This window comes from Erythrobacter sp. YT30 (genome assembly GCF_001542875.1).
Taxonomy (GTDB): Bacteria; Pseudomonadota; Alphaproteobacteria; order Sphingomonadales; family Sphingomonadaceae; genus Erythrobacter.
In genome coordinates this window covers 1,534,126-1,590,609 of record NZ_LMAF01000002.1, presented here as the reverse complement: position 1 = coordinate 1,590,609, position 56,484 = coordinate 1,534,126, and the positions used below count along the sequence as shown (strand labels likewise).

At 57.7% G+C, this 56,484-nt stretch carries 56 protein-coding genes, 1 tRNA gene and 1 riboswitch (2 of these 58 cut by a window edge); of the genes, 30 read left to right on the top strand and 27 right to left on the bottom strand.

Annotated elements, in window-relative coordinates:
- The 6 genes from AUC45_RS12340 to AUC45_RS12315 all read left to right on the top strand — a co-directional run.
- A protein-coding gene (locus AUC45_RS12340) for a phytoene desaturase (RefSeq protein WP_082701113.1) crosses the window boundary here: on the top strand, positions 1-922 show its 3' portion. It extends 656 nt beyond the left edge of the window; the window shows 922 of its 1,578 coding nt (coding positions 657-1,578); its start codon lies beyond the left edge, outside the window; its stop codon occupies positions 920-922.
- A 58-nt stretch (positions 923-980) separates the two neighbouring features.
- On the top strand, positions 981-1,406 hold the full coding sequence (locus AUC45_RS12335) for an endonuclease domain-containing protein (RefSeq protein ID WP_067603003.1): 426 nt from the start codon (positions 981-983) through the stop codon (positions 1,404-1,406).
- Positions 1,403-1,984, top strand: a complete 582-nt coding sequence (locus AUC45_RS12330; protein WP_067603000.1) for a TIGR00730 family Rossman fold protein — start codon at positions 1,403-1,405, stop codon at positions 1,982-1,984. The genes AUC45_RS12335 and AUC45_RS12330 overlap by 4 nt, the downstream gene beginning before the upstream one ends.
- Before the next feature lie 12 nt (positions 1,985-1,996).
- Entirely contained in the window at positions 1,997-2,965 is a 969-nt protein-coding gene (locus AUC45_RS12325; protein WP_067602996.1) for a phytoene/squalene synthase family protein, read from the top strand.
- 131 nt (positions 2,966-3,096) lie between these two features.
- On the top strand, positions 3,097-3,633 hold the full coding sequence (locus AUC45_RS12320) for a hypothetical protein (RefSeq protein WP_067602994.1): 537 nt from the start codon (positions 3,097-3,099) through the stop codon (positions 3,631-3,633).
- A gap of 10 nt (positions 3,634-3,643) precedes the next feature.
- On the top strand, positions 3,644-5,185 hold the full coding sequence (locus AUC45_RS12315) for an acyl-CoA carboxylase subunit beta (protein WP_067602991.1): 1,542 nt from the start codon (positions 3,644-3,646) through the stop codon (positions 5,183-5,185).
- On the opposite strand, the gene AUC45_RS12310 is transcribed toward AUC45_RS12315, so the two are convergent.
- Positions 5,182-6,465: a multidrug effflux MFS transporter gene (locus tag AUC45_RS12310; protein ID WP_067602988.1), complete on the bottom strand. Its 1,284-nt coding sequence runs from the start codon at positions 6,463-6,465 to the stop codon at positions 5,182-5,184. The genes AUC45_RS12315 and AUC45_RS12310 overlap by 4 nt on opposite strands.
- A 131-nt stretch (positions 6,466-6,596) precedes the next feature.
- Here AUC45_RS12310 and dinB point away from each other — a divergent pair, with 131 nt between their 5' ends.
- Positions 6,597-7,739 carry a DNA polymerase IV gene (dinB, locus tag AUC45_RS12305; protein WP_067603895.1) on the top strand — a complete coding sequence of 381 codons (1,143 nt, stop codon included), beginning with the start codon at positions 6,597-6,599 and terminating at the stop codon, positions 7,737-7,739.
- On the opposite strand, the gene AUC45_RS12300 is transcribed toward dinB, so the two are convergent.
- The 4 genes from AUC45_RS12300 to AUC45_RS12285 all read right to left on the bottom strand — a co-directional run bounded on the left by AUC45_RS12300 (position 7,736) and on the right by AUC45_RS12285 (position 10,108).
- Positions 7,736-8,224, bottom strand: a complete 489-nt coding sequence (locus tag AUC45_RS12300) for an NUDIX domain-containing protein (RefSeq protein WP_067602985.1) — start codon at positions 8,222-8,224, stop codon at positions 7,736-7,738. The two genes, dinB and AUC45_RS12300, sit on opposite strands and share 4 nt — an antisense overlap.
- Positions 8,212-8,841 (bottom strand): 6-phosphogluconolactonase, encoded by a 630-nt coding sequence (locus AUC45_RS12295; protein WP_067602982.1) that lies wholly within the window; start codon positions 8,839-8,841, stop codon positions 8,212-8,214. The genes AUC45_RS12300 and AUC45_RS12295 overlap by 13 nt, the downstream gene beginning before the upstream one ends.
- Positions 8,842-8,938: 97 nt before the next feature.
- Positions 8,939-9,400, bottom strand: coding sequence for a Dps family protein (locus AUC45_RS12290; RefSeq protein WP_067602979.1), 462 nt, complete (start codon positions 9,398-9,400; stop codon positions 8,939-8,941).
- Between the two features lie 144 nt (positions 9,401-9,544).
- The gene (locus AUC45_RS12285; RefSeq protein WP_067603893.1) at positions 9,545-10,108 is read right to left on the bottom strand and encodes a hypothetical protein; all 564 of its coding nucleotides are present in this window, start codon (positions 10,106-10,108) and stop codon (positions 9,545-9,547) included.
- 107 nt (positions 10,109-10,215) lie between these two features.
- Between AUC45_RS12285 and AUC45_RS12280 the strand changes: the two genes are divergently transcribed.
- The gene (locus AUC45_RS12280) at positions 10,216-11,010 is read left to right on the top strand and encodes an SDR family oxidoreductase (protein WP_067602976.1); all 795 of its coding nucleotides are present in this window, start codon (positions 10,216-10,218) and stop codon (positions 11,008-11,010) included.
- 19 nt (positions 11,011-11,029) lie between these two features.
- On the opposite strand, the gene AUC45_RS12275 is transcribed toward AUC45_RS12280, so the two are convergent.
- The 3 genes from AUC45_RS12275 to AUC45_RS12265 form a co-directional block, all read right to left on the bottom strand.
- Positions 11,030-11,830, bottom strand: a complete 801-nt coding sequence (locus AUC45_RS12275) for a hypothetical protein (RefSeq protein ID WP_156423842.1) — start codon at positions 11,828-11,830, stop codon at positions 11,030-11,032.
- Between the two features lie 163 nt (positions 11,831-11,993).
- Positions 11,994-14,120 (bottom strand): GMC family oxidoreductase N-terminal domain-containing protein, encoded by a 2,127-nt coding sequence (locus AUC45_RS12270; protein ID WP_067602970.1) that lies wholly within the window; start codon positions 14,118-14,120, stop codon positions 11,994-11,996.
- A 111-nt stretch (positions 14,121-14,231) separates the two neighbouring features.
- Positions 14,232-14,305 (bottom strand) — tRNA-Gly (locus AUC45_RS12265).
- 178 nt (positions 14,306-14,483) lie between these two features.
- On the opposite strand from AUC45_RS12265, the gene AUC45_RS12260 reads away from it, so the two are divergent.
- From AUC45_RS12260 to AUC45_RS12240, 5 genes are read left to right on the top strand one after another with little or no spacing between them, the layout of a single operon-like run.
- Positions 14,484-15,977 carry a CoA-acylating methylmalonate-semialdehyde dehydrogenase gene (locus AUC45_RS12260; RefSeq protein ID WP_067602967.1) on the top strand — a complete coding sequence of 498 codons (1,494 nt, stop codon included), beginning with the start codon at positions 14,484-14,486 and terminating at the stop codon, positions 15,975-15,977.
- A 28-nt stretch (positions 15,978-16,005) separates the two neighbouring features.
- Complete coding sequence (locus AUC45_RS12255; protein WP_067602964.1) at positions 16,006-16,425, top strand: hypothetical protein; 420 nt, start codon at positions 16,006-16,008, stop codon at positions 16,423-16,425.
- Entirely contained in the window at positions 16,422-16,820 is a 399-nt protein-coding gene (locus tag AUC45_RS12250; RefSeq protein WP_067602961.1) for a RidA family protein, read from the top strand. The genes AUC45_RS12255 and AUC45_RS12250 overlap by 4 nt, the downstream gene beginning before the upstream one ends.
- Positions 16,817-17,428 (top strand): DUF1214 domain-containing protein, encoded by a 612-nt coding sequence (locus AUC45_RS12245; protein ID WP_233998749.1) that lies wholly within the window; start codon positions 16,817-16,819, stop codon positions 17,426-17,428. Before AUC45_RS12250 ends, AUC45_RS12245 begins: the two co-directional genes overlap by 4 nt.
- Entirely contained in the window at positions 17,425-17,946 is a 522-nt protein-coding gene (locus AUC45_RS12240; protein ID WP_067602958.1) for a DUF1254 domain-containing protein, read from the top strand. The genes AUC45_RS12245 and AUC45_RS12240 overlap by 4 nt, the downstream gene beginning before the upstream one ends.
- A gap of 9 nt (positions 17,947-17,955) precedes the next feature.
- Here AUC45_RS12240 and AUC45_RS12235 read toward each other — a convergent pair whose 3' ends face one another.
- Positions 17,956-18,393 carry a hypothetical protein gene (locus AUC45_RS12235; RefSeq protein WP_067602955.1) on the bottom strand — a complete coding sequence of 146 codons (438 nt, stop codon included), beginning with the start codon at positions 18,391-18,393 and terminating at the stop codon, positions 17,956-17,958.
- Between the two features lie 128 nt (positions 18,394-18,521).
- Between AUC45_RS12235 and AUC45_RS12230 the strand changes: the two genes are divergently transcribed.
- The 6 genes from AUC45_RS12230 (at position 18,522) to mmsB (ending at position 23,045) form a co-directional block, all read left to right on the top strand.
- A complete protein-coding gene (locus AUC45_RS12230; RefSeq protein WP_067602953.1) occupies positions 18,522-19,667 on the top strand; it encodes an acyl-CoA dehydrogenase family protein in 1,146 nt (381 codons plus the stop codon).
- Between the two features lie 11 nt (positions 19,668-19,678).
- Positions 19,679-19,810, top strand: a complete 132-nt coding sequence (locus AUC45_RS16120; protein ID WP_255356311.1) for a hypothetical protein — start codon at positions 19,679-19,681, stop codon at positions 19,808-19,810.
- A 16-nt stretch (positions 19,811-19,826) separates the two neighbouring features.
- Complete coding sequence (locus AUC45_RS12225; RefSeq protein WP_156423841.1) at positions 19,827-20,195, top strand: VOC family protein; 369 nt, start codon at positions 19,827-19,829, stop codon at positions 20,193-20,195.
- Position 20,196: 1 nt separating this feature from the next.
- A complete protein-coding gene (locus tag AUC45_RS12220) occupies positions 20,197-21,267 on the top strand; it encodes an enoyl-CoA hydratase/isomerase family protein (protein ID WP_067602947.1) in 1,071 nt (356 codons plus the stop codon).
- The gene (locus AUC45_RS12215) at positions 21,264-22,058 is read left to right on the top strand and encodes an enoyl-CoA hydratase-related protein (protein WP_067602944.1); all 795 of its coding nucleotides are present in this window, start codon (positions 21,264-21,266) and stop codon (positions 22,056-22,058) included. Before AUC45_RS12220 ends, AUC45_RS12215 begins: the two co-directional genes overlap by 4 nt.
- A gap of 120 nt (positions 22,059-22,178) precedes the next feature.
- Positions 22,179-23,045 (top strand): 3-hydroxyisobutyrate dehydrogenase, encoded by an 867-nt coding sequence (gene mmsB, locus AUC45_RS12210; RefSeq protein WP_067602941.1) that lies wholly within the window; start codon positions 22,179-22,181, stop codon positions 23,043-23,045.
- On the opposite strand, the gene AUC45_RS12205 is transcribed toward mmsB, so the two are convergent.
- The gene (locus AUC45_RS12205; RefSeq protein ID WP_067602938.1) at positions 23,032-23,769 is read right to left on the bottom strand and encodes a hypothetical protein; all 738 of its coding nucleotides are present in this window, start codon (positions 23,767-23,769) and stop codon (positions 23,032-23,034) included. The two genes, mmsB and AUC45_RS12205, sit on opposite strands and share 14 nt — an antisense overlap.
- Before the next feature lie 93 nt (positions 23,770-23,862).
- Between AUC45_RS12205 and AUC45_RS12200 the strand changes: the two genes are divergently transcribed.
- Entirely contained in the window at positions 23,863-24,687 is an 825-nt protein-coding gene (locus AUC45_RS12200; protein WP_067602935.1) for an NTP transferase domain-containing protein, read from the top strand.
- A gap of 13 nt (positions 24,688-24,700) precedes the next feature.
- Positions 24,701-25,987 carry a lipopolysaccharide biosynthesis protein gene (locus AUC45_RS12195; RefSeq protein ID WP_067602932.1) on the top strand — a complete coding sequence of 429 codons (1,287 nt, stop codon included), beginning with the start codon at positions 24,701-24,703 and terminating at the stop codon, positions 25,985-25,987.
- A 21-nt stretch (positions 25,988-26,008) separates the two neighbouring features.
- On the opposite strand, the gene gcvPB is transcribed toward AUC45_RS12195, so the two are convergent.
- The 10 genes from gcvPB to AUC45_RS12145 form a co-directional block, all read right to left on the bottom strand.
- Complete coding sequence (gene gcvPB, locus AUC45_RS12190) at positions 26,009-27,568, bottom strand: aminomethyl-transferring glycine dehydrogenase subunit GcvPB (protein ID WP_067602929.1); 1,560 nt, start codon at positions 27,566-27,568, stop codon at positions 26,009-26,011.
- Positions 27,565-28,941 carry an aminomethyl-transferring glycine dehydrogenase subunit GcvPA gene (gcvPA, locus tag AUC45_RS12185; RefSeq protein ID WP_067602926.1) on the bottom strand — a complete coding sequence of 459 codons (1,377 nt, stop codon included), beginning with the start codon at positions 28,939-28,941 and terminating at the stop codon, positions 27,565-27,567. Before gcvPA ends, gcvPB begins: the two co-directional genes overlap by 4 nt.
- Before the next feature lie 48 nt (positions 28,942-28,989).
- Positions 28,990-29,361, bottom strand: a complete 372-nt coding sequence (gene gcvH / locus AUC45_RS12180; protein ID WP_067602923.1) for a glycine cleavage system protein GcvH — start codon at positions 29,359-29,361, stop codon at positions 28,990-28,992.
- Between the two features lie 4 nt (positions 29,362-29,365).
- Positions 29,366-30,511, bottom strand: a complete 1,146-nt coding sequence (gene gcvT / locus AUC45_RS12175; RefSeq protein WP_067602920.1) for a glycine cleavage system aminomethyltransferase GcvT — start codon at positions 30,509-30,511, stop codon at positions 29,366-29,368.
- Positions 30,512-30,677: 166 nt separating this feature from the next.
- A riboswitch (glycine riboswitch) is annotated at positions 30,678-30,772 on the bottom strand.
- A gap of 126 nt (positions 30,773-30,898) precedes the next feature.
- Positions 30,899-32,170, bottom strand: coding sequence for a serine hydrolase (locus AUC45_RS12170; RefSeq protein WP_082701112.1), 1,272 nt, complete (start codon positions 32,168-32,170; stop codon positions 30,899-30,901).
- Between the two features lie 35 nt (positions 32,171-32,205).
- Positions 32,206-33,135, bottom strand: coding sequence for a sulfite exporter TauE/SafE family protein (locus tag AUC45_RS12165; protein ID WP_156423840.1), 930 nt, complete (start codon positions 33,133-33,135; stop codon positions 32,206-32,208).
- A 12-nt stretch (positions 33,136-33,147) separates the two neighbouring features.
- Entirely contained in the window at positions 33,148-35,796 is a 2,649-nt protein-coding gene (gene metH / locus AUC45_RS12160) for a methionine synthase (RefSeq protein ID WP_067602911.1), read from the bottom strand.
- Between the two features lie 5 nt (positions 35,797-35,801).
- Positions 35,802-36,860, bottom strand: coding sequence for a homocysteine S-methyltransferase family protein (locus tag AUC45_RS12155; protein ID WP_067602909.1), 1,059 nt, complete (start codon positions 36,858-36,860; stop codon positions 35,802-35,804).
- Positions 36,857-37,786 (bottom strand): methylenetetrahydrofolate reductase, encoded by a 930-nt coding sequence (gene metF / locus AUC45_RS12150; protein WP_067602905.1) that lies wholly within the window; start codon positions 37,784-37,786, stop codon positions 36,857-36,859. Before metF ends, AUC45_RS12155 begins: the two co-directional genes overlap by 4 nt.
- A 31-nt stretch (positions 37,787-37,817) precedes the next feature.
- The gene (locus tag AUC45_RS12145; RefSeq protein WP_067602901.1) at positions 37,818-38,816 is read right to left on the bottom strand and encodes a metalloregulator ArsR/SmtB family transcription factor; all 999 of its coding nucleotides are present in this window, start codon (positions 38,814-38,816) and stop codon (positions 37,818-37,820) included.
- A 129-nt stretch (positions 38,817-38,945) separates the two neighbouring features.
- On the opposite strand from AUC45_RS12145, the gene AUC45_RS12140 reads away from it, so the two are divergent.
- Entirely contained in the window at positions 38,946-40,874 is a 1,929-nt protein-coding gene (locus AUC45_RS12140) for a beta-galactosidase (protein WP_067602898.1), read from the top strand.
- On the opposite strand, the gene AUC45_RS12135 is transcribed toward AUC45_RS12140, so the two are convergent.
- Together AUC45_RS12135 and AUC45_RS12130 are read right to left on the bottom strand one after the other, a co-directional pair.
- Positions 40,871-41,833, bottom strand: coding sequence for an NAD(P)H-binding protein (locus AUC45_RS12135; protein ID WP_067602893.1), 963 nt, complete (start codon positions 41,831-41,833; stop codon positions 40,871-40,873). The genes AUC45_RS12140 and AUC45_RS12135 overlap by 4 nt on opposite strands.
- Positions 41,830-43,329 (bottom strand): SLC5 family protein, encoded by a 1,500-nt coding sequence (locus AUC45_RS12130; RefSeq protein ID WP_067602891.1) that lies wholly within the window; start codon positions 43,327-43,329, stop codon positions 41,830-41,832. The genes AUC45_RS12135 and AUC45_RS12130 overlap by 4 nt, the downstream gene beginning before the upstream one ends.
- A 176-nt stretch (positions 43,330-43,505) precedes the next feature.
- Between AUC45_RS12130 and AUC45_RS12125 the strand changes: the two genes are divergently transcribed.
- Genes AUC45_RS12125 through galK form a run of 4 tightly spaced genes read left to right on the top strand, consistent with a single transcriptional unit; the run spans position 43,506 to position 49,343 of the window.
- Complete coding sequence (locus AUC45_RS12125) at positions 43,506-45,713, top strand: alpha-galactosidase (protein WP_156423839.1); 2,208 nt, start codon at positions 43,506-43,508, stop codon at positions 45,711-45,713.
- Positions 45,710-47,215, top strand: coding sequence for a glycerol-3-phosphate dehydrogenase (gene glpD / locus AUC45_RS12120; protein WP_067602889.1), 1,506 nt, complete (start codon positions 45,710-45,712; stop codon positions 47,213-47,215). Before AUC45_RS12125 ends, glpD begins: the two co-directional genes overlap by 4 nt.
- Positions 47,212-48,300, top strand: coding sequence for a galactose-1-phosphate uridylyltransferase (locus AUC45_RS12115; RefSeq protein WP_067602885.1), 1,089 nt, complete (start codon positions 47,212-47,214; stop codon positions 48,298-48,300). The genes glpD and AUC45_RS12115 overlap by 4 nt, the downstream gene beginning before the upstream one ends.
- Positions 48,297-49,343: a galactokinase gene (galK, locus tag AUC45_RS12110; RefSeq protein ID WP_067602882.1), complete on the top strand. Its 1,047-nt coding sequence runs from the start codon at positions 48,297-48,299 to the stop codon at positions 49,341-49,343. Before AUC45_RS12115 ends, galK begins: the two co-directional genes overlap by 4 nt.
- Before the next feature lie 232 nt (positions 49,344-49,575).
- Here the strand turns inward: galK and AUC45_RS15605 are convergent, their stop codons facing one another.
- The 5 genes from AUC45_RS15605 to AUC45_RS12085 all read right to left on the bottom strand — a co-directional run bounded on the left by AUC45_RS15605 (position 49,576) and on the right by AUC45_RS12085 (position 54,789).
- Positions 49,576-49,857, bottom strand: coding sequence for an AlpA family transcriptional regulator (locus AUC45_RS15605; protein ID WP_082701178.1), 282 nt, complete (start codon positions 49,855-49,857; stop codon positions 49,576-49,578).
- Between the two features lie 676 nt (positions 49,858-50,533).
- The gene (locus AUC45_RS12100) at positions 50,534-50,755 is read right to left on the bottom strand and encodes a hypothetical protein (protein WP_067602876.1); all 222 of its coding nucleotides are present in this window, start codon (positions 50,753-50,755) and stop codon (positions 50,534-50,536) included.
- Between the two features lie 311 nt (positions 50,756-51,066).
- Positions 51,067-51,465 (bottom strand): single-stranded DNA-binding protein, encoded by a 399-nt coding sequence (locus AUC45_RS12095; RefSeq protein ID WP_067602873.1) that lies wholly within the window; start codon positions 51,463-51,465, stop codon positions 51,067-51,069.
- 562 nt (positions 51,466-52,027) lie between these two features.
- Positions 52,028-53,068 carry a copper resistance protein B gene (locus AUC45_RS12090; RefSeq protein ID WP_067602870.1) on the bottom strand — a complete coding sequence of 347 codons (1,041 nt, stop codon included), beginning with the start codon at positions 53,066-53,068 and terminating at the stop codon, positions 52,028-52,030.
- A complete protein-coding gene (locus AUC45_RS12085; protein WP_067602865.1) occupies positions 53,065-54,789 on the bottom strand; it encodes a copper resistance system multicopper oxidase in 1,725 nt (574 codons plus the stop codon). The genes AUC45_RS12090 and AUC45_RS12085 overlap by 4 nt, the downstream gene beginning before the upstream one ends.
- A 76-nt stretch (positions 54,790-54,865) precedes the next feature.
- On the opposite strand from AUC45_RS12085, the gene AUC45_RS12080 reads away from it, so the two are divergent.
- The 4 genes in view from AUC45_RS12080 to AUC45_RS12065 are tightly spaced (at most 57 nt apart) and all read left to right on the top strand, a layout consistent with a single transcriptional unit that may run on beyond the window.
- On the top strand, positions 54,866-55,132 hold the full coding sequence (locus AUC45_RS12080) for a metal-sensitive transcriptional regulator (RefSeq protein WP_067602862.1): 267 nt from the start codon (positions 54,866-54,868) through the stop codon (positions 55,130-55,132).
- A gap of 57 nt (positions 55,133-55,189) precedes the next feature.
- The gene (locus tag AUC45_RS12075) at positions 55,190-55,714 is read left to right on the top strand and encodes a DUF305 domain-containing protein (RefSeq protein WP_067602853.1); all 525 of its coding nucleotides are present in this window, start codon (positions 55,190-55,192) and stop codon (positions 55,712-55,714) included.
- A gap of 1 nt (position 55,715) precedes the next feature.
- A complete protein-coding gene (locus AUC45_RS12070) occupies positions 55,716-56,336 on the top strand; it encodes a DUF2231 domain-containing protein (RefSeq protein WP_067602850.1) in 621 nt (206 codons plus the stop codon).
- Positions 56,337-56,379: 43 nt separating this feature from the next.
- On the top strand, positions 56,380-56,484 hold the start of the coding sequence (locus tag AUC45_RS12065) for a glutaredoxin family protein (RefSeq protein WP_067602847.1). 642 nt of this gene lie beyond the right edge of the window; only the first 105 of its 747 coding nucleotides appear in the window; its start codon is at positions 56,380-56,382; its stop codon lies beyond the right edge, outside the window.

The window sequence follows — 56,484 nt, the reverse complement described above, 5'->3', positions numbered from 1 at the left end:
CGGCAATCCGATGCGCACCAGCTCAATCTATGCGCTTATTCACAAGCTCGAAAAAGATGGCGGTGTTTGGTGGGCGCGCGGCGGGACCAACCGCCTGATTGCGGGCATGGTTCGTCATTTTGAGCGCCTCGGCGGCACAATGCGCGTCGGCGATCCGGTGGTGCAGGTTCACACAATCGGCACGCGCGCCGATGAAGTTGAGACCAAATCGGGTTGGAAAGAGCGCTTCGATGCTGTCGCTTCCAATGGCGATATCATGCATTCTTACAAGGATTTGCTTTCTGATTCCCAGCGCGGTCAGAAGATGGCGAAGTCCTTGTCACGCAAGAGCTTTTCGCCTTCGCTCTTCGTCGTCCACTTCGGGCTCGAAGGCACATGGCCGGGCATCGCGCACCACATGATCCTGTTTGCGCAGCGTTATAAGGGCCTGCTCGATGACATCTTCTCAAATGGCGTTCTGCCTGAGGATTTCGCGATCTATCTCCACCACCCGACTGTGACAGATCCCAGCATGGCGCCCAAGGGTAAGAGCACGTTCTACGCTCTCGTTCCCGTTGCGCATATGGGCAAGATGCCGGTTGATTGGGACGAGGTTGGGCCAAAGCTTGAAAAGATGGTCCTCGATGAAATCGGGCGGCGCCTGATCCCGGACATTCACGATCGGATCGTGACGAAATTCAGCTATGCGCCCAAGGATTTCCAGCAGGATCTATCGGCGCACATGGGCAGCGCGTTCAGCTTGGAACCGCTCCTGTGGCAAAGCGCATATCTTCGCGGCCACAACCGCGATGATGTGATCGAGAATTTCTACCTCGTCGGCGCAGGCACGCACCCGGGCGCAGGCATTCCGGGCGTTGTGGGGTCGGGAAAGGCAACCGCTGGGATTATGCTGGAAGACTTGAAGGTGAAGGCACCTGCGTAAATCCTGCCCCTCGGGGAGGGGGACCCAAGCGAAGCTTGGTGGAGGGGCACAGCAAGGCATGATCACAGGCCCAAGACAAACCATAAAACTCGCCCGCAAATTGCGCAGCGAAATGTCGCTACCCGAAACGCTCCTCTGGCAAGAACTGCGCAAATGCCCCGGCGATTACAAGTTCAGAAGACAACACCCTGCAGGCCGCTATGTCCTCGACTTTTACTGTGCAAAGGCAAAGCTGGATATTGAGGTAGATGGACGCGCCCATGATACCCGCCGGGCAGTGGACGCAGATCGCGCTCGTTCGCACTTCCTCCGGTCAAAGGGCATTGCCACCACGCGTATCCCAGCGAAACTTGTGCTTGAAGATATGGACGCAGTGATTAGGCGCATCGTCCAAATATGTGATGAAAGGCTAGTCGCTTTGAACAACATGCCCCTCCACCATCCTGCGGATGGTCCCCCTCCCCATACTGAGGAGGATCTATGAAACGTATCGCAATTTACTGCGGCTCAGCCTCGCCTGCTGATCCGCGCTATATCGAACTTGCTGAGGATGTCGGCGCTGCTCTTGCTCAACGCGGGATTGGCGTAGTCTATGGCGGCGGCAGGCTTGGCCTGATGGGCGCTGTGGCCAAAGGCGCCAAGCAGGAAGGCGGCGAGGTTATCGGCGTTATTCCCGATGCGCTCATCAAGTCCGAAGTGGCCAATCCCGAATGTGATGAATTGATCGCGGTATCGGGAATGCATGAACGCAAGCAGAAGTTCACCGATCTATCCGATGGCTTCGTGACGCTTCCGGGCGGGGTCGGGACGATGGACGAATTGTGGGAAGCGATGAGCTGGGCACAGCTCGGCTATCATTCGGACCCGGTTGGGCTGCTCAACGCCTTTGGCTTTTACGATGATCTAATCGCCTTCAACGCGAAAATGGCCGAGGTAGGATTTGTTAGGCCAGTGCATTCGAACATTCTGATCGCGGCAGAGACCCTTCCTGATCTGCTGGACAAGATGGAAAGCTATCAACCGCATACACCGATCTTCCAGATGAAGGCGGAAGATCTGTAAGATACCACCACCATGGGCGTCGAACCGAACATTCAATCCACTCGCCGCGAGGCTCTCGTTGAACACTCCCGCCTTGCCATAAAGCAAGGCTCGCAAAGCTTTTCTGCAGCGGCGCGTCTGTTCGACAAGGAGACGCGTGAGCGCGCCTGGCTGCTTTATGCCTGGTGCCGACGGTGCGATGATATTGCCGATAATCAGGTGATGGGCGGCGAACTGGGCGATCAGTCCGATTTGGATAGCCGCCTTGCCCTCATCCGAAAGCTCACCGGCAAAGCCTTTGAAGGAAAGCCGACAGGTGACCCCGCCTTTGACGCGTTCGGTATCGTTGCAAAGGAAGTTGGCCTTACGCCGCAAATGGCCGAAGACGTCATTGCTGGATTTGCGCTTGATGCCGAGGATTGGCGCCCACGGACCGAGGCGGACATGATGCGATATTGCTATCATGTCGCGGGCGCTGTGGGCGTGATGATGGCAGTGGTGATGGGCGTTAACCCACACGATAGCGACACACTCGACCGCGCGAATGATCTGGGTCTCGCTTTTCAGCTTTCCAACATTGCGCGCGATATCGTTGAAGATGATGCAGCGGGGCGCTGTTATCTGCCGATGGAATGGCTGGTCGAACAGGATATCGAGCCCGGCCAGCACACCAAACCGCATCACCGCGAGGAACTTGCCGAAATGGCCGCACGTCTTGTGGCGCTCGTCGAAAAGCATGAAGCGGCCGCTCGAGTAGGCGCAGAGCGACTGCCTTTTCGCAGCCGCTGGGCAGTCTTGTCCGCAGCACGTATCTATGGCGCGATCGGCCGCAAGGTAAGAAAGCGCGGGATCGAAGCGTGGAACAGCCGCACCTATGTGCCGCGCGCGGAAAAGGCGCTGTATGGTGCACGCGCGTTTCTTTCAGCCGTCATCAATCGCGAGAAACACCCCGACGGCCCGATCACGTGGGGCATTGCCGATTTTCGGCCTCAACCTCAGTAAACCCGTTCATGCTGAGCTTGTCGAAGCATTGTCTTTTTTTGAATGTCAGGATCGAAAGCGGAAGAGCAACCCTTCGACAGGCTCAGGGTGAGCGGTTTTCTTCCGCGCGATTGTGGCCTAACCTTTAATCCATGATCAATCGCACCATCGCCGCAGTGCTAGCCATCACTGCCACACCTCTTTCCGCTGAAGAACTCAATCGCGACAGAGAAGCGCTTCAAGTCAGGGGTGCCGTCGATGCGTTCTTCGATGCGCTGCGCTCACCTGACAAAACTGCTCTTGCCGAGGCGATGATCCCTGATGGTGTCATATTCATTCACGATCGCCGCGAACCTGAGGAGCCGAATATCCGGATCGTCACCGCAGGCGAGCATCTGAAAGCGTGGGAGACCTCTCCACAGGGCACGGACGAGTACATGTATTACTCAGACGTGAAGGTCGACGGGACGATGGCGCATGTTTGGGGCCCCTATGTCTTTCTTTTGAATGGCGAGCGCACCCATTGCGGCATCAATTCGATGAGCCTTGCGAAGTTTCGCTCCGACCACTCAACCGGCGGGGGTTGGAAAGTCACCAATACCAGTTTCACCATGACCTCGCTGGATGAATGCGATGCCTTGAACGCTCCCAATCCGATCAGCACCATTCCGACACCCGAGCCGGAGTGACACGGATCAAATGACCTGGGCCAAAGAACTCGAAGAACTGCGCGTGCGCGAAACGCTCGCGGAACAAATGGGCGGGTCGGAGAAAGTCGCACGTCAGCATTCGCGCGGCAAAATGGATGCGCGCGCAAGGCTGGCGGCGATTTGCGATCCGGGATCCTTCCGCGAAATTGGCAAGATCGCTGGCAAAGGATCGTACGATGACAAAGGCGATCTGACTGGCCTTACCCCTGCCCCATTCCTGTTCGGCAAAGCCACCGTGCATGGCCGCCCAGTGGTTGCGACAGCCGATGATTTCACCATCCGAGGCGGTGCGGCTGATGCAGGCATTGCGCGCAAAATGGTGCAGGCCGAACAAATGGCGCATGAGCTGAAGCTCCCCATCATCAAGATGATCGATGGCACGGGCGGCGGCGGCAGCGTCAAGACGCTGGAGCAGATCGGCGCGACCTACATCCCCGCCGTGCCCGGCTGGGGTGATGTCGTGTGCAATCTCGACACGGTGCCTGTGGTGGCGCTCGCGCTTGGTCCAACAGCGGGGCTTGGCGCAGCGCGTCTGGCTGCCAGCCATTATTCGATAATGGTGCGCGGGCTAAGCCAGGTATTTGCCGCTGGCCCTGCTGTCGTCGCAGCGATGGACGGCGATGAGGGCACCGATCCGAGGGACAAAGAAGCGCTTGGCGGCGCTGACATTCATACCCGCAACGGTGTGTGTGATGATGAAGTGGGGAGCGAAGCTGAAGCTTTTGCCCGTGCACGCCATTTCCTGTCTTTCATGCCTGAGCATGTCGGACAGCTTGCCCGCCGTTCTAACTGCACCGATCCGGTCAACCGCAAGGAAGAGGCGCTGTTGAGCCTTGTCCCCCGCGCTCCGAATGAGGTTTATTCGATGCGCCGGTGCCTTGATATGGTCTTCGACACCGGCACCGTTTTCGAGATCGGCAAGCATTGGGGCCGCGCGGCGATCACCGCCCTCGCCCGCCTTGATGGCTGGCCCGTGGCTATCGTTGCAAGCGATCCTTCATTCCTTGGTGGATCGTGGGAAGCCAAGACTTCCGAAAAGGTCGAACGCTTCGTCAAATTGGCAGACCAGTTCCGGCTACCCATCGTGCATCTGGTCGACAATCCGGGCTTTATGATCGGGCGCGAGGCGGAAATGGCGGGGACAATCCGCTATGGGGTGCAGGCGATGAACGCGATCTATCGCGCCACCGTGCCGCTCGCCAGCATCGTCATGCGCCGCGCTTACGGGATTGCGGGTAGCGCGATGAGCAATGCGGACAGATATCAGTACCGGTTCTGCTGGCCGTCGGGCGATTGGGGCTCGCTTCCCATCGCTGGCGGGCTGGAAGTTGCCTACAAGTCCGAACTCGAAGCCGCCGACGATCCAGAGGCTGAATTAGAATCGATCAAGGAACGACTTGGCAAAGTCACCTCGCCATTCCGATCAGCCGAACGCTTCAACGTCGAGGACATAATCGACCCACGCGACACGCGGCCTCTGCTTTGTGAATTTGCCGATCTCGCTTGGCGGCGCTTACGGGCGGAACACTAACAGCCCCGCATCCCCGATGGAAAACGCTGCGTTGCCTGGGGCGGTTTGAACAAACGACCTTTTTCGCTGAACAGAACCAGCAGCAGGCAAACGACCCCGCTTGCCAACAAGGCCAACGCCAGCGGGCGAGCTGTCCCATCGAAGGCGTATCCAATCGCCCCGCCGATCAGCGAAGCACTCGTCATGCGGACGAAGGCATGGGCCGAACTTGCTGCCCCTGCGATATGGAAGAACGGGTTCATTGCGATGGAGCTGAAATTGCTGCCGATAAAGCCGAGAAGCGCCATATTGATCGCCATTAGCGGCACGAATTGCCACAGGCTTTCATCGGGCTGGAATGCAAAGAACACTTGCAACGCTGCGACGGCGATAAATGCGAACATCGCAGTGTGGCTGACGCGGCGCGCTCCGAACCGTTCGACGATCCGCGAATTGGACCAACTGGCAATCGCCATGGATCCGGCACACGCGAAAAATACGTAAGGAAACGCGTCCGGCGCGCCGAACCCGTCGCTGATCAACTGCTGCGATGAATTGATGAACCCGAACAAAGCGCCAAACACCAGGGTACTGCCCAAGACATAGCCGATCACGGAACGATCGCTCAGCGCGCTCAACATGTTGCGGCCGATCACCACCGGGAGGATTTCCTGGCGATTTTCAGGATCAAGGCTTTCAGGAAGACGTGCGTAAATCCAAAGGCCCATCAACACGCCCTGCACTGCCATGGCGGCAAAGATCATCCGCCAGCTGCCCGTCGCTGCCAGAATGGCTTCGCCGATAAACGGAGCGACGGCGGGCACCATGAGGAAGATCACAAAGATAAGGCTCATCATCTTCGCCATTTTGTCACCGCCCACACGGTCTCTGATGATGGCAGGCGGCAGCGCGACGATGCCCGCAGCAAAGAATCCGGATGCGGCACGCACCGCGATCAATTGTTCAAACGTGGTGATGAGCGCGCAGGCGATGGCGAGGACGACGTAAACACCTATTGCTGTGAACAGAACAGGTCGCCTTCCAAACCGGTCAGCCAATGCGCCCGGCACCAGCGCGCCCATGCCAGCTGTCAGCAGATAGACGCCGATCACGAACTGGCGATCATTGCCCTCGGCGACGCCCAATTCCAGCGCCATATCGTCAAGCGCGGGCAGCATCGCATCGATGCCAAAAGCTTGAAGCGCCATCAGAAGCGCCATCATCCAGATAAGCTCGGTCTCACCCACTTTCTTGGAAATGGTCGTTTGAGTAGCGCCAGATTGTGGGAGAGGTGCCGCCATCGCTGCCCCTTTGCCCGAGGGCGCCGATGGTGACCACTGTTCTTTTCGCATGTGCACAAAATACTTCAGCGGCGCGATTGTTCCTTGTGAAGGTTCCTTATGTCCGCTGTGCGGCCTATCTTGGCACCGCAATGAGCAGCGATGCATCTCCTTCTGCTGAAATGGATGAGGCGGCTGAAAACGGCCTCAGGAAGATCATCCATGTCGATATGGATGCGTTTTTCGCGAGCGTTGAGCAGCGCGATCATCCGGAATTGCGCGGCAAACCAGTGGCGGTAGGCGGATCGAGCGGGCGCGGCGTGGTGGCGGCTGCCAGCTATGAAGCGCGTAAGTTTGGCGTCAGATCGGCCATGCCATCGGTGACGGCGAAACGGTTGTGCCCCGATCTCGTTTTCGTGCGGCACCGGTTTGATGCGTATAAGGAGGCGAGCCGTCAAATCCGCAAAGTGTTCGAACATCACACCCCGCATGTTGAGCCGCTAAGCCTTGACGAGGCATTTCTTGACGTTACCGAAGATCGCCTTGGCATAGGCAGCGCCACCCGCATTGCTGAGCTGATCCGGCAGGAAATCCGCGCGAAAACGCAGCTGACCGCGAGTGCAGGTGTGTCTTACAATAAGTTTCTCGCCAAAATTGCCTCTGACCAGAACAAGCCTGATGGCATGTGCGTCATCCGTCCCGGGCAGGGCGCGCAGTTTGTGGCCGGTCTCCCCATCAGGCGGTTCCACGGCGTCGGGCCCAAGGCGGAAGAAAAGATGAAGCGGCTCGGTATTGAAACTGGGGCTGATCTCGCAGCAAAAGACATCGCCTTTCTGCGGAGCCATTTTGGCAGCATGGCTGATTACCTCTACCGCGCGGCTCGCGGCATCGACCTGCGGCCTGTGCGCGCCCACCGCATTCGCAAATCCGTCGGCGGAGAGCGGACATTTAGCGAGGATATCGGCGGTGGTGCAGCCTTGCGAGAGACGCTGGAAAACATCATCGATGTCGTGTGGGACCGGATTGAGGCGGCAAAGATCGATGGGAAGCCTGTGCGCGGCAAGACCATCACGCTGAAGATGAAGTTCAACAATTTCCAGCAGATCACTCGTGCAAAGTCGGTCTCTCACTGGATCGAAACGAAAGAGGAAGTGGCCGAGCTTGGCCGCGCTTTGCTGGATGAGGAATTGCCGCTGCCCATGCCGATCCGGTTGATGGGGCTGACCCTGTCAAACCTTGATCGCGGCGAAACGAAAGAGCCGCCCAAGGATAACGCGCAACTATCGCTGCTTTAAAGGCTGGCAGTTCGCTCTCGCCACGCTGCGATGCGCGACAAGGATATGCGCCCGGTGTTGTCCGGCAGCGCGTCGGCGGCAAAAAAGCTCGCCTCCACCACTTCGCGGCCATCTGGCTTTGGTGTTTGGTCGGTCGTGGCAGCAAACAAATGCCCAATGTGATGCGAGCTCGAAATGACCTCTTCCACGGTTCCGAGACTTTGCATCGACGTGGGAGAAATCTGCAATTCCTCGGCCAATTCGCGCCTCGCCGCAGCAGCGGGATCTTCGCGAGCGCCAATCCCTCCGCCCGGCAAAGCCCATACGGGCGGTCCGTAGGAATGGCGAAGCAGTAGCACTTCGCCGGCCGGATTGGTCAGGATTATCGCAGCGCCCTGAATGGGCTTGCCGCGCCATCGCCGCCAGTAATGCCGAACCTTGTGCGCGTAAGGCATCACCGCGCGGTGAAGCGGTGCGGGGATCGCCTTGATGATCAGGTGAAGCATGTCACCTTGATACCGCGTTCGTTCGCGCCGCGCAGCAGCCGCGCAATGGGCAGATCATGTTCGCCCCGCATCGCGGCTTCAAACACGTCGCGTTTATCCGATGCGCCGCCGAGAGTGAACAGGATCGCATCGCAATTCAGCAATGCGGGCAGCGTCAGCGTGATCCGATCAAACGGGGCGTGCGGCGGCAAGGGATCGGGCGTCAGGCGGCGGACCACTTGTGCATCGCCTGATTGCGGATCGGTGTTGGGGAAAAGCGATGCGATATGGCCATCAGGCCCCATGCCGAGCCAGGTGAGCGCGAAATGCGGCGGCTGGCTGTCTTCACCGAGCGCAACGACCTTTGCCCCCACAGGTTCGAGCAGAGCCCGCATTTTGCCTGTATTCGATGCTTCGTGATCTTCGGGCACGATCCGATCATCGTTGGGCCACACAGAAAGGCTCTTCCAATCCATCTTTTGCTCATTCCGTTTGGTCCAATCGGCCAGCACGGGAAACGGGGTAGAACCGCCCGGCATGGTGATGGCAAACGGTCCGTCACCGCCTGACAGTTTTGCCGCCAACCAATCAGCAATCTCGGCGATGCTTGCGCCTTCAATCATCTCAATATTCTGCATAGCCAAAGCGCATAGCAAAAAGGCCGCTCCCGGCTACACCGGAAACGGCCTTTTCGTGTTCATGGACGCGTTGACCGCGCCTCTCCTGCGTTAATTCTTATCCGAGGATCGAATTGAGGAACCACACGCGCTCTTCTGCCATGTCGGTCCAGTCGTCGATAAGTCCATCGGTTGCGTTATCGCCTGCAGCTTCGGCGGTTTCCTTCATCGCTTTAAGACGTGAAACCATGTTGGCGTTGTCATCACGCAGTTCGCGGATCATCTCTTCTGCTGAGAGTGAGACCTTGTCCTGATCCTTCACCTGCGTGTGCTGTGCAATCATGCCGACTGAGGTAATCGTGTCGCCGCCGATTTTACGGGCGCGTTCACCGATTGCGTCAATCTGGTCGCGAATTTCGATCGCTTGTTCATCGAACAGGACGTGCAGATCGCGGAAACGTGGGCCCTTCACATGCCAGTGAAAGTTCTTTGTCTTAACATAGAGGGCAAAGTGATCGGCCAGCAGTGCGTTGATTTCTGCCACCATCTGGGTTGTCGAATTGTTGTTTGGGTCAAGCATTCTTGTGCTCCTGAATCTGGTGTGGTGAGCGCGAGAAACCATTGAATGGTTGGGGAACCGCGCTTCGTCGGGTTCACTTAATCAACGCATCAGGACCGCGATTGGTTTCGAGAAAAACACATTCGCAGTGATCGTATAAATCGATCACCAGATGACGAAACGAGCGTTCAATCCGATCAATAACCCCGCAACAAACAAACACGCGCCCAGCAAAGGTCGAAGGATAGAAAACGGCAGTCGCGCCAATTTCCGCTCGCCCACAAACCACCCAATTGCGAGTGCCATTGCTCCGCCCAGCGCTCCGCCAATTGCAGCTGCAGGCGCGAAATGGGCGGCCGCGGCAAAAGCAAAGATGATAAAGCGCGGCCCATCAACCATCTGCTTGACCAGCAGAACAAATCCAATAGCGCCGAGCGAGCGTGTTGGTTCCTTCATCGCTCGCACTTTGACAGGCCAGGCAAGCTCGATTGCTGCCGCGACAAGGGCGAAAGCGACAAGCATCGTGCCCGCACGGGTGGGGAGAATGTGCGCAATCGCCGATCCTGCAAATCCCAGCGCCGCCGCACTCAGCCCCGCGCACACTATGGCAACGAAGAGCAGCGGTGCGGCCCGATCCGATGCATCCGAAAGCCGCGCAACCAGCACTTGATCGCGCGCGCCGGCGACGCTCACAAACACAAGCAGCATTGTGAGAAGAAACGTGTCCATGGCGATGTGCCCTACCAGCCACAGCCGTACGCGCCACGGCAAATTCGACAGGTGGCCTCGCCGCTTCATTCGCACTAATCGAGTTTGAAACCGGGAAAGGAAACGCAATGAAACTCGAACAGGGAATGGCCGCAGTCGTGACAGGTGGCGCATCGGGCCTGGGGCGCGCGAGTGCGAAGGCTCTTGCGGACAAGGGCCTGAAAGTCGCGATCTTCGATATCAATGATGAGGCAGGCGAAGAACACGCTGCAGCGATTGGCGGCACATTCCATCATGTCGACATAATGGGTGAGGAAAGCGTCGAGGCTGGTTTTGCCGCAGCGCGCGCTGCCAATGGTCAGGAACGCGTGACAGTGCACTGCGCGATGGCTTCCAAAAGAGGCAAGACAATCGGCTATGACAAGGCAACCGGCGGGTACAAGCGCCTGCCGACGGAAGACTATGCCTTTGGTGCAGAAGGCATACTGGTCGCCAGCTATCGCGTCGCCAGCATATCCGCGCTCGGCATGGCCAATTCAGAGCCCGTGAATGACGATGGCGAGCGCGGTTCAATTACGCTCACTGCCAGTGTCGCCGCACAAGACGGCCAGATCGGTCAGGTTATCTATGGCTCATGCAAGTCCGGGGTGAACGGTTTGGTTCTGCCAATGGCGCGCGATCTGATGGATCTGGGCATTCGGGTGAATTCAGTGATGCCAGGCATTTTTGCGACCCCGCTTATGCTCAGCATGAAAGATCGCAATCCGCAGATGTGGGATCAACTCAACGCCAGCGTCCCCTTCCCAAAACGGCTGGGCGAACCGGAAGAATTTGCATCGCTCATCGTAGAGATTGCCAGCAATACCTACATCAATGGCCATCAATTTAGGCTCGATGGAGCGATCCGCATGCCGCCGAAGTAAGAGTGAGGGCCTTGGCCGCTCAAACAGAGATGATGATCATCTCATGCGGCTCAACCTCAAGCCTGATTTCGTCATCTGACACCCTCTCGATCAAGTCATCGAAGCCAGTGAACAGACCGCGAGAGGGTACACTCACACGTTCATCACGCTGCTGGCGCATCCATGGAAGAAAGTTTCCAAATTTGTTCGCCGGTTCGAAGAACGTGTCATCCCTCACATACTTGTCGATGCGTCTCCACAGCTTTGGAAATACCGGATCAAGCTGATCAACGTCTGGGTTCCAGAAAAGGCCTTTGTTTGTGCGATCCGCAGCCCAAACCCCCGCCCCTTCACACTTCGCTTCCTGGCTGGCATCGGTGCACTTCTCTCGCAAATCATCGAATAAGGTGTCGTAATAGAGAGGGTAGGCCAGACCTGATTGGAGCTGTTTTACGTTGATACTATCTTCGATATCTTCGGGGTCTAACCAGATATCAGCCCCATCTTCATCCGCACGATCCCCTGCAAAAACAAATGCGATAGGCCTTCCGTTTGGCCCTAATTGATTGGTGCAGATATGGCCTCTGCCATCCTGCGACATTGCCAATTGCAGGTTTGCCTCTGTCGCGGCTTCAGCAAATTCCCCTGTGCCCGTTTCCATCGTGTCGATCGCCTCATAGCGAAGTTGAACACTGCCGTTTTGAGCATTGATCTTTGGGCCACGACCACGCCTGCGAAGCCTGAAAATCGGATCAACATTGTCAGGGACAAACCGCAAAGAATCGCCATCCGGCCGGCCAAACTCTGGTACAAAACTGCCTTTGATAAGAGTAAACGGCATAAGAGCCTCCATTGTTGGAAAGAGATGCTCGACCTGAAGAGTTTGCATTCTGTAATTAATTCATCAAACGAAGATATTCCCTAGACAATATGTTTGAAACGCAGATGACCATTTGAAACTCAAGTTGCCATGGTTTGCTTGTTCGTTCTCGAATTCGCTAACATCAGGAAAACGTCGAATGCGCCATCGCCATCGTGAACATCTGGGCGTTGATGCGAATGGAGGATGGGAACACGCTCGCATCAGCGACATAGAGGTTCTTGTGGCCGTGGACACGCAGATCGCTGCCAACGACCGAATTTCCCGGCCATGATCCCATGATGTTGCCGCCTTGCGGGTGCGATGTGCTGACGATGAAATCGCGCCCGTCCTGCATGTGCTCTTCAACAATCGCTTCGACATCATCGCCCGGCTTCACAGTGATGCTCTTTGAAGAGGGCAGATAAACCTCTTCGGCCCCGCCAGCGAAATGCAGGCGGATCGTGTCAACGATATAGCAGCGCAATTTCTTGCGATAGTTCGATTTCAACTTGATATCGTAATCGCCATCATCAACCTCGCCCATATCGCTCACCGGCATAAGAATGCCGAGGCACACGAGGTTTGAATAGGATTGCATCCGGCGCACATATTCGCCGAACCATCCTCCCATCGAAGCCGAGAAACTGGCGGGCGGGTGGAACCAGCTTTCGATCAGGTGCGTGCCGCGATCGACATAAGATCCCATCTGCACCCCGTCCCAGCTTTTCATTTCGTGCGGCATCTTGGCAATGACAGGACAGGCGAGATTGCACGCAATTGTCTCGCCCACATTGGCGACGTCCAACCGCTCCAACAGTTTCGAGGATGCCGCCGTGCCAGCTGCGATGATGGCGCCTTTTTTCGGTTTGATCCGGTGCGTTTCGCCATTCTGTTTGACCTGCACCGATTTGACAGGGTTGTCGCGCAGATGGGTGCCGATATTGATCCGGCGCACGCTTGCATTTGCAGCGATAATGGCGCCCGCATCCTCAGCGTCTTTCAGCAAAGTCTCCACCACGGAATTCTTACGGTCATAAGGACAGCCCGAATTGCAATACCCGCACCCCCAGCATTCGCGCTTGGTTCGCTGCTTGCCGTAATTCTTCTCAAAGAGAGCAAACGGCGCTTGCCGGTCGCTCGGCTTGGCATGACCGCTGGCGAGGAAGGCATCCCACGCATTCTTCAGATAGTCCCCATTCGGCCCGGCCTGATCGGGCGTAAGCTCGGCAACCTGCATCCGCTCCCACAGGAAATCGAATGATTTTGAAAGTTTCGCCCGATCAATCCGCACGCCGAATTTATCTTCCCAATGCGCAATAACGTCGGGAGCCTTGGGATGGATTTTGTCGGGGCCTCCATCAGGTCGGAAGCAGATGCCGTTGTTGACGAGTGAGGACCCGCCCACACACTCAGCCTGCATGATGGCAATCTCAAAATTGCTCGACGCCATCAGGCCCCCGCCATTGTACAGCTCGGCATATTGGCGCGCGTCATCGTGGCGAATTTCATCGGTGGACCAGTAATCACCCTTTTCAATAATGATGACTTTCTCACCCTTGGCTGAAAGCGCAGCAGCAGCAGCAGCCCCGCCCGCGCCTGAACCGATGATAAGCCAGTCGCACTGTTCATCACCTGTAAGGATGACGGGCGACAGGCTTTGCTTGCTGGAATAGCCGGGAAAATCCGGACGCTGCTCGGGATGCTCAAAGCCCAGGCTCTGCCAGCTGGCGGGCATTTGATAGTAGGCCGAATAGAACACAGACCGCAGCCGCCCGAGCGTCTTCACGAAACCGAATATCGAATTGATTATCCGACCTTCGATCCGGTCCTGCCGTTCCTTGATAGTGAGATCGGGGAAGCTGCGGCCGAGGATGAACTCCATGACAAACAGGCCCAACTTCACCTCTTTGCGAGTGGAATCGGGCAGCATCTCAATCCAATGCATGGCGGTTGCAAGCACATCCACGGCACTGGTGCCGGGAGGATCGCCGTCGAACAGAGCTTCGATAAAGGCGAGCTCGAATTCAAGCTGACGATCGATGATCGAGCGGATCATCGTATCATCAACCGTGATTCCGCTACGCGCGCTGGTGTCGACCGGCTCCTCCTCGCGGAGCGCCGCGCCATTGGCGGTGATCACATATTCAAGTTTCTTGCCATCAAGCCCGCTGCCAGCTCGCACCACCGGATCGCCATCGGGCGTGCGTCCCAAAGGTTTGACATCAGCAGGATTGTGCGCGGCGATGGTAGAGAAAGACAGATCGGGCATTACGTTCCCCCAAGCTCGAAGAGTGGCTGAGCGCGAGAATACCCATTCCGCAGCTTAGGGGTTGTATGAGAACGACAATCTTGAAGTACGGCGGATTTGAAGGCTGATTTTTGGAGCGGGTGAAGGGAATCGAACCCTCGTCGTCAGCTTGGGAAGCTGCTGCTCTACCATTGAGCTACACCCGCTTGCGCGCCCATCATCCGGTGCGGCGGGCGCTTTGCCGTAAAGGCTTCATGTGGTCAATCAGATAGGTGAAGGTACGCCATCCGATCTATAGGGCCGATCTATGGGGATCGCGCATTGGATTCGCTGCTCCATGCCGCTAAGGCGTGCGACAGATATTGATAGTTGAGAGGAACAATCATGCGGCAGGTTGATCATTTTATTGTCGGCGACAGCCCGGCTGCGACGCGCAAACATTCGATCTGGAACCCATCAACGGGCGAGGTTCAGGCCGAGGTTGCGTTGGGTCATGCGGCATTGCTCGATAAGGCTGTGGCGACTGCCAAAAAGGTCCAACCGGAATGGGCGGCAACCAACCCGCAAAAGCGGGCGCGCGTGATGTTCAAATTCAAGGAGTTGATTGAGGCGAACATGCAATCGCTTGCCGAATTGCTTTCGAGCGAACACGGCAAGGTCATCGACGATGCAAAAGGCGATGTGCAGCGGGGCCTTGAAGTCATTGAATACGCGTGCGGCATTCCGCAGGTGCTTAAGGGTGAATACACGCAAGGTGCAGGGCCCGGCATCGATGTCTATTCGATGCGTCAGCCGCTGGGCATCGGCGCTGGCATTACCCCGTTCAACTTCCCCGCCATGATCCCGATGTGGATGTTCGGCATGGCGTGCGCTGCCGGCAATGCGTTTATTCTCAAACCCTCAGAGCGTGATCCGTCCGTCCCTGTTCGTCTGGCAGAATTGTTCATCGAAGCAGGCGCTCCGGAAGGCCTCTTACAAGTGGTGCATGGCGACAAGGAAATGGTCGATGCCATTATCGATCACCCTGATATCCCCGCGATCAGCTTTGTCGGTTCTTCCGACATCGCGCAGTATATCTATTCGCGCGGCACGGCGAATGCGAAGCGGGTTCAGGCTTTTGGCGGGGCAAAGAACCACGGGATTGTGATGCCCGATGCGGACCTTGATCAGGTGGTGAATGATCTTGCCGGTGCTGCTTTCGGATCGGCGGGCGAACGCTGCATGGCGCTCCCGGTCGTGGTGCCTGTGGGCGAGGACACAGCCGAAAAGCTCAAAGAGAAACTCATCCCGGCGATCAATGCCTTGCGCATTGGCGTCTCGACCGATCCGGATGCGCATTATGGCCCCGTGGTGACGCCCGAACATAAAGCCCGGATCGAACAATGGATCACCACAGCCGAGGAAGAAGGCGGCGAAATTGTGATCGACGGGCGCGGCTACACGCTTCAGGGGCACGAGAACGGCTTCTTCGTAGGCCCAACGCTGATCGACCGCGTGACACCGCAGATGAAGAGCTATCAGGAAGAAATCTTCGGCCCCGTCTTACAAATGGTGCGGGCGAAGGACTTTGAAGAAGCCGTGCGTCTGCCCAGCGATCACCAATACGGAAACGGTGTCGCGATCTTTACCCGCAACGGCCATGCAGCGCGCGAATTTGCCAGCCGCGTTCAGGTCGGCATGGTGGGCGTCAATGTGCCGATCCCTGTCCCAGTAAGCTATCACAGCTTTGGCGGTTGGAAACGCTCGGGCTTTGGCGACATCGATCAATACGGCACTGAAGGGCTCGCCTTCTGGACAAAGCTCAAAAAGATCACCCAGCGCTGGCCCGATGGCGGAGGGGACGGATCAAACGCCTTCGTGATCCCGACTATGGGCTAGGGCAAAATGCAGTGATAGGGGTGGGCATATGGTCAATTCACTCATTCCCAAGCCGTTCTCTGTAGTTATTGCTTCTGCTGCTTTGCCTTTCGCAGCTGCGGCTTATGCGGCGATGGCCCATGAAGAGCCTGCCCAAGCGCAGAAAATCACTATTCCTGAGCGTTTTCACGGCACCTGGGATGCAGTGGGCAGTGATTGCTCGGGGATGTCGGATACGATGCTCTCGGTGAGTGAAACGCGGTTGATCTTCCACGAATCCGTGGCAACAATCACCGCACTCAGAACGGATGCGGATGCCATAATCGTCGACGTTTCAGCCTTGGCCGAGGGCGAACATCTTGAAACAGCATATCGACTTGAAATCGTGAATGGCCAACTCTGGATGGAAGTTGCTGGCACCAATTATGGCGCGTTCAAGCGCGAGCGGTGTCCGCAGAAAACCAGATGAGCGCTGATACAAGTCCTCGTTCCCGTACCACATCAGGCTCACCTTATGAGGCGCAATTCGGCTTTTGCCGCGCGGTTAGGGAAGGCAATCGCATCATTGTCGCCGGCACCGGCCCCGTCGAAGACGATGGTTCAACCACGCCCGGCAACGCCGCCGCGCAGGCTGAGCGATGCTGCGATCTGATCCTTGCCGCGATTGAGGAACTCGGCGGCGAAGCAGAGGACGTCGTGCGAACCCGCATGCTGCTTACCGATCCCGAAGATCAGGACGCGGTGGGGGAGGTCCACAAAATCTATTTCGGCGCGGCAAAGCCAGCTGCCACCATGGCGGGCGTTGCATGGCTGTGCCGGCCGGAATGGAAAGTCGAGATTGAGGCTGAAGCCGTCATCAAATGATGGGCACCATCATACGCTATTCTCTTGCATTGATCATTGGCAGCGCACTTGGCCTCTCCAGCGCGCTCTACATGGCAGGGCTGTGGCCGGGGGCAAAGCCGCTGGATTTCGGCGATGTCGAAGTGGACGGGTGGCGCAGTGATTTCGCAATAGGCTCCAAAAGCGCTGATCCCTACACCCGCGCCCGCGTCGCGCGGCATGGTCTGCTTGCGCTGGCGAAAAGCGAGGCGGTCTATTTCACCCGAACCACAGATGACTCGGGCGATCTGTTGAGAGAGGAATGCGATTATCGAATGGTTGGCGGAAAAATGCCTGCGAACTGGTGGTCCATCACGCTTTATGATGCGCGCAGCCTGCTTCCGATGAACGAGGACAAAGCGCTCAGTATCGATGCGACCAGCATCACCGGCGATCCTGAGAATTGGAGCGTCCTCATCGCGGCCCAACCCCCTGAGCAACAGGTCGACTGGATATCCAGTCGCAATGCAGGCAAATTCGATCTGACCCTGCGCCTTTACGTGCCCGATGAAGCGCTGATCGCCGATCCCGAAGCAAGCTTCACCTCGCCTGCGATTGAACGGCTTTCTTGTGAGGGAGAAAGCCAATGAAACGCTGGCTTGGCCCGTTGGCGACACTTTCCATTGCGGCGATCGCCGCGCATTGGGCGACCCTGCACTACGCGCCATCCGTGATCATGGATCGCGCACTTCTCGCGCTCAAAGACCGCGGCATTGCAGAGCACGCCTTCACCACGCCCGAGCGTATCACGCCGCAAACCCAAGCTGTCGTGCGCAGTTCGCCTGATCTGTTTTATTCGCTGTGCAGATATGATCTGAGCCAAGAAGGCGCGGTGCTTGATGTGACAGTTGGCCAGTGGCCGGATTATCAATCGCTGTCCTTCTTTGATGAAGCGACCAACAATTTTGCAACGATACGCGCCACAGGCAGAAACGCGCAGACCTATCTTTATTTCGATGACGGAGAGCAAAATCGGCCTGACAGCTTGATACCAAGCCCCACCAAACGCGGCCTCGTTTTGATCCGGAGATTGGCTCCGACACAAGGCACTTTCAGAGCAGCTCAAAAGGTATCTGAAGCCGATTCTTGCGCGCTGAAAACGCCATAGACTACCGAGTTACGCCACCCGGCTCGGCTCTTCTTCGAGCGCAGCACGAATGCCTAGCTCGACGCCAATCCGCTCCATCAAATCGTTCACGTCGGCCATTGCATCTAGTTCCTCTTTCGAGACCAGCACGCGTGGTTCTTCACCCGCTTCGCTGATGAGGATTGAGGGCAGCGTCACCTCCCGAGCGCCGCCTGTGCCCAACTCGGTAAAATCTGCGGTAAAATCATCGCGGTGATAGAATTGAACATCCGCATCGAGCCGCCGCCAGAACCGCTTCCAATCCCCTCGCATCGACACCGCGCCATAAGTGAGCGCGCACAGGGAGCACGGATAGCTTTCGGGGAAAAACTGCTTTTGAACAGCGTGTTTCAGCGCCTCAATCACGCCAGTATCGGCGTTGTAGACGCAAATAAGGCGCGTGCGAGGCTGAGCGATTTGGGCTGTCATATCTATAAATACGCACGCAGAGCCCTTTCGGTTACAAATCGTGCGCAGAAAAGCGCCCCCTCGCATATGTATTAGCCAAGGCTCGCATCCCCTTTTCACACCTTAGAGGACGGGCTAGATGCAGCGTCATGCAAGGACAATTTTCACTCACAGAAGACCAGCTCGCGATCCAAGAAGTTGCGCAGCGTTTTACCGCCGATCAGATCACGCCGCATGCCGCTGAATGGGATGAGAAGCACATCTTTCCAAAGGATACCATCAAGCAATCAGCAGAGCTTGGCTTTGGCGCCATCTACGTGTCGGAGGAATCGGGCGGGATCGGGCTTGGCCGTTTGGAAGCCGCGCTGATAATGGAAGCCATGGCGTACGGCTGCCCCACCACATCGGCCTTTATTTCAATCCACAATATGGCCGCATGGATGATCGACGAATTCGGCGGGCAGGAGTTAAAAGATCGCTATCTGCCTGATCTCATCTCGATGGAGAAGATCGCTAGCTATTGCCTCACTGAACCCGGCAGCGGCTCTGATGCAGCAGCATTGAAAACCAAGGCCAAGCTGGATGGCGATCATTATGTGCTGAACGGCACAAAGCAATTCATCTCAGGCGGCGGCGTCAACGATGTCTATGTCGCCATGGTCCGCACCAGCGATCACAAAACCAAAGGCATTTCCTGCCTCGTCATCGACAAGGATACGCGTGGGGTCAGCTTTGGCGCGCCAGAGAAGAAACTGGGATGGAACGCCTCTCCCACGGCGCAGGTCATTTTTGAGGACGCCCGTGTGCCGGTCGCCAACCGTGTCGGCGATGAAGGTGAAGGCTTTCGATTTGCGATGATGGGTCTTGATGGCGGGCGCCTTAACATCGGCGCGTGCTCTCTTGGTGGCGCGCAAAGGTGCCTTGACGAAGCCATCGCCTACACCAAGGATCGCAAACAGTTCGACCAACCAGTCGCCGATTTCCAGAACACGCAATTCATGCTCGCCGACATGGCGACTGATCTGGAAGCTGCGCGCGCCCTCCTCTATCTGGCCGCAGCCAAAGTCACCGACAACGCTCCCGACAAATCGCGGTTTTCCGCAATGGCAAAGCGGCTTTCGACCGATAATGGCAGCAAGGTTGTGAACGACGCCCTGCAGCTATTCGGTGGATATGGATACCTGCGCGATTACCCCATCGAACGCTTCTGGCGCGATTTGCGCGTGCATTCGATCCTCGAGGGCACCAATCAGGTGATGCGAATGATCGTGGGACGCGATTTGTTGCGGCAATAACGGAGACACCTATGGAAAATGTGATCGAAAGCATCGACGATCTGACTTTCTTCGCGCTGCTGCTGGTTATACTTGTCTGGTACTACGGACACCGGATCCTCAAGCAGCTTCAGCGGATGCATTCTGCCGAGAAAGAGGATTGAACAATTGCGTTTTACAATGGCCTCGGACGTGGTCCCCGACTACCAAGGGGGCAAGACGTTCTATGTCAATCAGCTGGGCTTCGACCTTGTCGAGGACACCGATCTCGGCAACGGCAAGCGCTGGGTCGTAGTAGGGCCTGAAGACGGGGCGCGCATCTTACTCGCGAAAGCCACCAATGATGAACAAGCTCGCGCCATCGGCAATCAAACCGGCGGTCGTGTCGCCTTTTTCCTCGAGACCGATAATTTCGCCGATAGCCATGCCCGCTTTACTGCGGCAGGCGTGAATGTTCTCGAAAGCCCGCGCGAAGAGTCCTATGGAATTGTCGCGGTCTTCAGCGATCCCTTTGGTAATCGCTGGGACTTGATTGAACCGAAAGCATAAAATGACCACTGACGTTCTCACCCGCACCAATGGCCCCATCGGCCATGTCACGCTGAACCGGCCCAAAGCGCTCCACGCGCTAACCCTCGATATGTGCCACGCCATGTCCGCAGCGCTCACCGAATGGGCGAGCGATGACGCGATCCAGGCGATCATTATCGATCATGTCGAGGGCAGCCGCGGCTTTTGCGCTGGCGGCGATATCGCTTTCCTGCGTGACAGCGCGCTGAACGATGGCGGCGTATCGGGGCGCAAGTTCTTCCACGACGAATACCAGCTAAACCACCAGCTCTTCACATACGAAAAGCCGATCGTCGCCTTTATGGACGGGATCACAATGGGCGGCGGCGTTGGCATTGCGATGCCCGCGAAATTCCGCGTCGCGACCGAGAACACCCGCTTTGCCATGCCCGAAACAGGTATCGGCCTCTTTCCCGATGTGGGCGGCGGCTGGTATTTGTCACGCCTAGGCGGAAGGCTGGGGCAATTCCTAGCCCTGACGGGCGCGCGGCTTGATGGCTCGGAATGCCTTTGGACAGGCCTTGCGACTCACTACGTGCCCCATGAATTGCTAGATGATATCAAGGCGCGCATTGCCGAGCGTCCCGGCCGGATCAGCGGCATCTTGTCCGAACCTGTCGGCACGCCGCCAGAGGCACGCATTGAGCAGAACGCGCTGAGGATCGCCAAGCATTTCGGCAGCGATGCCTACGAAGACATTCTCGCCAGTCTCGAAGCCGAAATTGCCACCAACGAAAATGGCGCCGCCGAATGGGCATCGAAAGAGCGCGACACGCTTGGCACGAAAAGCCCGCAAACCTGCAAGGTGGCCTTGCGCCAGCTGGCCAACAGCATGGAATTCACCGACTTTGCGGACAATATGCGCATGGAATACCGCATCGCATCACGCGTGCTTACTCGTCCGGATTTCGCCGAGGGCGTGCGCGCAGTCATCACCGATAAGACCAACGATCCCAAATGGGATCCCGCAACGCCCGAAGATGTGAGCGAGGAGCTGATCGATAGCATCTTTGCCCCGCTCCCGGCCGATGAAGAATGGAAACCTCTATGAGCTACGAAACAATCCTCGTCGAAACCAACGCGCGAGGGCATGAGGGCGTTACGCTGATGACGCTCAATCGGCCCAAGGCATTGAATGCGCTAAACACGCAGGTGCTCGACGAGTTGATCGATGCTTTTGCCGTCTACCAGGCTGATGACAGCCAGCTTTGCGCCATCCTTACAGGCGCTGGCGAAAAAGCCTTCGCCGCAGGTGCTGATATCAAGGAAATGCACGACAAGGCGGCGGCAGATTTCTATCTCGATGATTTCTTCTCGCCCTGGACAAGCGAAATCGTGAAGAAGACCCGCAAGCCCTGGATTGCGGCAGTGAATGGCTTTGCTCTGGGTGGCGGGTGTGAACTCGCCATGATGGCGGATTTCATCATCGCATCCGACAATGCGAAATTCGGCCAGCCTGAGATCAAATTGGGCGTGGCTCCAGGCATGGGCGGATCGCAGAGGCTGACCCGCGCGATTGGCAAATCCAAGTCGATGGAAATGTGCCTCACGGGCCGCATGATGAATGCGGAAGAGGCCGAGCGCTCAAACCTGATCGTGCGCGTCGTGCCGCAGGCAGACCTGATTGCCGATGCGCTCAAAACTGCCGCCACCATTGCCGGCATGCCGCCCATGGCCACAATTGCGAACAAGGAAATGGTCAATTCCGCGTTTGAGATGACACTCGATCAAGGGCTGATCGTCGAACGCCGCATCTTCCAGATCCTGACCGCAAGCGAGGACAAAGCAGAGGGTATGGCAGCATTTATCGAGAAGCGTGAGGGCCAGTGGAAGGGGCGTTAGGTTGAATTGAGCCGGAACCACCCGCGCCCTCCACCCTTCCACCCGGATCGTACTCCGGAGTTATAATCCGGGTGGAAGGGTGGAGGGCGCGGGTGGCTTGGCACTGGAGAGGAAGCAATTATGAGAATCGCGTTTATCGGCCTCGGCAATATGGGCGGCGGGATGGCTGCCAATCTTGTGAAAGCGGGCTACACCGTCCGCGCTTTTGATCTGTCCGAGGAGGCGCTTTCTGCGGCGAAAGATGCCGGATGCGAGACTTTCACCACAGCGCGCGATGCAGTCGAAGGGACAGATGCGGTCGTCTCCATGCTCCCCAATGGCGGAATTGTGAAAGACGTGTACACAAAGGACGTCATCGGCCACACGCCGCACGCCGCAGTGCTGATTGACTGCTCGACCATCGACGTCGCGACCGCGCGCGAAGTCGCTGATGCCGCGCATGCGGAAGGCTACAAAATGGTCGATGCGCCCGTTTCCGGCGGGATCGCAGCGGCAGCCGGAGGGACGCTCACATTCATGGTGGGCGGCGAGAGCCATGCTTTTGAAGCTGCCGAGCCGATCCTTTCCGCCATGGGTAAAGCGGTGATTCATGCAGGCGATGTGGGCGCGGGGCAGACGGCGAAGATCTGCAACAATATGCTCCTCGCCATAACCATGATCGGTACGGCTGAAGCCATGAAAATGGCGGAAAAGCTGGGGCTCGATCCGCAAAAATTCTATGAAATCAGCTCGCAGAGCTCAGGCTACAACTGGTCATTGAATGCCTACACGCCGATGCCCGGCGTGGGTGTCGAAAGTCCTGCGGACAAAGGCTATGAAGGCGGCTTTGCGACCGCGCTGATGCTGAAGGATTTGCGCCTTGCGATGGAAGCGGCGGAAAGTGCCGATGCGGCGACCCCGCTCGGAAAGCACGCGAAGGAAATCTATGAGGCCTTTGCCAAGGAGAATGGCGGCCTCGATTTCTCTGCGGTGATCAAGACGCTTTAATCTCCGCAATCACGCGGTCCAGCCATTCGCGAGGCGCTTTTCGCCTGCCTACATCAGCGACAAACTCCTGACCCCGCGCGACACTGCGGAGCTGACCGTTACGCAGCCAACGATCTGCACGGTCATGATAGGATAGCCCGCCGCGTTTCAGCCAATCGGGGCGCTGCCAAATACTTGGCGGACCGCCCGGAACGGTCAGCCGCAATGCATCGCGAGCTCGGGCCGCCGTGCGCCCCTCCCCACGCCAGATCACGTCATTTGAATGATGCATGGCGAGCGCGTGTGGGTGAGCAATATCGATCGCCCAGTCTGGCGCGCCCTCACCAAGCGTGAAAATCTCTTCCACCCTCAAATAGCCGAATATCCGATGGTGCGGTTCTCCCGTCTCCTCCTCGGCGAACAGACCGAAGAAAACGAACACATCACCCAGCCCAACCCCCTGCCGCTCCAGATGTGTTTGCGCAGCACCGCATTGGCCAAAAACGCATGTGCGTCCACCATCTTGTGCCTTCAGAAACATCGGATCATGATGGCAAAAATCGTTTGCGCCCAGCTTCCCGCGACTGGCCTTCACAACAAGCTCGCCAATCCCAAGATCGCCAAAAGTCGTGCGCGAGGCAGCGCCCGCAGGAATGGGGAGACTGACCGGTTTCCCGCCCACAATTGGCGACGGCCCTCCGCCTGCGCTGCTGTCAAAGCCTTTTCGGGAAATGATGATCTTCACGTGGACGACGCCATGCCGCGCAACTCAGAGTTGCACAAGACAGACCTTTCCTTGCTTTACGTGAAACAGTCTTTGGGAGTAGAGGCCCCGACTATGGCAAATGCATCTCCCCAGGCAACCAAAGTCACCGCTCTCGTCATGGCCGGCAAACGCTCCGGCGTGCTTGATCCTTTGGCGCAGGATGCAGGCGTTAACCAGAAATGCGTGGTCCCCGTGAACGGCACGCCGATGGTGGAACGCGTCATCCAGCAGGTTTCTCAATGCGAGCGTGTGGGAGCCATCCGGATTATCGCGCACGAACCGGACGAGATCGCCGCGCAGCCAACGGTTGCCAAGCTGATCGAAGAAGGCCGCCTGACTTTCGCAGAAGGCAAGTTCAACATCGTCGACAGCGTCTTTTCAGGCGCGGACGGCGCGGAATTCCCGATTCTGATCACAACGGCGGACAATTGCCTCGTCACACCTGAAGGCTACACCGAATTTATCGACAAATGCCTTGCTGCTGAGGCTGGCGGAGCGGCGGCGCTCGCTCGCAAGGAAGACGTGCAGGCCGCCGACCCCGAGGGACAGAAGAAATTCTACCAGTTCCGCGATGGCGCTTACTCCAATTGCAATATGTACTGGATGGGCAGCCAAGAAGCATTAAGCGCGGCTGAAATCATGCGCGAAGGCGGACAGTTCGTGAAGTTTCCCAAGCGCATTATCAAAGCCTTTGGCTTGATGAACCTTCTGCGTTTCCGCCTTGGCAACGGATCCAAGGAAAAGCTATTTGCGCAGATATCCAAGCGCTTCGGCGTCAAACTGGTGCCAGTTGTCGTTTCCGATGGACATTACGCAATCGACGTCGACAATCAGCGGACGAAGGACGTGACCGAGAAGATCCTCAAACGCCGCGAAGGCGATCTTACAGCCGCCTAACACCGCTCAATTGATGAAACGCCTCTTCACCAATATCGGCTGGCTCTTGGGCGGTCGCGGTTTCAACGCCGTGATGAGCCTTGTCTACCTCTACCTTGCCACCAATGCGCTGGGGCTGGAGCGGTTCGGGCATTTCGCGCTGATCGTGGCTTTGGGCCAGGCGATCACAGGGCTTGCCAATTTCCAGACATGGCAATTCATCGTGCGCTGGGGCGCGAATGGAGAAGGCACCGAAGAAGAGCCCGATCCAAACAGCGTGCGTGAGGCGACGGGCTTTGCCATCGCGCTCGACATGATCTCCATTGCAATGGGCACGGTGATCGCGGGGATTGTAATCTGGACCGCAGAATGGTGGTCACCCTTGCCGCCAGAACTGTACGCGCTGACCTTTGGATATTGCATCGTCTCGCTGCTCTCGATCCGCACCACCCCAACCGGCCTCCTGCGTTTGCGCTTCAAATACGCGACAGCAACCGCAGCAGAGGCAGTTCAACCTGCCATTCGAGCAGCAGGCGCAATTGCCGCCTTTGTGCTCATGCCGACCGTCACCGGCTTTATCCTGGCATGGGCCGCAGCCGAAGTTTGCGTCGCCATTGCATTGTGGATCGCTGCCAGCCGTGATCAAGGAATTGACTTGTCGGCCATCAGCCTAACCCGCATTCCAGCAAAGTATGCTGACGTGTGGAGCTTTGTCTGGTCCACCAACATGTCGGGCAGTCTGACGGTCGCGGGCAAGCCCGTTGTGCTCTTGCTGGTAGGCACGTTTGGCGGGGCAGCTCTTGCCGGTGGTTTTCGTGTCGCAATGCAATTGGGTCAGGCTCTGGTCAGCCTTGCACAGACCGTATCCAAAGCGATCTTCCCAGAACTCGTCCATGCCAAGGACAACGCGCTGGTGCTCGCACGCCGCATGGCGAACATTGCGCTGGTCGCAGGTGTACTGGCCGTGCTGGTCGCGCTTCTGGGTGGACGCTGGGCATTGGCGACCATCACGCAGGAGGACTTCAGCGGCTTTTACTGGGCGATGGTGATCCTCTCGATTGCAGGGGCTGTCGAGCTGATCGGGGCCAGCCTTGAATCGCTGCTGGTCAGCGCAGGCCGCGCTGGCACAGCTTTTATCGTGCGCGCGATCCCCACTGTGCTGGCGCTGGTGCTGCTGGATGTGGCGATCGACTGGAACGGATCAAAAGGCGCGGCTTTTGCCGTTCTGGGCTCAAGCTCTTTGGCCGTGATCGGGTTCTATGTAGCGATCTTGAACCTATCTGAGATCAAGATCGAGGTGAAGGGTGAGGGAAGCGCCTAAAAACGTCCCCCCACCACATGATCACTCTTCAGGCGCTTCCCAAACCAGCTTCGGCTTTCTGGCCGCTGCCGTTTCATCCAAGCGTCGGCGCGGGGCAAAATATGGGGCTTGTTTCAGCGTTTCATCACCAGCCAATGCTCTCTCCGTCACGGAGCGGAAGGCTGTGATGAATTGATCAATCGACGCCTTGCTCTCTGTCTCCGTCGGTTCGACCAGCATCGCGCCGTGGACCACCAACGGGAAATACACCGTCATCGGGTGATAGCCCTCATCGATCAGTCCTTTGGCAAGATCCAGCGTCGACAGGCCGCCGCCGAAGTCTTTATCGCCGAACAGAGCCTCATGCATGCAAGGGCCGCTGTCAGCGAAGGGGGCGTGAAGAATGTCTTCAAGGCTGCGCAGGATGTAATTGGCATTGAGCACCGCGTCCTCTGCCACCTGTTTCAGTCCATCTGCGCCGTGGCTGAGCATATAGGTGAGCGCGCGGGTGAACATGCCCATCTGCCCATGGAACGCTGTCATCCGGCCAAAGGTCTGGTGATCGGCGTCGGTCGTTTCTTCCTCGACGATGGTGAATTCGCCGTTCGCGTCTTTCTCCACGTAAGGAAGGGGCGCGAAGGGCGCGAGCGCTTCCGAAAAGACCACGGGCCCAGAGCCTGGTCCACCGCCGCCATGCGGGGTCGAGAAAGTTTTGTGCAAGTTGATGTGCATTGCATCGACGCCCAGATCACCAGGGCGAACCCGTCCTACGATGGCGTTAAAGTTGGCACCGTCGCAATAGACGTATCCGCCGACTTCATGGACCGCATCAGCGATTTCGCGGAAGTCTTTCTCGAACAACCCGCATGTGTTTGGATTGGTGATCATCACGGCCGCCACATCGGGGCCAAGACGCGCTTTCAGTGCCTCTACATCCACTCGGCCTTCGGGCGTCGCGGGAATATTGTCGACCTTGTAGCCCGCAAAGGCTGCCGTTGCAGGGTTGGTGCCGTGTGCGCTCTCGGGCACCAGCACAACCTCGCGCGGGTTTCCGGCGGCGGTGTGGGCGGCCCGGATCGCCAGGATACCGCACAATTCGCCATGCGCGCCCGCCTTAGGGCTCATCGCGACTGCCGGCATACCCGTCAGCGTTTTGAGCCACGTCGCCAATTGGTCGATCACTTCCAACGCACCTTGGACGCTGGACTGCGGGGCGAGCGGATGGATATCGGCAAACCCGGGAAGGCGCGCCATCTTCTCATTGAGGCGCGGATTGTGTTTCATTGTGCAGCTGCCGAGCGGGAAGAAACCCAGATCGATCCCGTAATTCTGCCGAGAGAGGCGCGTGTAATGCCTCACGGTCTCAGGCTCTGTCAGCCCGACAAGGCCGATGGGATCAGTGCGCTCAAACCCGCCCAAGCGGTTGGCTGCGTTCGAGTTCACCTCGGGCAGGTCCACGCCCGTTTGTTCGGCATGGCCAATTTCGAACAGCAGCGGCTCTTCCAGCATCAGCGCGCGGTTGCCTGTGGTGGTGGGGCTTTCGCCGGTGGCATCAGCGACTTCCATGGCGGGTTTCCAGCCTGATTTGTTGGGCGCGTTCATTGTGCTGGCTCCTTCAGGATCGCTTCGAGCTCTGTCGCGAGTGTCTCGATGTCTTCTTCGGTGGTCATCTCGGTCACAGTGACAAGCAGCGCTTGCTGAAGCGCTTCAACACCGGGATAAAGGCGCCCGAGTGAAACGCCGCCCAGGACGCCCCGATCAGCCAAACCGCGCACAATATCGCGCGCAGGCTTGCCATCGAGCATCAGGGTGAACTCATTGAAAAACGCGTTGTTGAGCAGCTCAACGCCCGCAACCGCGCTCAGGCGATCCGCTGCTACGCAAGCGAGGCGGTGGTTCTCCGCTGCGAGACGGCGCAGGCCTTTCTCACCAAGCAGCGTCATATGGGCCGAGAATGCGAGAGCGCAAAGCCCTGAATTGGTGCAAATGTTGGACGTCGCCTTCTCGCGCCGAATATGCTGTTCACGGGTCGAAAGCGTCAGGACGAAGCCGCGCTTGCCTGTCGCATCCACAGTCTCGCCGCACAGCCGCCCCGGCATCTGGCGGACATGCTTGGGATCGCGGACAGCGAAGAGGCCAAGGTAAGGCCCACCAAACTGGAGACCAACGCCCAGCGCCTGGCCCTCACCCACGACGATATCGGCTCCCATTTCGCCGGGTGACTTGATCGCGCCCAAAGCCACCGGTTCGGTGTTCACGACGACCAGCAAAGCGCCTTTTGCGTGCGCGGCATCAGCAACTTTTGAAAGATCGCTGATCCGGCCGAGGATGTCAGGGTATTGTACTACGACGCAGGCAGTCTCATCATCGATGCGCGATGTCAGCGTATCGAGATTGGGCTCTGGTGTAATCGCAGGCTGCGCGGTCGCGATTTCCTCACCTGTGAACTGAGCCATCGTCTTGACGACTTCGCTGTAGTGCGGATGGAGCGAGCCCGACAGCACGGCCTTGTTACGCTTGGTCACACGGGTCGCCATGGCAACCGCTTCCCAGCACGCAGTGGAGCCATCGTAGAGCGAGGCATTGGCCACCGCGCAGCCATAAAGACGCGCGACCTGCGTCTGGAATTCAAACAGCATTTGCAACGTGCCCTGAGCGATTTCGGGCTGATACGGCGTGTAGGCCGTCAGGAATTCGCCGCGCTGAATGATGGTGTCGACCGATGCCGGCACGTGGTGGCGATAGGCGCCTGCGCCAAGGAAGAACGGAGCGTCACCTGCGGCAAGGTTCTTGTTCGCCAAGCCTTTCATGTGGCGCTCAACCGCCATCTCGCTCGCATGCATGGGCAGATCACGGATGGGGCCATCAAGCCGCGCGACTTCGGGCACATCGACGAACAGGTCATCGATTGACGAAGCGCCGATCTTGGCCAGCATATCGCTACGATCGGTGTCAGTGAGAGGTAAATAACGCATCGCTTTTCTCTTCCATTGCGCCCTCCCGTTTGCGGGAGGGAAGCTTCATCAAAGTCCCTCGACAAATTCCTTGTAGGCAGCCTCGTCCATCAGGCCTTCAAGCTCCGACGCATCGCCAACGGTCATTTTGAAGAACCAACCGTCTTCTTCAGGCGAGGAGTTCACCAGCGCCGGCTCTTCTTCCAAAGCGCCATTGCCTTCAGTCACTTCGCCCGAAATCGGCGCGTAGACATCGCTTGCAGCTTTTACACTTTCAACGACCGCGGCGTCGCCGCCTTTATCGAGCGCAGTGCCTGCCTCGGGCAATTCGACAAAGACGATATCGCCCAACTGCTCCTGCGCGTAGTCGGTGATGCCGACTGTCGCCTCATCGTCTTCGACGTCGATCCATTCGTGTTCATCAGTGAAGTAACGCGGCATTCAATCAGCTCCCTCGGAAATAGCGGTGGGGGACAAACGGCATAGGTGATACGGTTGCAGGCAGGCGTTTGGTGCGCACCTCGCATTCAAGCGCAGCCCCTGTTTCGGCATGGGACATATCGACATAGGCCATGGCGATGGGCTTACCCAAAGTGGGCGAGAAGCCGCCGCTGGTGACCACGCCGACTTTCTCATCGCCTGCATAAACTTCGGCGCCCTCTCGCGCTGGCATGCGGCCTTCAAGGATCAGGCCGACGCGAACCTTTGTCGCCCCTTGCTCAAGCACGGTGGCAACCGGGCCGTGGCCCATATAGCCACCTGCCTCGCGGCGTTTCTTCGAAAGCGCAAAGGTGAGATCGGCGCTGACCGGATCGGTTTCAGTCGTAATATCATGACCGTATAGCGGCAGGCCAGCTTCCAGCCTCAGCGAGTCCCGCGCGCCGAGGCCTGCCGGTTTTACGCGCTCATCAGCCACAAGCGCATCCGCCAAGGCTTCGACGTGATCGGCATGAACCGCGATTTCGAAGCCGTCTTCTCCCGTATAGCCAGCGCGGCTGACCCAAAGATGCGTACCGCCCCACTCAAACAGATCAGCCGTCATGAAAGTGAGCGCGCCCGTGCTCGGAACCAGCATTTCGAGCACCTCGCCCGCTTTTGGCCCTTGCAAGGCCAGCAGGGCGAAATCATCGAAATGATGCAAATTGATCTCGTCTGGCAGATGCTCGCGCAAATGCGCGATATCGTCCCACTTAACAGCGCCGTTGACGACCAACGCAATGCGCGGCCCAGCATTGGTCACCATCAAATCATCTAAGATGCCGCCATTCTCATCGAGCAACATCGAATACCGCATGCGCCCGGTTTTGAGCGATGTGATCAGGCCTGGAAGCAGAGCCTCAAGCGCTTCAGCCGCTTCGGCAGCTCCAGCCTCGCAATCACCCGAGGGACCTGTCAGCCCCAGCTGCCCCATATGCGAGACATCAAACAAGCTTGCACTGCTGCGGGTCCAGTTATTTTCGGCAACGATCCCTTCATACTGGATCGGCATTTCATAGCCCGCAAACGGCACCATGCGAGCGCCGCGCGCGCGATGCCAGCTATCGAGCGGCAGCTTGACCAGTGGGATGTCTTCAGATGGTTCGTCGCTCAAAATCTTTGGTCCCCAGACAGGTGCAGATACGCTTCAAACGAAGCAAAGTTTCTGCCCCCTCTGTCGGGTGAACCTGAGAGCTTCAGCTGACGCACCGAGCGGCGCGTTAAGCCTCCCCTTCGGTGGCCTCAAACCTTGCGGTCCAAGACGCTTTCCAGAGTGCCAATGCTTTCACGCGGTCCCTTTGACCTGAGAGTTTCCGGGGCGGTTGCTCCTTCGGCGCCGGTTCAAATGCGAACCGAGCTCTCCCGCGTAAAAATGCCAGAATCACTTCCGGCCAGCGAGTGCTTTTGTTGCGGATGCGAAGAGATGCGTCAATCGCGCAAAAGAGGTGTTTTCGCGTGCCAAAAGAGACTTATGCGCAGGATGATAAGACTGAGGGAAATATCATTGCCCAGTTGGGACAATATCTTGCCTATCTTCCATTCTTTCGGGTGGTCCAGCCAACCCTTGAGCGCGCGCCATCAAAGCGATCTCGCGAGGGTCAAATCCGCCTTCATCCTCGGCGGATTGGCGCGGCGGAACTTCAGTAGTGAAGTAGACGAACCCTCGGCCCTTTTTCAATGCTTCGCCCGGCTGGTCATCGGGAGCAAACCACAAACCTGCTCTTAGGCCATATGCTTCGCCCGCATGTCCGATGTAGGCGGCTCCGTCGTTGAACAGTCCATCTACGCACGTTGTGTCGGTCCACTGGATGACTTGCACGCCGTAACCATAAATGCAGAAGAAATCCTGATCGGAGCCGCCTTCTTCAAAGCCGCTGATACCGTCGCGGACAGAGCGTTGCATGGGATCAAGTATCAATCTTGGAATTCTGCTCTCATTTGGATCAAGCAACGCCTGACCGATCTTCGCCAGGTCCATCATGCCGATGCGCACGCCACCTTGGGAAGAGAAGATCGAAGCGTTGGTTCCCGGTTCATAGCCTGCGAGCGTGCATTCGACGCCATCTGCCACGGGAATGGTGCAGTCGCTTTCCAACTCGGCTGGAAAGTCCCGCGCTTCCTCGCCTGTGTCACGATACAGCGCGACGGCTTTCTCGCGCATTTCCTCAGAGCACCCAATCCAATTCACGCACGCATTCTCGATACCAAGCGGCAGAAACACTTTGCGCTCCAGAATGCGGTCGTATCGCATTCCCGTCGCCGCTTCGAGCACGGTCGCAACCACCGGCGATCCCAAATTGGCATATTCAAACGGCGCCCCACCGGGAGGGCTATCTGCATACCAGCTTTCGGGATTCTCGAGCTTTTCCTCGAGGCTTTCACCAAGCGGAATAATGTAGCCCGCCGTGTCGCGCAGGCCCGAACGGTGGGACAGCAATTGCGCTAGTGTCACTTTGGCGTCGGGGTGATGCGGGGAGCGGACTTCCCACCCCAGATAATCGGACACATCCGCATCCAGATCGACCACGCCTTCATCGACGAGCCGCATCGTTGCCAAGGCCATGATCAGCTTAGAGATTGACGCGATGCGCACCGGGTCATTGCCTTCAACCGCTTCGCCGGTTTCCCGATTTCGTGTGCCCTCCACGACAAGCGGAGTGATCGTTTCGGCATCGAAAGCCACTACCACGGTTGCGGGCGGCGTTACTCTGTCTTCTGCTTGAGCGGAGAGCGGGGTCATACCAAGGGCGAAAGCTGTCAAAACACGCAACATTCAGCGCTTTTCACTCGGCGTCTGTCATCCGTCAACTAGGCGGTGTTAAGACCCAGCAGATAGAGAGACGAGCCAATGATCCAGATGGCTCCCAGCGTCTTTAATTTACGCGGGCCGAGCCACAGGGCAATCGGACGCGCCAGTACGGCGCCAAACATCGCGCCGGGGGCTGCGAGAAGCACGATATCCCATGCGATTATCCCAGCGCTTTGATTGAGAAACGTTCCCGCAATCATGCAGATCGAGGATATGACGCAACCCGTTCCCACTGCCATCACCATCGGAAAGTGGCGCAGGAACAGGTAGAACGCGACCAACTCACCAATACCAACCGAAAACAGCGCAGTGATAAATCCGCCGGGAATGGAAAGCCCCACCAGAACGGCGAAATCAAGCTTTGTGAGCGCTGCGCGTTCGGGCGCGTTGCGGTTCACCGTCCATGTTGCGATGATGAGCGCGATGCCAAGCGCTATCGAAAAAGCCTTATAAGCGTAGAGCACCGTTCGCCCGTCGATCTGCGAGGCTGCCGGGGTGATCAATTGGACAGGGAGCGATATGGCGACAACGAGCAGGCACACAGCCGCGTAATCGCGCACCGGCACGGAGGCTTCGTTCGGGTTTTCAGGAATAGCTGGCTGATGCAGCAACCGGTCCGTCCAGCGTAGCGCGCCGACACTCATCCCGAACGCTTGAATGCCCATGGAAATTGCGGTGATCCGCAGAGGATCGAGCGCAAACCCGTCCATCTCTCTCAGCGCGTTGAAAACAGGGATGAAGACAACCCCGCCACCCGTGCCACTCGCATTGGCTATGATTGCTCCGGCGATGCCGATACCGGGGGTGAACCAGAGCTGCGGCCACAGAGACAGGTCTTTTGGCACCATCGCAAAAGTCACCGCATAGGCAGCAATCAGCAGGGCGATGCCCAGCCACAAGGCTTGTGACAAGTGAATGCGCGCGGTCAAACGCAATGCTCTTTAGTCGAGATTGGGCCGCAGCCAGCGTTCGGCAGTCGCAACGTCGACCCCGCGCCGATCGGCATACGCCTCCAGTTGGTCACGACCGATCCTTGCCACACCAAAATACTGCGATTCAGGGTGACCAAAATAGAACCCCGAAACGGCTGCGGTGGGATACATCGCAAAGCTCTCGGTGAGAGTAAGCCCCACATTCTTTTCCGCATCGAGCAGATCGAACAGGATCGGCTTCAGGGAGTGATCCGGGCACGCGGGGTATCCGGGCGCGGGACGAATACCGCGATACTCTTCCTTGATAAGCGCTTCGTTAGTTAGCTGCTCTCCAGGCGCATAGCCCCAAAGTTCGGTGCGGGTGTGCTGGTGAAGGCGCTCTGCAAAAGCTTCAGCGAAACGGTCTGCCAGAGCCTTCAACAAGATGTCGGAATAATCGTCCTTGTCCGCCTGAAAACGGGCGGAGTGCGCCTCAATCCCATGAATGCCCACTGCAAATCCGCCAATCCAGTCGCCATCGGGATCGATGAAATCGGCAAGGCACATGTTGGCGCGGTCGCGCGATTTCTTGATCTGCTGGCGCAGGAATGGAAGCCGCACATTCTCTTCGCGGCGCACGCGGTGGATGATAACATCATCACGGCACTGGTGATCGCGAGCGCATGGCCAAAAACCCGCGACACCGCGCGCCGTGAGCCACTCTTCTGCGACGATCTGGTCAAGCATTGCGTCAGCGTCTTCCTTCAGAGAGCGCGCGCTTTCGCCGACGACGTTATCGGTTAGGATGGCGGGATAGTTGCCATGCAGTTCCCAAGACCGGAAGAACGGGGTCCAATCGATGTAATCGCGCAAGTCTTCCAGCGACCAGTCATCGAATACATGTATACCCGGTTGGGCTGGCGGAGCTGGCTTGTCCGAGAGATATGCGTCGTAAAAATTCGCGCGCGCTTCGGTGAGCGTCAGCAATTGGCTTGGCGTTTTCCCGGCCCGCGCATCGCGGACCTTGGTGTATTCGCCAGCTGTATCGCTGACAAAATCATCGCGCTGCGTATCGGACAGCAGCTTGGAGGCAACTCCCACCGCACGGCTCGCATCGAGAACGTGGATCACTGGCCCTTCATAGCTCGGATCGATTTTGAGCGCCGTGTGCACCTTGCTCGTCGTGGCTCCGCCGATCAGCAGCGGCATCGTCATGTCCGCGCGCTGCATTTCCTCAGCAACGGTCACCATTTCATCGAGCGACGGTGTGATAAGGCCCGACAATCCGATCATGTCGGCCTTGTTGTCATTTGCGGCTTTCAGGATGTCCGGCCACGGAACCATCACGCCCAGATCAACGACGTCATAGCCATTGCACTGCAAAACCACGCCAACGATGTTCTTGCCGATATCGTGCACATCGCCTTTGACGGTCGCCATGATGATTGTGCCTTTGGAAGCGCGCTCAGCCTCGGGAAGCAAGTCTTTTTCCGCTTCGATGAACGGAATGAGATGCGCGACAGCCTTCTTCATCACGCGGGCTGATTTGACGACTTGCGGCAGGAACATCTTTCCAGAGCCAAACAAATCGCCGACGACATTCATGCCGTCCATCAAGGGGCCCTCGATGACTTCAATCGGACGTCCTTCGCGCGCTTCGATGGCAGCGCGCGCTTCCTCGGTGTCATCGACGATATGCGCGTCAATGCCTTTCACAAGCGCGTGTTCTAGTCGTTTTTCAACCGGCCAGCCGCGCCATTCGGCAGCCTGCTTGTCGTCTTCCTTGGACTTGCCTTTGTAGGATTCGGCGAGCTCGATAAGGCGCTCCGTCGCGTCATTCCTACGCATAAGGATAACGTCTTCGCAGGCCTCTCGTAAGCGCAGCTCTATCTGGTCATAAACGTCCAACTGCCCTGCATTGACGATAGCCATGTCCAGCCCTGCGGGGATCGCGTGGTAGAGGAAAACCGAGTGCATCGCGCGGCGCACGGTCTCATTCCCGCGGAAACTGAAAGAGAGGTTTGAAAGCCCGCCACTGGTCTTTGCGTGCGGGCATTGCTCTTTGATTTCCCTCACCGCCTCAATGAAATCGAGACCGTAGCGATCATGATCTTCAATCCCTGTCGCCACGGCAAAGATATTGGGGTCGAAGATGATATCCTCTGGCGGGAAGCCGATGCCGACGAGCAAATCGTAGGCACGCTTGCAGATTTCGACCTTGCGCTCCTTGGTGTCCGCCTGGCCCACTTCGTCAAACGCCATCACCACCACGGCTGCGCCATAGGCCATGCATTTGCGTGCTTGTTCAAGGAAAGGCTCTTCGCCTTCCTTCATGCTGATGGAGTTCACAATCGGCTTGCCGGAGACGCATTTGAGCCCCGCCTCGATCACCTCCCATTTCGAGGAGTCGATCATCACCGGCACGCGGGCAATATCGGGTTCGGCGGCGATCAGTTTCAGGAATGTCGTCATGGCGTGGACCGCGTCGAGCAGCCCCTCATCCATGTTGACATCAATCACCTGCGCGCCGTTTTCGACCTGTTGACGCGCGACTTCGACGGCGGTCGTGTAATCGTCCGCCATGATGAGCTTTTTGAACCGGGCGCTGCCGGTTACGTTGGTGCGCTCACCGATATTGATGAAACGCGCGCTGCGGCCCTGATCTTTGGCGTCAGTCATTGTGATCAGTCCGCCACCACGAAGGATTCAAGGCCTGCAAGCCGCATTGCGGTTTCAGGCTCTGGCACTTTGCGTGGGGGCAGCCCTTCCACGGCATCGGCAATCGCCTTGATATGCGCCGGTGATGATCCACAGCATCCGCCTAGGATATTGACTTGTGCTTTATCCGCCCATTGCTTGACAAGCCCCGCCGTCGTGTCGGGCATCTCATCATATTCGCCGAGCTCATTGGGAAGACCCGCATTGGGATACGCCATGATGAGTGTGTCCGCGATTGCGGAGAGCGCCTGGACATGCGGGCGCAATTGATCGGCTCCAAAACTGCAATTAAGCCCCACGGTCACAGGCTTTGCGTGCCGTATCGCGTACCAGAAAGCCTCGACCGTATGGCCCGACAGATTACGGCCCGACAGGTCGGTTAGCGTCATCGACATCATGATCGGGATGTCGCGGCCTAGCTCATCCTCGAGCTGTTTGACCGCCATCACGCCAGCCTTGGCATTGAGCGTGTCGAACACAGTCTCAATCAAGATGAAATCGCATCCGCCCTCGATCAAGGCTGCAGCCTGTTCCTTGTAGACGGCAGTCAATTCATCAAAATCGATCTCGCGAAAGCCGGGGTCTTCGACATCGGGACTGAGAGATAAGGTCTTGTTGGTTGGCCCGATAGCGCCCGCAACAAAGCGCGGCTTTCCATCCTTCGCCTCGTATTCATCGGCGAGTTGACGCGCGATCTTTCCGCTCGCAATGTTGATTGCGGCCACTTGATCTTCCGCCGCATAGTCAGCCTGCGAAATGCGGTTGGCGGAGAACGTGTTGGTCGAGATCACATCCGATCCAGCATCGAGATAGCTCCGCGTAATGTCGCGGATCACATCGGGCCGGGTCAGAGCGAGAATATCGTTATTGCCTTTTTGATCGGCATTGAGACCCAGCGTGCCTGCATAATCATCTTCGGTAAGCTTGCGCTCCTGGATCTGCGTCCCAAACGCGCCATCGAAAATCAGCACGCGCTCTTTCGCGGCGTCTTGCAGCTTTTCGCGTGAGTTCGTTTTGGCGGTCATGCAGCCTCTCCCACGGGACGTTTGCCGAGCATATGGCAGATCGCATAGCTGAGCTCCGCCCGATTGAGCGTGTAGAAGTGGAATTTACGTTCGCCGCCTGCATAAAGTTTCCGGCACAACTCCGCAGCGATCGTCGCCGAGACCAGCTGACGCGCGGCGGGGCGTTCATCGAGCCCTTCGAACAGGCCTTCCATCCATGAAGGAATTTCCGTCCCACACATATTCGACATGCGCTGCACCGCCTTAAAGCTCATCACCGGCATGATGCCGGGGACGATCTCGGCATCGATACCAGCCGCTGCGACCTCATCACGGAAGCGGAAGAAGCATTCCGGATCAAAGAAGAACTGGGTGATCGCGCGATCCGCGCCTGCGTCGAACTTTGCCTTGAGATTGGCGATATCCGATTGAGCATCAGGGCTATCCGGGTGGACTTCAGGGTAAGCGCCGACCGAGATTTCGAAATCGGCAACTTCTTTGAGGCCAGCAATCAGATCGGCGGCATTCTCATATCCGCCCGGATGCGGCGAATACCCGCTCGCGCCCTCGGGCGGATCGCCGCGCAGGGCGACGATGTGGCGAATCCCCTCTTCCCAATAATGGCGAGCGACCTCGTTCACCTCTTCCTTCGTCGCATTGACGCAAGTGAGGTGCGCTGCGGCCGGAATTTTCGCTTCGTTCTGGATCCGCACAACCTGTTGATGCGTGCGTTCGCGCGTCGATCCGCCAGCGCCATAGGTGACCGAAACAAAGCGCGGCCCCAATGGAGAAAGCGTCGCGACGCTGTCCCACAAGGTCTCTGCCATCTTCTCGGTTTTGGGCGGGAAGAATTCAAAGCTGATATCGATATCGCCGGGCAGGTCCGAAAACAGCGGCGCGCCTACGGCTGTTTTGGCTTCGTGAAGCTGATCGAGCGTGGGGGACATGGGAGGGTTTTCCATTTGAAATCGTTCGCTTTTATCGGGTATTTGTGTGCACGGCGTGCGCCTTTGGAGATGGGGCGGGCGTGCCGCGCCTCTTACCAATCCAGATTTTCACAATAAGCTCCCCGCCATCGAGCGATATCGGAGCGCCTGGAGTAATTCCGGCACCGCGCAGCAGGCTGGCCATCTGATTGTCGGTAAAGCCCAACCGCGCATGGGCATGCGCATCGCGCAATTCTTCGCGGCCATGGGCAGCAAAATCGACAATCACGATGCGCCCGCCGGGTTTTGTGACGCGGGCCGCTTCGCCGAGTGGGTCGGCGGGGTCCTGCGCGAAATGGAGCACCTGATGGAGGAGAACGGTGTCAAAAGCCTCTTCGGCAAGAGGTAGATCGCTGAAATCGCCCTGGATCAGCTCGATTTGCGTGCCATCAAGATGCTGCAATTTCGCGCGGGCGACGCGGAGCATTTCAAGGTTCTTGTCGAGCGCTGTGATCCGATCAGCTTTGCCTGCAAAGAGTTCCGCCATGCGGCCCGTGCCTGTCCCTATATCGAGCAGCGCACCCAAAGGCGCATCGCCGAGCGCTTTTGCCAGCGCCTCTTCGACTTGATCGTCCGGGCTGTGAAGCGCGCGCAAAGCGTCCCATTCGCCGGCGTGACGGGCGAAATAGTCTTCGGCCTGGGCATCGCGCGCATCGCGGATGGAGGCGAGTTTGCGGCGGTCGGTTTCGCAAAGCGAAGCGAATTCGGGATCGTTTCGTTCGGTTGTGGCCAACAGCGTCTCAACCGCTTCGAGGATATCGGTGGAAAGCGTTTCTCCGCTGGCTTGCCTCAAGAACACCCAGCTGCCCTCGCGCCTTCGCTCGGCAAGGCCGGCATCGCACAGTATGCCGACATGGCGCGAAACGCGCGGCTGGCTTTGACCCAGGACTTGTGCCAATTCTCCGACGGCGAGCTCCATCGCAGACAGCAGCCGCATCGTGCGCAGCCGCGTCGGGTCAGCCAAGGCCTTGAAGATCGCATCCACCAGCATTGCAGGTCACATATAAAGATATTTTTATATGTGTAAATGACCCTTCGCGGCTGCAAACATCAAGCGCCCAGTTTCCTTCCCCTACCCCCCTCTCTAAGGATGTATTTAGAGGACAAAAAGGCGACACGAATGAAACTGGGCTGCTGCTATTATCCCGAACATTGGCCCGAAGAAATGTGGGCAGAGGACGCCCGCCGGATGGCCGAAATGGGCCTCTCGCTGGTGCGGATAGGAGAATTTGCATGGAGCCGAATAGAACAAGAACCCGGCCGATTTGACTGGGACTGGCTAGACCGTGCGGTTGAGGTGCTCGCCAATGCAGGCCTCAAAATCATCATGGGCACGCCCACCGCGACCCCGCCCAAATGGCTGGTCGACCAGATGCCCGATATGGTGGCGATCGACGAACAAGGGTGCCCGCGTGGGTTCGGATCAAGACGCCATTATTGCTTCAGCCACGAAGGATACCGCGCTGAGGCCGCCCGCATCACGAACGCCATGGCTGAGCGATACGGCAAACACCCCGCGATCGCCATGTGGCAGACCGACAATGAATTTGGCTGCCACGATACGGTTCTGAGCTTTTCGAAGAGCGCTGCCGCCCGTTTCCGCAAATGGCTCGCCGCCCGATATGGCGATGTATCTGCCCTCAACACCGCTTGGGGCAATGTCTTCTGGAGCATGGAATACCGCGACTTCGATGAGATCGATCCGCCAAACCTGACTGTCACCGAGGCAAACCCTGCACACTGGCTCGACTACCGCCGTTTTGCTTCCGACGAAGTCGCAAGCTTCAACGCCGCGCAGGTCGCCATCCTGCGCGAGCACTCGCCAGACCGCGATATCACGCACAACTTCATGGGCTTCTTCACCGAGTTCGACCATTACGACGTCGGCCGCGATCTCGATGTGGCGACATGGGACAGCTATCCGCTAGGCTTTCTTGAGCAGTTCTGGTTCTCAACACAGGAGAAGGCCGAATATCTGCGCCAAGGCCACCCCGATATCGCAGCCTTTCACCATGACCTCTATCGCGGTTGCTCAAACGGCAGATGGGGCGTGATGGAACAGCAGCCCGGTCCGGTGAATTGGGCACGGTTTAACCCAGCACCTTTGCCCGGAATGGTCGCTCTATGGACACTTGAAGCCATGGCGCATGGCGCCGAGTTCGTGAGCTATTTCCGCTGGCGCCAGGCCCCCTTTGCGCAAGAGCAAATGCATGCAGGCCTTTTGCGACCCGACAGCATAGACGCATCCGGCGCCGATGATGCGCGCACTGCGGCTGATGCGATTGAGCGATTGGGATCGCAGGAAACAGCTGGGGCGCCGGTCGCATTGGTGTTCTCATACGAGGCGGCATGGGTATGCGGCATCCAACCGCAGGGGCAGAGCTTTCGCTATCTGGAGCTCATCTACGAATGGTATTCGGCGGCGCGGCGGCTTGGCCTCGATATCGATATCGTATCGCCCGATGCCGATCTGGGCGGATATGCGATGGTGCTTGTCCCCACTTTGCCAATCACGCCGGCTGGCTTTGTTGCGAAGTTAAAAGCGCTCGATTGCCCTGTGCTTATCGGGCCTCGCTCTGGCAGCAAGACAAAGAGCTTCTGCATACCCGATGGATTGGCACCCGGTGAGCTGCGCAAATTGATAGACCTTACCGTCACTCGCGTCGAAAGCCTTCGCGATGGCATCAACGAAAAGGCTGGCAGCGGCGCGATCGAACGCTGGCGGGAGGACATCGCGAGCATACTCATACCTGAAATCGAAGCGGATGATGGAAGCGGTGTGGTCTTCAAGTCTGAAAATATCCGCTATCTGGCAGCGTGGCCTGACAGAGAGCTTTTGAAAGGTTTGCTCGAGCGAATGGCGAAAGACGGCCGCGTTGAGATGTCGCCCCTGCCCAAGGGGCTGAGGCTACGGCGCACTGTAAGCCACGTCTTCGTATTCAACTATTCTCAGGCACCGATCGATATCTCGAGCTTTTGCGGCAGCAAAGAACTGGTTTTGGGGAGCATCAACCTGCCCCCCGCTGGCGTCGCTGCATGGAGGCGCTAAGGCGTGAGACTGAGCAATTGCGCGTAATGATCGCGCAAAGTGTCTGAGCCACACTCGGGTGTCGCCTCCGCCGAATACTCAGCCGCTTTTTCATCCCAAACCAGCATGCTCTCGGTGGCGTAGTAGCGTCCAATGCGTGCGTATTCGGCTTTTTCAGCTGCCCAGTCTGACCACCGCTCGGCCAACCCGAAGATAGCGGCCGCGACACTGAACATTCCAACCGGAACTGAGCGATAGCGCGGCTCTTTGCCAAGCAAATCAAACAACAGTGCACCTTGCTCGTGCATTGTGATCGCTGGCCCCGGTCCACCGATCGGCAAAACCTGCCCTCGCCGCTCCGGCGAGTTCAGGCAATCGACGATATACCGTGCGCAATCGCGGTCGCTGATCGGTTTGCAGCGGGTCAACTCTCCATTTCCAAAAACCATGAAGGGCTTGCCCCTGCGCACGTTTCCAATCTGGCCAGACAAGGATTTGAAGAAAGCCGTTGGGCGCACAATTGTGTGATCAATGGGGCTTGCCACCAGTTTTGCTTCGAAGGCCAGCTTCGCATGCTGGAATGCAAGCTTTGGCTTCTGAACGCAGATTGCAGAAAGCAGAACGAAATGATCCACGCCCGAACCTTCAGACGCGCGGAGCAAATTGACATTGGCGTCGTGATCCACCGCCCAGGCATCTTTTGGCTCTCCGCTGCGAGAGGCAATACATGAAATTACCGCGTTGGGTCGGGCCGCTTTGAACGCGGCCTCCAACGCCTCACGGTCGGCGAGATCGACTACGACTTCCCGTCCCGGCAAACTGCCGCTGCCTTTCGATCCCTGCCTGACCAAACGCACCACGTCGTAGCCATCGGCAGCGAGACAATCGGAAACGGCCCGGCCTATCGTCCCAGTCGATCCTGCCAGAACGACGCACCGGCCTGCACTCGATCCTCGGCGAGTGTCGTCGTTTTCGCTCATGTGGCCTGTGGTTGCTTATCGCCTGGGCCAAACGCGAAAGATGCCCGGTTGCCGAAAACCACCAGATTGGTAATCAATGCAACCGCGACAGAGGAAAACAGCACAAAGACCATCACGTCGATGTAGTGAACCCAGGGTAGACCGACGGTCGCATACCAACTGACCCCGCCAAAATTCTCGGGCACGTAGAGATAGAAGGTATGCAAGGCATAACTGCAAAAGCCCCAAACAAGGCCCGCCACCGCTGCACGCGCATCCATATTGCGAAACATGAGAGCGGCAATGAAAGCGGAAAGGATCGGCATAGACAAAAGCCCATTGAGCTCTTGCAGGAGATTGATAATGCTTTCAGCAGACGCGTAAAGCGGCACCAGCGCAATTGACAGCAGCATGGCGATGACGCCGACAATCCGATTGAGGCGAACCAAGTTCACATCCGCATTGATAAAGCGGCGATGGAAATCGACTGACCACAGCGTGATGGTTGCGTTCATGACCGCTGAATAGGTCGTCAACACTGCGGCAGCAATCATCGCTGCGAACATGCCGCTCGTCCAGCTAGGCAGCACTTCCCCGACGACCATGGCGTAAGCGCGATCATCCACGTCGCCGAACAGTTTGAAGGCGACAATTCCGGGGATCACCACGATTGGCGGGACGATCAGCACGCGCACGATTGCCGCTGCAACGACGCCTTTCTGCGCCTCTTTGACAGTGGGCGCAGCGAGCGCTTTTTGCGTGATGTTCTGGTTGGTCGACCAATAGAATATCTGGATGAACAGCATGCCCGTGAAGAGCGTGTGAAACGGAATGGGGCTATCGAGTGAGCCAATCATCGATAATCGCTCTTCCGGAACGCCTGTTGTGATGTCCCAGCCGACCGCCTGCATCGCGAGAAATACGACGACCAGCGCGAGCGCAAGAATGCCAATTCCGGCATACGTGTCGAGCACCGCTACAGCGCGCAATCCGCCCAGGATAGCGTACGCTGCGCCAACGATTGCAAACACGGCGGCCACTGCCATGATTGGCGCATCGATACCAAACAGCGTCTGCGTAAACAGCGCGCCGGAATAGATCACGGCAGGCAGGTAAATTACGAAATTGCCGAATAGGAACAGGCCGGAAATGACCGTCCGAATGCTGCCGCCCTTGTACCGTTGCTCGAGTAATTGCGTGATCGTGGTGCAATTGTTCCGGTAGTAGATCGGCACAAAAACAAATGCGAGCAGGAGCAGCCCGACAAATCCGGCAAGCTCCCACCATGCGAGGAGCAGCATCTGATTGCCGTTCATTCCCACCAATTGATCGGTTGAAAGATTGGTCAGCGTGATGGCCCCGGCGACGAAAAACCAGCTCAGTCCGCCCCCTGCGAGGAATATCTCCTTGTCCGCAGAGGCATCGCTGGCAGCCATCGATGCGGCGACTTTGCGCCATGTCATGACGGCGAGAATTATCATCAAGCCGAGGAATACGGCGACCTGCACTACGTTCATTTAGGCAATCTCTCCCCCGCCCCGCCGCTATCCGGCATGGAGACGATCCAGCCTCTGTTCCAATTTCTGGACATATCGGCAAGTCTTGCGGATGGGAAAACTGCGAGACTTCCTTTGGAAATCACGACGCTCCCAAAAAGGTGGTGTCTCCCTCTCGCTTCGCATACGGCATGAATATGCGAGACGAACCGGACTTTGAGGAGAGCTGCGAGGAATCCTTGAGCGGACCTTTTGAGGATTCCGAAAGCAAGCCGCACCACTTGGAGCTCCGAGCCGGCGGCGCTCTCCTCGCAATCGAAGCAAGCGCAGGTATGCGCCCGGTTTTGATCTATGCAGGACCGGACATTTCCGGGATCACGGGCGAGGAACTCGCGCTTCTGGCTACTCGCCAGCACGCGCCCGGCACACCCTCGATTCCCTTACGCGGTTCATTGCTGAATGAGATTGGTACCGGGATCTCAGGGCCATCTGGAATTACCGGACACCGCGAGGGACAAGACTGGGCGCTCGATCTGCGCGTCGTTTCCACCAAAATGGTCAATGGGAAAAGCATTCACGTCCGGTGCGAAGATAAGAAGGCACGCATTGGCACCAATCACGTGTTTGAAATCGACGCATCAACAGGAATGCTGAGATCAAGTACGAGTGTTGATAATATAGGCGATGCGCCGTTCCAGATCGATTGGTGCGCTGCACTGTGCCTGCCTTTCGATCAGCGCCTTGAGCGGTTTTTAAGCTTTACGGGTCGCTGGGCTCAGGAATTCCAGATTGAGGAGGTTGCTCTCTTCAACGGAAGCATCGTCCGTGAGAACAAATCCGGGCGCACCAGCCACGACGTTTTTCCAGGCGGCATCCTCGCATGCCGCGACACAACAGAGCAAAGCGGTCTGGCACTCGGCTTCCACCTAGCCTGGAGCGGCAATCACAAATTGCGCGTCGATCGCCACAGCGATGGACGCGGATTTTTGCAGCTAGGCGAGCTTCTGTTTCCCGGAGAACTGCGGCTTGAAGCTGGAGAAAGATATCAGACACCACAACTGCTGAGCGTCTGGTCTCAAAACGGCACCAATGGCATCGCGCAAGCCTTTCACCGCTTCTTCAACGACACCGTGGCTGATCCGCGAACGCGCAACAAGCCGAGGCCAGTTCACTTCAACACTTGGGAGGCAGTCTATTTCGATCACGACGAAGACACCCTGATCGAGCTCGCTAAGTCTGCAGCTTCAGTAGGGGCCGAACGCTTTGTGCTCGACGATGGATGGTTTGGCGGACGCCGAAACGATGCAACGGGGCTGGGCGATTGGTGGGTGTCCGAAGACGTCTTTCCCAATGGCCTCCATCAGCTTGTTAAAACGGTCAGAGAATTGGGAATGGAATTCGGGCTTTGGTTTGAGCCTGAAATGGTCAATCCGGATAGCGATCTCTATCGCACTCATCCGGATTGGGTGCTGGGAGCAGATAGCGTCGAAATCGTTCCGTTCCGCGGGCAATTGACGCTTGATCTGACCAAGAAAGAAGTGGTCACTTACCTCTTTGAAAAGATCAGCAAGCTCGTGAACGAATATGGCATTGATTACATCAAATGGGATATGAACCGTGACACCCATCATCCCGGCAGCGAAGGTAAGGGCGCAATGCATCGTCAGACGATGGCGGTTTACGGTTTGTTGGATAGGCTGCGCGAAAAGCATCCAGCCCTCGAAATCGAAAGCTGCTCATCTGGCGGCGGTCGGGCCGACTATCGGATTTTAGAGCGTACTGATCGTATCTGGACATCTGACAACAACGATGCACGGGAGCGGCAGATAATTCAGCGCGGCGCAGCGCACTTCTTTCCCTTGCGAATTCTTGGCAGCCATGTTGGCCCGCGCCGATGCCATATCACCGGGCGCGAACTGCCAATGGCGTTTCGCGTCGGCAGCGCAGTCTTCGGATCAATGGGGATGGAGCTAGACCTTCGCGATGAAAGCGAGGAGGACCTGGCGATCCTGAAAGCAGGTATCGCGCTATACAAAAAGCATCGTCACCTGATCCATGAGGGCAGTTATCTTGCGCTGCCGAGCGCCAAGGGCACGAACCTTGTCGGTTGTGTTGCCCGGGATAAACAAGAAGCGTTTTTCTCCTATGCGAAGCTCGAAACTGATCTGGCAACTCTGCCGCAACGCATTCATTTTGCTGGCCTTGATCCTGCCAAAGACTATCAGCTTCGAATGATCTGGCCTGAAACCAATCCTTCAATCAGCTCGCCCTCAATTGTCGATCAGGCTGACTTGCAAGGTAAGGGTGTGAGGATTTCAGGTGCCGCCTTGGTGGACTTTGGTGTTCAGCCACCGCTGACTTTTCCAGACACCTGCCTATTCTACCACCTCAGAGCATTTGAATGAGCGAAGAGACACTTCCCGTTTTTGAACTTCTCATCATCGGCGGCGGGATCAACGGCGCGGGCATAGCACGCGATGCTGCCGGGCGCGGGCTCTCGGTCTGCCTCGTCGAGAAAGACGATCTCGCCCAACATACCTCCAGTGCTTCGACCAAACTTGTCCATGGCGGCCTGCGCTATCTGGAGCATTACGAGTTTCGTCTGGTACGCGAGAGCCTGATTGAACGGGAGCGATTGCTCACAATCGCTCCGCACATCATCTGGCCCATGCGCTTTGTCCTGCCCCATGATGAGGGCCTGCGACCCAAATGGATGCTGCGTCTTGGCCTGTTCCTGTATGATAATCTGCGCGGTCGAAAGCTTCTCCCCGGGACAAATACAGTCGACCTGCGCGCCCCACCACACGACGAAATCTTGAAAGAGCGACTTACCAAAGGCTTTGAATATTCCGACTGCTGGGTCGAGGATTCGCGCCTGGTCGTGCTCAATTGCATGGACGCGCGCGAACATGGCGCTGACATCCGTACGCGCACCGAATGCGTCGGCCTGACGCGCAACGATGACGGATGGACAGCAACCCTTCGCGATGCATCAGGCGATCGTCAAATCCGCGCCAAGAACATCGTCAATGCCGCTGGGCCTTGGGTGGACAAAGTACTTGGCCGTGCCATCCCGGATGAGGATCACGCTAATCTGCGACTGGTGAAAGGCAGCCATCTGATCTTTCGCAAGCTGTTCGAAGGCGATCACTGCTACATATTCCAGAACAAGGATGACCGGATCATCTTTGCTATCCCCTACGAACGCGATTTTACACTGGTCGGGACCACTGACGTGGGCTTCAAAGGCGATCCATCTGAAATCACGATCTCCGCCGACGAAGCGCATTATATATGCGATGCGGCCAACGAGTATCTTGCGGCCAACATTCAACCTGAAGATGCTATCTCAAGCTATTCAGGCGTGCGACCTCTTTATGATGACAGGTCAGCATCGAATTCCACCGTCACCCGAGACTATCAGTTTGAACTCGATCGCGGAGAGGATGACGCGCAGGCACCAATTCTTTCAATTTTCGGCGGGAAAATCACAACCTACCGAAAGTTGGCGGAACATGCGCTGGAGAAACTCAATGTCGGCGGCGCGTCCTGGACGGCTCAGCAACCACTTCCAGGCGGAGACATCGATCCAGAACGCTTCGATGCATACGTAAACGAGGTCGCGCGCCAGTACGATTGGTTGCCCACTGGCGCCGCAAAACGGCTTTGCCGCGCATACGGAACGCGCGTGCCCATCCTGCTTACTGGCGCCAAGGGATTGAATGATCTTGGCCAGCACATGGGCGATGATCTGTATGCTCGGGAGCTCGAATATCTGGTGGACCAGGAATTTGCCACGTCGGCTGAGGATGTACTTTGGCGACGGAGCAAACTGAAACTGCATCTTGATGAGGCCGCGCAACAGCGAGTGCGCGATTGGTTTGCCAGGGAACGGGTGCCGGCATGAGCGGGAATGTTCAGCTTTCGCGCAGCGTTGGCGAGGGCGCGACCTACAGGCGCGACCACCAGAAGGCCGATGGCCGCATGCTGCACCTTTACGGCCGCAATCCACACACGCTACCCGTCCAACATGAAACCGCCGACCCCGTCGCGCAGGGCGGCGAAATACGCCATCACCCCCTGCGGCAAGAATGGAACGTGTACGCGGCTCACCGGCAGAACCGAACGTTCAAGCCAAGCGCGGCAGACGATCCTCTGGCTCCCACTGTGGACGGAGGGCCGGAAACAGAGATTCCATTCAGCGATTTTGAAGTCGCCATCTTCGAAAACAAGTTCGCAGCCTTTCATCCCAGCGCGTCCAATGCGGCATCACTGGCCAGAATTTCCATTGAACCTGCAAAAGGCGCTTGCGATGTGGTCGTCTACGCGCCCGATGCAACCGGGAGCTTGCACACACTAGGCAGAGACAGACGCGAGGTCCAGCTCGGCGCCCTGATTGATCGCTACGAGACGCATTTTGCCGCGGGATGCGATTATGTCCTGCCGTTTGAAAATCGCGGCGACGAAGTGGGCGTGACGCTGCACCATCCACATGGCCAAATCTACGGATTTGACAGAGTGCCCCATACTCAGCAGCGCGCAATTGATGCCTTCGCTCAAGGGTATGACCTAGCAGCCGAGATTCGGGCAGCCATGCCCGAATATGGCCTTGGCGAAGAAGGCGGAATGGCAGCATTCGTCCCTCGTTTCGCGCGCTTTCCATACGAAACCTGGATCGCTCCCTTCGAGACGCGCGAGGGCCCTTGGGATTGCAGCGATGAAGAACTGGAAGCCCTTGCATTCTGGCTGGGTGAGACAACCCGCCGCTATGATGCTCTTTTTGAGCAACCCGCGGCAACCATGATGGCTTTCCACGCAAGCCCACGCGGCGGCAGTAAAGGCTATCATTTCACCGTCCAGTTCTACCCGCTCTTGCGTGCACCCGGCAGAGTGAAATACCTGGCCTCGGTAGAGCAGCACACGGGCATATTCACAGTCGACGTGATGCCAGAGATGGCAATCGCTGATCTTAGGGCGCTAGCGCAGTCATGACGCGGACATTCACCGCGAGCGCGCCCGGCCGCGTCAACCTGATTGGAGAGCACACCGATTATAATGGCGGCATGGTCCTTCCAGCAGCGCTCAGCGTGGGGATAGAGATAACACTCGCCCCTCGCTCTGATGGCGTTGTGGCCGTCACGTCCAATCATTACCACGCTCCCGCAATTCGCGATGTCGCAGATGACGCGGTCGATGAATGGGCCGACATCGCTGTCGGCGCAGTGCGCGAAGCCAATTCTCTGGGTTTTCTAATTGGCGGAGCGAATATCGACATCGTCTCAACCATGCCCGAAGGTTCAGGCCTTTCATCCTCAGCCGCGCTCATCGTAGCCATTCTGAAAGCCGCGCGAAAAGCAGCGGTTGCAGATACCAGCGACGTGAAAATTGCTATCGCCGCGCGCAGGGTAGAGAACAACTATATCGGCGTGCCATGCGGCATTATGGACCAAATGGCCGTTGCTCTCGCCACTCCCGGCACAGCCATGGCGCTGGACACAAAATCACTCGACTGGACGATCATGACCCTTCCTGCGGGCTTTGAGATGGTGGTTTTACATTCGGGCCTCACGCGAAAACTCAGCGATGGCCGCTATGCAGAGCGTAAAGTCGAATGCGACATGGCAAAGGCTTATTTCGGAACCGAAGACCTGTGTCTGCTCGATGCTGCAAGCGTGGCCAAGTCAGACCTGGATCCCGTTGTCGCAAGGCGCGTCGCTCATCTGATAAGCGAGCATGCACGTGTCCAAGAGGCCGTCACAGCGATGAGTGATGCGGACATGGTCCGTTTCGGAGCGCTAATGGTAGAAAGCCATGCATCAATGCGCGATCAATTCGAAATGTCGCTCCCCGAAATCGATGCATTGGTCGAAAGCGCAATCGAATACGGAGCCCTTGGCGCACGCCTGACAGGGGGCGGCTTCGGAGGCTGCATAGTCGCCTGCGTCGCCGCAGAAACACGCGAAACTTGGCTGGACAAAGTGCTAAAAGCGCATCCGGATGCCCGTTACATCGATGAGGCGGGCGAACCGTCATAAGGAACACGCTGGTGCGCTTACGTGACTCGAATTTTTCTTCTAAAATGCTGATAAATCAGTAGGTTCAACGAGTGCCATTTATTCATGCCCCCAGTCATGCCCCCACCATAATTTGTGGAAATGTGAGTCCGGAATTGTGCCTCGAACAGGGTATTTTGGAGCCCAAATATGCACCGGATTCGCTGACAGGGAACACTAAAATTCTGTCCCTGTCAGCAATCCGGAGCTGGCCTTATCTGCATCGGTCCTGAAGCCATTCGTCGATCTCGTGTTCGATCCAGGCGACTGATCGACCACCTAAGCGGACCGACTTCGGAAAACGGCCCTCATCCATCCAGCGGTAGACTGTCGACCTACCTAGGCCGGTTCGATGCAATACTTCTCGGAGCCGAATGAAACGCCGGATGGGCTGCTCATTGGGTCCAGCTCCGCGCTGGTGATGCCGAGCTTCAAACGGAAACTCGCATTGTTCTGAAAGCCTTTCGGGAAGCTCCGTCTGGTCCCGATTGGCCATTGTGAACGTGTGATCTCGTTGCATGATCCAAGCTCCTTGATGTTCAAAGAACCTGGCTCACCCTTCGAAAGGCAAGTGCCACTCTATGCCAGTGACTGGGGTGTAGGAAACCAGAAATATTCTGATGCTTCTCAGCACTTTACAGCGAACTGGACCAGTTCGGCACACTCAAAAGAGGACTGTGCCGCAACTGGTCCAAAAGTGGACACCGCCAATTTCTATCACGATTTCATTCAGTTAAGATGCGGCACCGCTGCGTACGGTGTGCTGGGTCAAGCCCATTCTCAATTGCGCGTCAGTGACCAGTTGCTTCCCCGGTCAAATCATCGGAGAAAATGCTTTTGTTTCAGAACGGAAGCGTAGCGCAGCGTCGAATTTGGCGGCGGAATTTTTCGTTCGGAACCGAGATATCCAGAATGGAATTTTTCTCGAATGTTCCGGAATGGGGACCAAATAGCCAACATCAGCGGCCAATGTTCTGGTCCGCTTGGATACGAAGGCAGATGAGCCGAATGTACTGCAAGGCACAATGAACTCTATTGCCAAATAGTCCTATCTTGATCGGATCAAGTGGCGACCGATTGTTTGTTCAACTGCCGCATAGCCCACCGCCAATCCCCCCTGCGAGCATAAAAAAGGACAGGAACCGTTTCCGGTCCCTGCCCTGCTGGTGCGGTCAGAACTCGTCTGACATCGCCCCGTGGATCGTGTGGACCACCCGCGCCGCCAGGTACGCCGGAAGTGCGTTGTAGTCACCCTCATCCAGGGCAAAATACCCAAGGCGCTTGTCCTCGATAATGTGCTGATCGAAGAAGCTGTGCAAGGCCCGCCGTTCGGCCGTGGCGAGTGCTTCGAAGTAGCTGTTCGAGTTCGATTCGAGATTGCCAAGTGTAGTCATGATTTCCTCCTGATATCTGTCGGTGAGACGACAGGAGGAAGGCGGATGGGCACGGTGCCAGCGGGTCAGGGATCGCCCTTAGGGGCGACCGCGAAGCGGCGGTGGGGGCAACGATTTTGTTGGACCGCAGCGCAAGCGAAGGCAGACAAAATGGTGGGGCCCCGCCGTCCTTGACGCGTCGGTGCCGGGCCCGTCATCCTTGAAAGTCCGTGAGCCAGACCCCTCCCCCGCCAGAGAGTTTGGACAACGCAGAAAGGGGCGCGGTCCGGTCTGGACAGCGCCCCTCTGAGCGGGATCGATGATGATGGATATCAGTCGATCTCGGGAGCATCCTTGTTGTCGTCGTTTTCGCTCGAACCGTTGCCGCGCGAGAGGAAGTCGACCTTGTCGGCGAGGATCTCGGTGCCGTAGCGGGTGACCCCGTCCTTGTCCTCCCACTGGGTATAGTGGATGCGGCCTTGGACGGAAACCAGCTGGCCCTTGGAGCAGTACTGACCGACGGTCTTGGCGAGGCCGTTGAAGCAGGTCACCCGGTGGAACTCACTCTCCTTGGCAGTGTAGCCGTTCTCGTCTTTGTAGGTCTTGCCATCCTTGTCGCGTGCGGGGCGATCGGTGACGACGGTGATCCCGGTGACATTGGTGCCGCCCTTCGTCTCGCGGGATTCCGGATCGCGGGCAATGCGGCCGGTGAGGATTGCGATATTGGTCATGGTTGTATTCCTTCAGTTCCTCAAACCGGAGACCATCTCCGGCTTGCGAACATCCAGAAGAAGCAGGGCATGGGAGGACTGCACCGCAGGCCTGCAAGGCCGAAGGGAAACCTGTTCATGACGGGTGGTGCGGGCAGGCAGCGCAGCTGCCAACACGGCCGTCAAAGGAACGGGTTGCGGCTCCTCAGCTGACCTGGTTCAGGACTGTTCGCGAAGAAAGCCGGATGGGTATCGGGTGCGGGTCTGAAGGTGCCAAGACCCTACAGCAATCAGCCTGCTCCGTCGCCTTCCGATGCCGCCAGGAGATCCATGAAGTCGCGGGCTGCTTCCCGGTCTTCCTCGTTCTCGAACGCCACATCGAGGTCGGGGGCGGACCCGAACATGTGCAGGAACGACCACAGTGCAAAGCGCGACTCCTAGGCGGTTGCGGCATTCGTTAGGGACCGCTTTGCGCCCCAATCTCATTCATTCAAGGTAGCTTGGCCAGCGTCCGAAAAATGACGTCGATTTTTCGGAACTTAAAGTCCGAAATTGGGGGTGAAAGCAGCAATCGATACTGGCGCTAGAACCAAGCTCTCAAGCCGATAACTACATTTACCGCTTCTGGGTCTTCGCCAGCGGCTCTGGCAATGTCCGCAGTTTCACCAAGTGCGGCCTCGTATTCGATCCCAACATAGGGCGCGAGCTCGCGTGTAATCTCGTAGCGGAGACGAACTCCAGGTTCGATCTTGGCGATCCCGGCGCCGATGCCGCGTTCCGGGATGTCTTGTACGGCTAGTTCTACCTCAAGCCGTGGCTGCACGATCAGGCGTTGAGTGATGCGCTGATCGTATTCGCCTTCCAAGCGCGCCGTAAGATCGGCTCGATCCGACAAGAACAGCGCGCCATCGACATGGAACATGTAGGGTGCAAGACCCTGCACACCGACAACCAGATGCCCACGTGTATCTGGCTCTGGATCAAGACGCACTCCCGCTTGCAGATCGAAGAAAGGACCTATGGCTCGGCTGTAGAGCGCCTGTATTTCCGCGTCCTCCAACTCATTGCCGAACTCGCCTTCGCCCTCGGTTTTCAGGACAAAGCGGTTGATGTCGCCGCCGTAGAAAGCCTGCGCATCCCACAAATACCCATCTTCACCGCCAGCTGTCGGAAGGCGCGCTTCTAGCCGCTCAACCATCACCATCCCGGTGCGCATGCCCCCGTTCTCGCGAGCAAGCTGGGTGCGGCTTGTTGCCATGGCATCCGCTCCCCAGATTGCATCAGCAGCGTGCCGTGGGCCGTCGAAAGCGCGAGAGGGAACAGCACTTTCCGGTGCTGCCCCCGGTGCAGACTTATCGACCGGCGAAGCGTGCTGTGAGTGGTCCATGGTCGAGAGGTCCATCGCTACGTGCGATGCGTCATCATCAGTTGAACCATGAGCAGAGTGATCCATGGTGCCGTGTTCCGAATGATCCTCTTTGGGCGGACACTGTTCAGGCGGGAGGTGTCCCATAGCGCAGTGATCCATCTGCGGCTCATCATCGCGTCCGTGCGCGGAATGGTCCTGCGCAGCGGCAGGAGCGGCGATCAACGCCGCGCTGGCAAGCAATAGAACTCGCATCATGCCCCCAAAGACTCTGGCGTCCCATCGGGAAACGGACGAACGGTCACGACCTGCATCATGCCTGCGTGCATGTGGTAGAGCAGGTGGCAGTGGAAGGCCCAGTCGCCCGGTTCGTTCGCAGTGAGGTCAAAGGTCGCTGTCCCGCCCGGCTGCACGACCATGGTGTGTTTCAAGGGCTGGTGCATGTGACCCGCACCATTTACTAACTCAAAGAAATGACCATGCAGGTGGATCGGATGCGCCATCATGGTCTGGTTGACCAGCTTCACGCGAACGCGCTCGTCATAGCCGAAGCGGATTGGATCGTCGGTGACGCTGGTGAACTTCTCGCCGTCGAAGCTCCACATATAGCGTTCCATGTTCCCGGTGAGATGGATTTCCATCTCCCGGTCGACTTCGCGGTGCGGGTTCATGCGCTTGGCCTTGAGGTCTGTGTAGCGCAGCACGCGGTGCTCCACCGTGTCGAGGCCCAGCCCCGGAAAATCCATGCGATCCGTCGGGCTTGGCGCAACCATATCAAGCCCCGGCCCGACCTTCACATCGGCGGGCAGCAGTGACGTATCCCGCATATTGTGATCCATGCCGCCCATGTCGCCAAGGCCTCCGCCATGCCCCATCGCGGCGTGATCCATCATGCCCATATCGGTCATGGTCAGGGTGGGGATTTTCCGGAGCGGCGGCGGTGCGGCGATATGTCCCTTGTAGCTGGTCAGGCTGGCGACCCCCATTCCGCTGCGGTCCATCGCCTCAGCAACGATCGCATGGCTGCCATCCTCGGGCTGAACGATCACGTCGTAGGTTTCGGCAACGCCAATCTGGAACTCGTCCACTTCGACTTCATCAACGTCCTGCCCGTCCGTTTGAATGACCGTCATAGGCACGCCGGGGATGCGCACATTGAAGAATGTCATCGCCGAACCGTTGATAACGCGCAGGCGCACACGCTCGCCCGGTCTGAATTCGAGTTGGAGATTGTCTGCCGGCCCATGGCCGTTGATCAGGAACGTGTAGGTGCTGCCCGTCACATCGGAGATATCGCGCGGGTTCATCCGCATCTCGCCCCACATGCGCCGCATCTCGCCCGAAAGCTCGCCTTCGGTGGCAGTGTTCATCTGGCGCTGGAAGTAATGCTCGCCAACCTTCAGCTTCCGCATGATCTCGTGCGGGTGGATCGGCGTGAATTCGCTCAGCAAGACCACGTAATCGCGATCATAGCGCGGATCGGGATCAGCGCTTTCGATGATGATCGGGCCGTAGTGCCCCGCCTGTTCCTGCAGGCCCGAATGCGAGTGCCACCAATAGGTGCCGTTCTGACGGACGGGGAATTCGTAAGTAAAGGTCTCGCCCGGCTTGATACCGGGGAAACTCACGCCAGGCACGCCATCGAACTGGAACGGCAACAGCAGGCCGTGCCAGTGGATCGAGGAGTCCTCATCCAAGTTGTTGGTGACATGCAGGCGGATATCCTGGCCTTCCTCGAGGCGGATCAGTGGCCCGGGCACCGTGCCGTTGACCGCGAAGGCATGGCCAGATCGACCGCCCGTCATGAAATGCGCATCGCCGATTGAAAGATTGATGTCTTCGCCTGACAGCTCGCCGAAACCATTCCTGGCATGCGTCAGCGATCGGCCTTGTGCCCATGCAGGCAGGGGCAGCGCAGCAGCGGCGGCAAGTGCGGCGGTGCTCGAGATGAAAGCGCGGCGAGAGGAATCAAGGGTCATGTCGGCTTCGGGGTTGCTCCAAACTATGAAGGCCGATACTATACCCCCCTATAGTATGTAAACAGGGTTTGATGCGATGAGTAGCACCGACAAGATCAAACGACTGAACCGCATTGCAGGACAGGTGCGCGGCGTTGCAAAGATGATCGAGGATGACCGCTATTGCATAGACATCCTTCACCAGGTCGCAGCGATCAAATCGGCGCTCGTCAAGGTCGAGAGTCAGGTGTTGAAGGATCATACCGCGTGTTGCGTCGCCGAAGCCATCGCTAGCGGTGACGAGGCGGAGCAGCGTGAGAAGTTCGAGGAATTGGTCGACCTGCTGGAACGGCAGCGCAGGTAATACGCTGATTTTTCGAACTTTCTACCTCACACTAGGTAATTCAAAGGGCCCGCTCTCATGTCCAAGTACACTCGCTTCATCGTGATGATCGCCGTCTCGACATTGGTAATGTTCGGGCTGATGTATCTGAACACCTACGAAACAGCGCACGTCAAGTTCAGTGAAACCCGCACCTATATGGCGCTCTACATGGGCGGGGCGATGGCGATCGTGATGCTGCTTTTCATGCTCCATATGTACGATAGTCGCCGCACCAACCTCGCCATTCTCGCAGGCGCAACTTTGCTTTTCGCAGGCTCGCTCTATCTCGTGCGCTCGCAGGACACCGTTTCCGATCAGGCCTGGCAGAAAGCAATGATCCCGCACCACTCCATCGCGATCCTGACCAGTGAGCGCGCCAATATCGAGGATGTCCGAGTGCGCAAGCTCGCCGACGAGATCATCAAGGCCCAGCGCCGCGAGATCAGGGAGATGGAGTGGCTGATCGAGGATATCGAGAACAATGGCAAAGTGAAGAGCGAACCCGAGGCCGCGGCTCGCCCCGTTCCCGATTTCAGTGCAGACGCTCAATCGGGTGAATGAGATGCGCCATTGGCTGGCACTTGTGACCGGCGCGTTGGTGTTCGTCGTGCTTGCATCATTCCCGCTGCCCGCTGCCGCTCATGGCGACGAGGTCCACGGCAAGCCTGCAAGCGAAGCGGTGCAGGTTGAGGAAGCTGGGCCGGTCGATCCGACCAATGGCGAGCAGGGGATTGTGCAGACAAATGAAGAAGTGTTCGCTCAGACTGCGCTCGGCGCACTCAAGGCGCTCCACCCCGCGACCGTTCACTTTCCGATAGCCCTGCTCATCGCTGCGGCCATGACCGAGGCATTTTCCGCGCGCAGGCCCGCGGCGGACTTGCGCAAGACCGTGGATATCATGCTCTATTTCGCGGCGGCCGGAGCAGTGGTGGCGGCGCTCTTCGGTTGGTTGCACACAGGGTTGTGGATGGGCGGGGACGTGCCGATGAAAGTCCACCGCTGGCTGGGTACGGGGCTGGCGGCCTTGGCGGTGTTTCTGGCCGTGGCCGCCGCGCGTTCGCGCGATAATGGGCGCGCCACGGTGCGTGCCGGCCTCGTATTGCTTGGCATCGCCGTAATCGTCCAGGGTTTTCTCGGCGGCGAGCTGGCGCATGGGACCGGTCATTTGCTTGCTGCTGGCTAGATTGCACGCCCTTTGCTCAATCGCAGGTTAAGAGGTCAATTCGATGTCGAAATCCAAGACCGCCAAACTTTACCGCATGGTGATGGAGAACCACACCTGTCCTTATGGCATCAAGTCGAAATGGCTTCTCGAACGGCGGGGCTATCAG

Coding starts and splice junctions, on each gene's coding strand:
- AUC45_RS12335 (WP_067603003.1), top strand. CDS start 981: ATGATCACAGGCCCAAGACAAACCATAAAACTCGCCCGCAAATTGCGC.
- AUC45_RS12330 (WP_067603000.1), top strand. CDS start 1,403: ATGAAACGTATCGCAATTTACTGCGGCTCAGCCTCGCCTGCTGATCCG.
- AUC45_RS12325 (WP_067602996.1), top strand. CDS start 1,997: ATGGGCGTCGAACCGAACATTCAATCCACTCGCCGCGAGGCTCTCGTT.
- AUC45_RS12320 (WP_067602994.1), top strand. CDS start 3,097: ATGATCAATCGCACCATCGCCGCAGTGCTAGCCATCACTGCCACACCT.
- AUC45_RS12315 (WP_067602991.1), top strand. CDS start 3,644: ATGACCTGGGCCAAAGAACTCGAAGAACTGCGCGTGCGCGAAACGCTC.
- AUC45_RS12310 (WP_067602988.1), bottom strand. CDS start 6,465: ATGGCGGCACCTCTCCCACAATCTGGCGCTACTCAAACGACCATTTCC.
- dinB (WP_067603895.1), top strand. CDS start 6,597: ATGAGCAGCGATGCATCTCCTTCTGCTGAAATGGATGAGGCGGCTGAA.
- AUC45_RS12300 (WP_067602985.1), bottom strand. CDS start 8,224: ATGCTTCACCTGATCATCAAGGCGATCCCCGCACCGCTTCACCGCGCG.
- AUC45_RS12295 (WP_067602982.1), bottom strand. CDS start 8,841: ATGCAGAATATTGAGATGATTGAAGGCGCAAGCATCGCCGAGATTGCT.
- AUC45_RS12290 (WP_067602979.1), bottom strand. CDS start 9,400: ATGCTTGACCCAAACAACAATTCGACAACCCAGATGGTGGCAGAAATC.
- AUC45_RS12285 (WP_067603893.1), bottom strand. CDS start 10,108: ATGGACACGTTTCTTCTCACAATGCTGCTTGTGTTTGTGAGCGTCGCC.
- AUC45_RS12280 (WP_067602976.1), top strand. CDS start 10,216: ATGAAACTCGAACAGGGAATGGCCGCAGTCGTGACAGGTGGCGCATCG.
- AUC45_RS12275 (WP_156423842.1), bottom strand. CDS start 11,830: ATGCCGTTTACTCTTATCAAAGGCAGTTTTGTACCAGAGTTTGGCCGG.
- AUC45_RS12270 (WP_067602970.1), bottom strand. CDS start 14,120: ATGCCCGATCTGTCTTTCTCTACCATCGCCGCGCACAATCCTGCTGAT.
- AUC45_RS12260 (WP_067602967.1), top strand. CDS start 14,484: ATGCGGCAGGTTGATCATTTTATTGTCGGCGACAGCCCGGCTGCGACG.
- AUC45_RS12255 (WP_067602964.1), top strand. CDS start 16,006: ATGGTCAATTCACTCATTCCCAAGCCGTTCTCTGTAGTTATTGCTTCT.
- AUC45_RS12250 (WP_067602961.1), top strand. CDS start 16,422: ATGAGCGCTGATACAAGTCCTCGTTCCCGTACCACATCAGGCTCACCT.
- AUC45_RS12245 (WP_233998749.1), top strand. CDS start 16,817: ATGATGGGCACCATCATACGCTATTCTCTTGCATTGATCATTGGCAGC.
- AUC45_RS12240 (WP_067602958.1), top strand. CDS start 17,425: ATGAAACGCTGGCTTGGCCCGTTGGCGACACTTTCCATTGCGGCGATC.
- AUC45_RS12235 (WP_067602955.1), bottom strand. CDS start 18,393: ATGACAGCCCAAATCGCTCAGCCTCGCACGCGCCTTATTTGCGTCTAC.
- AUC45_RS12230 (WP_067602953.1), top strand. CDS start 18,522: ATGCAAGGACAATTTTCACTCACAGAAGACCAGCTCGCGATCCAAGAA.
- AUC45_RS16120 (WP_255356311.1), top strand. CDS start 19,679: ATGGAAAATGTGATCGAAAGCATCGACGATCTGACTTTCTTCGCGCTG.
- AUC45_RS12225 (WP_156423841.1), top strand. CDS start 19,827: ATGGCCTCGGACGTGGTCCCCGACTACCAAGGGGGCAAGACGTTCTAT.
- AUC45_RS12220 (WP_067602947.1), top strand. CDS start 20,197: ATGACCACTGACGTTCTCACCCGCACCAATGGCCCCATCGGCCATGTC.
- AUC45_RS12215 (WP_067602944.1), top strand. CDS start 21,264: ATGAGCTACGAAACAATCCTCGTCGAAACCAACGCGCGAGGGCATGAG.
- mmsB (WP_067602941.1), top strand. CDS start 22,179: ATGAGAATCGCGTTTATCGGCCTCGGCAATATGGGCGGCGGGATGGCT.
- AUC45_RS12200 (WP_067602935.1), top strand. CDS start 23,863: ATGGCAAATGCATCTCCCCAGGCAACCAAAGTCACCGCTCTCGTCATG.
- AUC45_RS12195 (WP_067602932.1), top strand. CDS start 24,701: ATGAAACGCCTCTTCACCAATATCGGCTGGCTCTTGGGCGGTCGCGGT.
- gcvPB (WP_067602929.1), bottom strand. CDS start 27,568: ATGAACGCGCCCAACAAATCAGGCTGGAAACCCGCCATGGAAGTCGCT.
- gcvPA (WP_067602926.1), bottom strand. CDS start 28,941: ATGCGTTATTTACCTCTCACTGACACCGATCGTAGCGATATGCTGGCC.
- gcvH (WP_067602923.1), bottom strand. CDS start 29,361: ATGCCGCGTTACTTCACTGATGAACACGAATGGATCGACGTCGAAGAC.
- AUC45_RS12170 (WP_082701112.1), bottom strand. CDS start 32,170: ATGTTGCGTGTTTTGACAGCTTTCGCCCTTGGTATGACCCCGCTCTCC.
- metH (WP_067602911.1), bottom strand. CDS start 35,796: ATGACTGACGCCAAAGATCAGGGCCGCAGCGCGCGTTTCATCAATATC.
- AUC45_RS12155 (WP_067602909.1), bottom strand. CDS start 36,860: ATGACCGCCAAAACGAACTCACGCGAAAAGCTGCAAGACGCCGCGAAA.
- metF (WP_067602905.1), bottom strand. CDS start 37,786: ATGTCCCCCACGCTCGATCAGCTTCACGAAGCCAAAACAGCCGTAGGC.
- AUC45_RS12145 (WP_067602901.1), bottom strand. CDS start 38,816: ATGCTGGTGGATGCGATCTTCAAGGCCTTGGCTGACCCGACGCGGCTG.
- AUC45_RS12140 (WP_067602898.1), top strand. CDS start 38,946: ATGAAACTGGGCTGCTGCTATTATCCCGAACATTGGCCCGAAGAAATG.
- AUC45_RS12135 (WP_067602893.1), bottom strand. CDS start 41,833: ATGAGCGAAAACGACGACACTCGCCGAGGATCGAGTGCAGGCCGGTGC.
- AUC45_RS12130 (WP_067602891.1), bottom strand. CDS start 43,329: ATGAACGTAGTGCAGGTCGCCGTATTCCTCGGCTTGATGATAATTCTC.
- AUC45_RS12125 (WP_156423839.1), top strand. CDS start 43,506: ATGCGAGACGAACCGGACTTTGAGGAGAGCTGCGAGGAATCCTTGAGC.
- glpD (WP_067602889.1), top strand. CDS start 45,710: ATGAGCGAAGAGACACTTCCCGTTTTTGAACTTCTCATCATCGGCGGC.
- AUC45_RS12115 (WP_067602885.1), top strand. CDS start 47,212: ATGAGCGGGAATGTTCAGCTTTCGCGCAGCGTTGGCGAGGGCGCGACC.
- galK (WP_067602882.1), top strand. CDS start 48,297: ATGACGCGGACATTCACCGCGAGCGCGCCCGGCCGCGTCAACCTGATT.
- AUC45_RS15605 (WP_082701178.1), bottom strand. CDS start 49,857: ATGGCCAATCGGGACCAGACGGAGCTTCCCGAAAGGCTTTCAGAACAA.
- AUC45_RS12100 (WP_067602876.1), bottom strand. CDS start 50,755: ATGACTACACTTGGCAATCTCGAATCGAACTCGAACAGCTACTTCGAA.
- AUC45_RS12095 (WP_067602873.1), bottom strand. CDS start 51,465: ATGACCAATATCGCAATCCTCACCGGCCGCATTGCCCGCGATCCGGAA.
- AUC45_RS12090 (WP_067602870.1), bottom strand. CDS start 53,068: ATGATGCGAGTTCTATTGCTTGCCAGCGCGGCGTTGATCGCCGCTCCT.
- AUC45_RS12085 (WP_067602865.1), bottom strand. CDS start 54,789: ATGACCCTTGATTCCTCTCGCCGCGCTTTCATCTCGAGCACCGCCGCA.
- AUC45_RS12080 (WP_067602862.1), top strand. CDS start 54,866: ATGAGTAGCACCGACAAGATCAAACGACTGAACCGCATTGCAGGACAG.
- AUC45_RS12075 (WP_067602853.1), top strand. CDS start 55,190: ATGTCCAAGTACACTCGCTTCATCGTGATGATCGCCGTCTCGACATTG.
- AUC45_RS12070 (WP_067602850.1), top strand. CDS start 55,716: ATGCGCCATTGGCTGGCACTTGTGACCGGCGCGTTGGTGTTCGTCGTG.